At 65.3% G+C, this 46,086-nt stretch carries 51 protein-coding genes; 36 read left to right on the forward strand and 15 right to left on the reverse strand.

The genetic code is table 11. From position 1 onward, the window contains the following. Window positions 1-419: 419 nt before the first annotated feature. A complete protein-coding gene (tyrS, locus tag G474_RS0116620) occupies window positions 420-1,622 on the reverse strand; it encodes a tyrosine--tRNA ligase (RefSeq protein WP_026687949.1) in 1,203 nt (400 codons plus the stop codon). Window positions 1,623-1,809: 187 nt separating this feature from the next. On the opposite strand from tyrS, the gene G474_RS0116625 reads away from it, so the two are divergent. Next, complete coding sequence (locus G474_RS0116625; protein ID WP_156919316.1) at window positions 1,810-3,024, forward strand: M23 family metallopeptidase; 1,215 nt, start codon at window positions 1,810-1,812, stop codon at window positions 3,022-3,024. 64 nt (window positions 3,025-3,088) lie between these two features. On the opposite strand, the gene erpA is transcribed toward G474_RS0116625, so the two are convergent. From erpA to rplM, 5 genes are all read right to left on the reverse strand, one after another. After that, window positions 3,089-3,433 (reverse strand): iron-sulfur cluster insertion protein ErpA, encoded by a 345-nt coding sequence (gene erpA / locus G474_RS0116630; protein WP_026687951.1) that lies wholly within the window; start codon window positions 3,431-3,433, stop codon window positions 3,089-3,091. 59 nt (window positions 3,434-3,492) lie between these two features. Beyond that, window positions 3,493-3,873: a bactofilin family protein gene (locus tag G474_RS0116635; RefSeq protein ID WP_026687952.1), complete on the reverse strand. Its 381-nt coding sequence runs from the start codon at window positions 3,871-3,873 to the stop codon at window positions 3,493-3,495. 8 nt (window positions 3,874-3,881) lie between these two features. Further along, window positions 3,882-4,478 carry a DUF6776 family protein gene (locus G474_RS0116640; protein ID WP_156919317.1) on the reverse strand — a complete coding sequence of 199 codons (597 nt, stop codon included), beginning with the start codon at window positions 4,476-4,478 and terminating at the stop codon, window positions 3,882-3,884. A gap of 293 nt (window positions 4,479-4,771) precedes the next feature. Continuing rightward, a complete protein-coding gene (rpsI, locus tag G474_RS0116645; RefSeq protein ID WP_026687954.1) occupies window positions 4,772-5,164 on the reverse strand; it encodes a 30S ribosomal protein S9 in 393 nt (130 codons plus the stop codon). Window positions 5,165-5,174: 10 nt separating this feature from the next. After that, window positions 5,175-5,603, reverse strand: coding sequence for a 50S ribosomal protein L13 (gene rplM, locus G474_RS0116650; RefSeq protein WP_026687955.1), 429 nt, complete (start codon window positions 5,601-5,603; stop codon window positions 5,175-5,177). 116 nt (window positions 5,604-5,719) lie between these two features. On the opposite strand from rplM, the gene G474_RS21330 reads away from it, so the two are divergent. Together G474_RS21330 and G474_RS0116660 are read left to right on the forward strand one after the other, a co-directional pair. Further along, entirely contained in the window at window positions 5,720-6,331 is a 612-nt protein-coding gene (locus tag G474_RS21330) for a CYTH domain-containing protein (protein WP_043464990.1), read from the forward strand. 76 nt (window positions 6,332-6,407) lie between these two features. Next, complete coding sequence (locus tag G474_RS0116660) at window positions 6,408-6,863, forward strand: SixA phosphatase family protein (RefSeq protein ID WP_026687956.1); 456 nt, start codon at window positions 6,408-6,410, stop codon at window positions 6,861-6,863. Between the two features lie 91 nt (window positions 6,864-6,954). On the opposite strand, the gene lipA is transcribed toward G474_RS0116660, so the two are convergent. From lipA to G474_RS0116700, 8 genes are all read right to left on the reverse strand, one after another. Continuing rightward, window positions 6,955-7,902 carry a lipoyl synthase gene (lipA, locus tag G474_RS0116665; protein ID WP_026687957.1) on the reverse strand — a complete coding sequence of 316 codons (948 nt, stop codon included), beginning with the start codon at window positions 7,900-7,902 and terminating at the stop codon, window positions 6,955-6,957. Beyond that, on the reverse strand, window positions 7,903-8,535 hold the full coding sequence (lipB, locus tag G474_RS0116670) for a lipoyl(octanoyl) transferase LipB (RefSeq protein ID WP_026687958.1): 633 nt from the start codon (window positions 8,533-8,535) through the stop codon (window positions 7,903-7,905). 1 nt (window position 8,536) lies between these two features. Next, window positions 8,537-8,827, reverse strand: a complete 291-nt coding sequence (locus tag G474_RS0116675; RefSeq protein WP_026687959.1) for an HP0495 family protein — start codon at window positions 8,825-8,827, stop codon at window positions 8,537-8,539. Continuing rightward, window positions 8,820-9,692 carry a D-amino acid aminotransferase gene (locus tag G474_RS0116680; RefSeq protein ID WP_026687960.1) on the reverse strand — a complete coding sequence of 291 codons (873 nt, stop codon included), beginning with the start codon at window positions 9,690-9,692 and terminating at the stop codon, window positions 8,820-8,822. Before G474_RS0116680 ends, G474_RS0116675 begins: the two co-directional genes overlap by 8 nt. A gap of 28 nt (window positions 9,693-9,720) precedes the next feature. Continuing rightward, the gene (locus G474_RS0116685; protein ID WP_026687961.1) at window positions 9,721-10,863 is read right to left on the reverse strand and encodes a D-alanyl-D-alanine carboxypeptidase family protein; all 1,143 of its coding nucleotides are present in this window, start codon (window positions 10,861-10,863) and stop codon (window positions 9,721-9,723) included. 82 nt (window positions 10,864-10,945) lie between these two features. Beyond that, window positions 10,946-11,173 carry a YgaP family membrane protein gene (locus G474_RS0116690; protein ID WP_026687962.1) on the reverse strand — a complete coding sequence of 76 codons (228 nt, stop codon included), beginning with the start codon at window positions 11,171-11,173 and terminating at the stop codon, window positions 10,946-10,948. Then, a complete protein-coding gene (locus G474_RS0116695) occupies window positions 11,170-14,424 on the reverse strand; it encodes an efflux RND transporter permease subunit (RefSeq protein WP_026687963.1) in 3,255 nt (1,084 codons plus the stop codon). Before G474_RS0116695 ends, G474_RS0116690 begins: the two co-directional genes overlap by 4 nt. Before the next feature lie 3 nt (window positions 14,425-14,427). Beyond that, the gene (locus G474_RS0116700; RefSeq protein ID WP_245589390.1) at window positions 14,428-15,432 is read right to left on the reverse strand and encodes an efflux RND transporter periplasmic adaptor subunit; all 1,005 of its coding nucleotides are present in this window, start codon (window positions 15,430-15,432) and stop codon (window positions 14,428-14,430) included. Window positions 15,433-15,692: 260 nt separating this feature from the next. Here G474_RS0116700 and G474_RS0116705 point away from each other — a divergent pair, with 260 nt between their 5' ends. The 17 genes from G474_RS0116705 (at window position 15,693) to G474_RS0116785 (ending at window position 32,519) form a co-directional block, all read left to right on the forward strand. Beyond that, window positions 15,693-17,048 carry an NAD(P)/FAD-dependent oxidoreductase gene (locus tag G474_RS0116705; protein ID WP_026687965.1) on the forward strand — a complete coding sequence of 452 codons (1,356 nt, stop codon included), beginning with the start codon at window positions 15,693-15,695 and terminating at the stop codon, window positions 17,046-17,048. A 10-nt stretch (window positions 17,049-17,058) separates the two neighbouring features. Beyond that, on the forward strand, window positions 17,059-17,412 hold the full coding sequence (locus G474_RS0116710; protein ID WP_026687966.1) for a DUF5368 domain-containing protein: 354 nt from the start codon (window positions 17,059-17,061) through the stop codon (window positions 17,410-17,412). A 103-nt stretch (window positions 17,413-17,515) separates the two neighbouring features. Further along, window positions 17,516-18,811, forward strand: a complete 1,296-nt coding sequence (locus G474_RS0116715) for a DUF3422 family protein (RefSeq protein ID WP_026687967.1) — start codon at window positions 17,516-17,518, stop codon at window positions 18,809-18,811. 206 nt (window positions 18,812-19,017) lie between these two features. After that, window positions 19,018-21,153 (forward strand): TonB-dependent receptor, encoded by a 2,136-nt coding sequence (locus G474_RS0116720; RefSeq protein ID WP_084513818.1) that lies wholly within the window; start codon window positions 19,018-19,020, stop codon window positions 21,151-21,153. A 4-nt stretch (window positions 21,154-21,157) separates the two neighbouring features. Then, window positions 21,158-22,081, forward strand: coding sequence for an alpha/beta hydrolase (locus G474_RS0116725; protein ID WP_084513819.1), 924 nt, complete (start codon window positions 21,158-21,160; stop codon window positions 22,079-22,081). Window positions 22,082-22,109: 28 nt separating this feature from the next. After that, entirely contained in the window at window positions 22,110-22,382 is a 273-nt protein-coding gene (locus tag G474_RS0116730) for a hypothetical protein (RefSeq protein WP_026687970.1), read from the forward strand. 1 nt (window position 22,383) lies between these two features. Next, window positions 22,384-22,674 carry a hypothetical protein gene (locus tag G474_RS0116735; RefSeq protein ID WP_026687971.1) on the forward strand — a complete coding sequence of 97 codons (291 nt, stop codon included), beginning with the start codon at window positions 22,384-22,386 and terminating at the stop codon, window positions 22,672-22,674. A gap of 14 nt (window positions 22,675-22,688) precedes the next feature. Beyond that, complete coding sequence (locus tag G474_RS0116740) at window positions 22,689-24,344, forward strand: PepSY-associated TM helix domain-containing protein (protein ID WP_026687972.1); 1,656 nt, start codon at window positions 22,689-22,691, stop codon at window positions 24,342-24,344. A 36-nt stretch (window positions 24,345-24,380) separates the two neighbouring features. After that, window positions 24,381-25,322, forward strand: coding sequence for a phosphoribosylaminoimidazolesuccinocarboxamide synthase (locus G474_RS0116745; RefSeq protein WP_026687973.1), 942 nt, complete (start codon window positions 24,381-24,383; stop codon window positions 25,320-25,322). Between the two features lie 118 nt (window positions 25,323-25,440). Continuing rightward, window positions 25,441-26,211, forward strand: a complete 771-nt coding sequence (locus G474_RS0116750) for a DUF2189 domain-containing protein (RefSeq protein WP_026687974.1) — start codon at window positions 25,441-25,443, stop codon at window positions 26,209-26,211. A gap of 62 nt (window positions 26,212-26,273) precedes the next feature. Beyond that, a complete protein-coding gene (locus tag G474_RS0116755) occupies window positions 26,274-28,325 on the forward strand; it encodes a M3 family metallopeptidase (RefSeq protein ID WP_026687975.1) in 2,052 nt (683 codons plus the stop codon). A 19-nt stretch (window positions 28,326-28,344) separates the two neighbouring features. Further along, a complete protein-coding gene (locus G474_RS21335) occupies window positions 28,345-28,854 on the forward strand; it encodes a glutaredoxin family protein (RefSeq protein WP_051282384.1) in 510 nt (169 codons plus the stop codon). Continuing rightward, entirely contained in the window at window positions 28,851-29,621 is a 771-nt protein-coding gene (gene xth, locus G474_RS0116765; protein WP_026687976.1) for an exodeoxyribonuclease III, read from the forward strand. Before G474_RS21335 ends, xth begins: the two co-directional genes overlap by 4 nt. Continuing rightward, entirely contained in the window at window positions 29,618-30,292 is a 675-nt protein-coding gene (locus G474_RS0116770) for a Crp/Fnr family transcriptional regulator (RefSeq protein ID WP_026687977.1), read from the forward strand. The genes xth and G474_RS0116770 overlap by 4 nt, the downstream gene beginning before the upstream one ends. A gap of 144 nt (window positions 30,293-30,436) precedes the next feature. Further along, a complete protein-coding gene (locus G474_RS0116775) occupies window positions 30,437-30,880 on the forward strand; it encodes a DUF2141 domain-containing protein (RefSeq protein WP_026687978.1) in 444 nt (147 codons plus the stop codon). 3 nt (window positions 30,881-30,883) lie between these two features. After that, a complete protein-coding gene (locus tag G474_RS0116780; RefSeq protein WP_026687979.1) occupies window positions 30,884-32,017 on the forward strand; it encodes an EAL domain-containing protein in 1,134 nt (377 codons plus the stop codon). 19 nt (window positions 32,018-32,036) lie between these two features. After that, window positions 32,037-32,519 (forward strand): acyl-CoA thioesterase, encoded by a 483-nt coding sequence (locus tag G474_RS0116785; protein ID WP_026687980.1) that lies wholly within the window; start codon window positions 32,037-32,039, stop codon window positions 32,517-32,519. A gap of 19 nt (window positions 32,520-32,538) precedes the next feature. Here G474_RS0116785 and G474_RS0116790 read toward each other — a convergent pair whose 3' ends face one another. Further along, window positions 32,539-33,447 (reverse strand): hydrogen peroxide-inducible genes activator, encoded by a 909-nt coding sequence (locus G474_RS0116790; protein ID WP_026687981.1) that lies wholly within the window; start codon window positions 33,445-33,447, stop codon window positions 32,539-32,541. A gap of 192 nt (window positions 33,448-33,639) precedes the next feature. Between G474_RS0116790 and G474_RS0116795 the strand changes: the two genes are divergently transcribed. From G474_RS0116795 to G474_RS23975, 16 genes are all read left to right on the forward strand, one after another. Further along, window positions 33,640-34,632: a cytochrome-c peroxidase gene (locus tag G474_RS0116795; RefSeq protein WP_211228139.1), complete on the forward strand. Its 993-nt coding sequence runs from the start codon at window positions 33,640-33,642 to the stop codon at window positions 34,630-34,632. A gap of 167 nt (window positions 34,633-34,799) precedes the next feature. Continuing rightward, window positions 34,800-35,417 carry a cytochrome c biogenesis heme-transporting ATPase CcmA gene (gene ccmA, locus G474_RS0116800; protein WP_026687983.1) on the forward strand — a complete coding sequence of 206 codons (618 nt, stop codon included), beginning with the start codon at window positions 34,800-34,802 and terminating at the stop codon, window positions 35,415-35,417. Window positions 35,418-35,420: 3 nt separating this feature from the next. Next, the gene (gene ccmB / locus G474_RS0116805) at window positions 35,421-36,089 is read left to right on the forward strand and encodes a heme exporter protein CcmB (protein ID WP_026687984.1); all 669 of its coding nucleotides are present in this window, start codon (window positions 35,421-35,423) and stop codon (window positions 36,087-36,089) included. 7 nt (window positions 36,090-36,096) lie between these two features. Next, a complete protein-coding gene (ccmC, locus tag G474_RS0116810) occupies window positions 36,097-36,837 on the forward strand; it encodes a heme ABC transporter permease CcmC (RefSeq protein WP_026687985.1) in 741 nt (246 codons plus the stop codon). 87 nt (window positions 36,838-36,924) lie between these two features. After that, window positions 36,925-37,113 (forward strand): heme exporter protein CcmD, encoded by a 189-nt coding sequence (ccmD, locus tag G474_RS0116815; protein WP_026687986.1) that lies wholly within the window; start codon window positions 36,925-36,927, stop codon window positions 37,111-37,113. After that, window positions 37,110-37,610: a cytochrome c maturation protein CcmE gene (ccmE, locus tag G474_RS0116820; RefSeq protein ID WP_026687987.1), complete on the forward strand. Its 501-nt coding sequence runs from the start codon at window positions 37,110-37,112 to the stop codon at window positions 37,608-37,610. The genes ccmD and ccmE overlap by 4 nt, the downstream gene beginning before the upstream one ends. A gap of 12 nt (window positions 37,611-37,622) precedes the next feature. Beyond that, entirely contained in the window at window positions 37,623-39,611 is a 1,989-nt protein-coding gene (locus G474_RS0116825; RefSeq protein ID WP_026687988.1) for a heme lyase CcmF/NrfE family subunit, read from the forward strand. Then, entirely contained in the window at window positions 39,611-40,198 is a 588-nt protein-coding gene (locus tag G474_RS0116830; protein WP_026687989.1) for a DsbE family thiol:disulfide interchange protein, read from the forward strand. Before G474_RS0116825 ends, G474_RS0116830 begins: the two co-directional genes overlap by 1 nt. After that, window positions 40,195-40,701, forward strand: a complete 507-nt coding sequence (locus G474_RS21340; protein ID WP_051282385.1) for a cytochrome c-type biogenesis protein — start codon at window positions 40,195-40,197, stop codon at window positions 40,699-40,701. The genes G474_RS0116830 and G474_RS21340 overlap by 4 nt, the downstream gene beginning before the upstream one ends. Further along, window positions 40,698-41,570, forward strand: coding sequence for a c-type cytochrome biogenesis protein CcmI (gene ccmI / locus G474_RS21345; protein WP_043464997.1), 873 nt, complete (start codon window positions 40,698-40,700; stop codon window positions 41,568-41,570). Before G474_RS21340 ends, ccmI begins: the two co-directional genes overlap by 4 nt. Before the next feature lie 321 nt (window positions 41,571-41,891). Beyond that, window positions 41,892-42,401: a hypothetical protein gene (locus G474_RS0116845; protein WP_026687990.1), complete on the forward strand. Its 510-nt coding sequence runs from the start codon at window positions 41,892-41,894 to the stop codon at window positions 42,399-42,401. A gap of 142 nt (window positions 42,402-42,543) precedes the next feature. Then, window positions 42,544-43,389 carry a tyrosine-type recombinase/integrase gene (locus tag G474_RS0116850; protein WP_026687991.1) on the forward strand — a complete coding sequence of 282 codons (846 nt, stop codon included), beginning with the start codon at window positions 42,544-42,546 and terminating at the stop codon, window positions 43,387-43,389. A 5-nt stretch (window positions 43,390-43,394) separates the two neighbouring features. Then, the gene (locus tag G474_RS21350; protein ID WP_043465000.1) at window positions 43,395-44,543 is read left to right on the forward strand and encodes an IS91 family transposase; all 1,149 of its coding nucleotides are present in this window, start codon (window positions 43,395-43,397) and stop codon (window positions 44,541-44,543) included. A 352-nt stretch (window positions 44,544-44,895) separates the two neighbouring features. Further along, window positions 44,896-45,330, forward strand: a complete 435-nt coding sequence (locus G474_RS0116860; protein WP_026687993.1) for a hypothetical protein — start codon at window positions 44,896-44,898, stop codon at window positions 45,328-45,330. A 106-nt stretch (window positions 45,331-45,436) separates the two neighbouring features. Further along, window positions 45,437-45,793, forward strand: a complete 357-nt coding sequence (locus tag G474_RS23585; RefSeq protein WP_156919319.1) for a hypothetical protein — start codon at window positions 45,437-45,439, stop codon at window positions 45,791-45,793. Window positions 45,794-45,881: 88 nt separating this feature from the next. Next, window positions 45,882-46,086: hypothetical protein (locus G474_RS23975; protein ID WP_211228138.1), on the forward strand; the 205-nt coding region annotated here is incomplete at its 3' end.

The raw sequence follows: 46,086 nt of genomic DNA on the forward strand, positions 1-46,086 counted from the left end.
CCAACAAACTCGCATTCACTGACAGTTAATTTCTTAACTGTGTGTTTGCTCTAAAACAGGTCTTTCGACCCACCTCAAAGCACCCACACTTATCGATTGTCCAAGTTTTTAAAGATCATCGAAGCGCTTCGCTTCGATTGTTTCGCTTACCGCACCGCGTTCAGCGAAGGTGCGCATTCTACAGCACCGTTTCTTGTTGTCAAGCATTTTTTGAAATTTCTTCAAAACCACTCAACAACCAGAAAATCACCTCCAAACACCCCAGAAAAAGCGCTAACCCATTGATTAATCACTTTTTTCCAGAACCGCTCAGCGGCAACGAGCTGCGCATTCTACAGCATCTAAATCCGATGTCAACCGCGATTTGTGGTTTTTTTGGCGAGAAAAATCCAAAAGAACCACAAACCCTGAAAAAACACTTACTTAACAGAAATCCGGGCAAACTTGCGCTTGCCGACCTGAAGGACCACGGTAGCACCAACGGGCAATAGCAGCCCCTTGTCACTGACCTTTTCACCATCTGCCTTGACCCCGCCCTGGGCAATCATGCGAATGGCTTCGGAGGTACTGGCAGTCAGCCCGGCCTGTTTCAGCACCTGCAGAACGGACAGCCCTTCGGCCGTTTCGGACTGCAGCACGAACTCAGGCATCTCATCCGGGATGGCCCCCTGACGGAAGCGGGCTTCGAAGTCAGCCAGCGCTGCCTCGGCCGCCTGGGCACCATGGAAGCGGGCGACAATCTCCTGGGCCAGGGCAACCTTCACGTCCCTGGGGTTGGCACCATTTTCCACATCCCGCTTGAATGCAGCGATCTCGCCTTCACTCCGGAAGGAGAGCAGATCGAAATAGCGCCACATCAGCGTGTCGGAGACCGACATGAGCTTGCCGAAGATTTCCTGGGGTGCCTCGTAAATCCCCACATAGTTACCCAGGGACTTGGACATCTTGTTGACGCCGTCCAGGCCTTCGAGCAGGGGAACCGTCAGTACACATTGGGGCGACTGGCCATAGTGTTTCTGCAACTCGCGCCCCACCAGGAGATTGAACTTCTGATCAGTCCCCCCCAGTTCCACATCTGCCTTCAAGGCGACGGAGTCATAGCCCTGGCAGAGCGGGTAAAGGAACTCGTGAATGGCGATGGGCTGCCCATTGCCGTAACGCTTGGAAAAATCATCCCGTTCCAGCATGCGGGCCACCGTGTGCTGAGCCGCCAACCGGATCATACCCGATGCCCCCAGCGTCTCGAACCAGGTGGAATTGAAGGCCACCTCCGTTTTTCCCGGGTCGAGAATCTTGAATACCTGCTCCTTATAGGTCCGGGCGTTTTCCAGCACCTGCTCCCGGGAAAGCGGGGGACGGGTCACGTTCTTACCGCTGGGGTCGCCGATCATCCCGGTGAAGTCCCCGATCAGGAACACCACCTGATGCCCCAGTTCCTGGAAATGGCGCAGCTTGTTGATCAGCACCGTGTGCCCCAGGTGCAGGTCGGGAGCCGTGGGATCGAACCCGGCTTTTACCCTGAGCGGCCGCCCCGTCTTCAGCTTTTCGACGAGCTCAGACTCGACCAGCAGTTCATCACATCCGCGCTTGATCAAACGCAGGCTGTTATCCAGATCCGACATTTACAATTTCTCCGTCATTTTCCCGAACCGGGGGCCGGTACGCTTTGCTAAAATCCCGTGCTTTACCAGCCAGCTCGTTGCAACAATGATTAAGCGCGGCATTCTAAACCACCCACCCAAATTCCTCGACCGCCTCATCCGGCACCGCTGGATATTTGCCGGCGTCGGCGCCCTTTCCGCCCTGGGCATGGTTGCAGCAACCGCCGTCACGCCGGGAGGACAACAGCCCCCCAGCGGCCAGGAACGAATCATCGAGCAACTGGAAATCCAGTCCACTGCTCCGCTGCAAGAAGGGAACGACCTATTCCTGCGGGAAGAGCGCATCGCCCGAGGCGATACTTTCGGCAGCCTGATCGCCCGCCTGGGGATACAGGATGACGAGGCGAAGCGCTACATCCTTTCCAGCAGCGAACTACAGCACCTGCATCGCCAGCTTGTCCCCGGCCGCACGGTCTCGGCCCGCACCACCGAAACGGGAGAACTGGTCGCCCTGTACTTCCCCATGAATGGCGGCGACACCGTAACCATCGTGGAGCGCCAGCAAGGCAGACTTCAGACCAGCGAACAAACGCTGCAATACGAGACCCACCAGGTCCTCAAGTCCGGGGAAATCCAGCACTCCCTGTTCGGCGCCACCGACGCGGCAAGCATCCCCGACAGCATCGCCATCCAGATGGCCGAGATTTTCTCCGCCGACATCGACTTTCACCGGGACCTGCGCAAGGGCGACCGCTTCACCCTGGTCTACGAGATGCAGTATTACCGGGGCCAACCGGCTCGCAGCGGCCGCATCCTGTCAGCGGAATTCACCAACGACGGCAACACCTACCAAGCCTTTTATTATGAACAGGACGGCAAGGGTGCCTACTACAGCGCGGACGGCAAGAGCCGCAAAAAAGCCTTCCTGCGCTCCCCTCTGGAGTTTTCCCGGGTCACCTCGGGCTTCTCCATGCGCTTTCACCCCATTCTGAAAACCTGGCGAGCCCACAAGGGCGTGGATTACGGCGCCCCCATCGGTACCAAGGTCCGCGCCACCGGGGACGGGATCGTGGAATTCATCGGCAAGCAAGGGGGTTATGGCAACCTGGTGATCCTGAACCATGCCGGCAACTACCAGACTGCTTACGCCCACATGAACGACTTCCCCAAAGGTTTGCGCAAGGGAAGCCGCGTCAGCCAGGGGGATCTGATCGGTTACGTGGGGAAAACGGGATGGGCCACCGGCCCCCATCTCCACTACGAGTTCCGGATCAAGGGCAACGCAGTGAACCCCCAGTCCATCGCAGTCCCCACCACTGTACCCCTGAACGCGCAGCAGCAGGCCCGATTCCGCAGCCAGGCGGGGGAGCAACTGGCAAAGCTGCAAATGCTGCAAGGCATGCCCCCGGCACGCTTTGAGTGAAACAGCAATTCCCATGAAAAACGGCGCCCGCGGGCGCCGTTTTTCATGGGAATGACCCGGAAACTCAGACAGAGAAAGAGGAGCCGCAACCGCAGGTGGAGGTTGCGTTGGGGTTCCTGATCACGAACTGGGAGCCCTCCAGGCCTTCCGTATAGTCGATCTCGGCCCCCACCAGATACTGGTAGCTCATGGGATCAATCAGCAGCGTGACCCCGGCCTTCTCCAGCTGGGTATCGTCTTCGTTGGCATTCTCGTCGAAGGTGAAGCCGTACTGAAACCCGGAGCAGCCTCCCCCGGTCACAAAAACCCGCAGCTTCAGCTCGGGATTGCCCTCTTCCTCGATCAATTCACGCACCTTCCCGGCGGCGCTATCGGTGAAATTAAGAGGCATGGTCATTTCTTCGCTCATGGAAAACTCCTAAAAAGTGGGGCGATTATGGAAGCAGCCGACAGGCAGGGTCAATGGGATTAGTCGGATTTTTCCGGGATAGGTTCCTTGGCCAGCAGCAGCCGCCCTTCTATCACCGCCCCCTGGTGCATCTCGATGGAAGCGTACTCCACATCGCCGACGATCCTGGCCTTGGGCTGCATCTCGAGGAACTCGGTAACCCTGACGGGGCCCGTGATGGTGCCGTTGATGACCAGATGCCCGACACAAACATCCCCATCCACCTTGGCATGTTCACTCAGCACCAGCTTGGAGGGCCCGGACTCCGCGATCACCCGGCCACTGATCTCCCCATCCACATGCAAGCCCCCGGTAAAGCGGAGCACCCCCTCGATACGGGTTCCCTTGCCAATCAGGCTGTCGATCTGGCTTACCCCCCCGTTACCCTTCTTCGTGAACATGTTGTCTCCTACAAAGTGAATACAGTACTGGCCCTGAGCGTACGCCCCTGCATCAGGCGCAATTCAGCCTTTTTCAGGCGATCACCGGGCTTCAACTCAAGAACCCCTTCCTTGCGCACCCAATGCCGGGTCTTGACGGCCAGATCACCCGCCTCCTGATTACGCTCCGGGAAAGACTGGAGCACCTCCTTGCCATCCCGCACCAGGGTCAGGACAAACTGCAAGGAAGCGGAAAATTCCTGGGGCTGACGCCCCGACTGGTAACCCACCAGAACACTGAAGCGGTAACGCTGAGGCGAAGAGGGATCCTGCCGCAACACCAGCCTGTCCAGGCGCACCTCGCCCTCCCGGGCACCCACGGGAACCAGGCGCATGAAATAGGCCAGATCGTCCTTGAGGACCGCGTGATCCCCCGCCAGCACGCGCAACTCATCAGCCAGCTGGCGGTTGGCGCTGTGAGTCATCTCCAGGCTGCTCAGGGCACCGCCCCCCTGAACCACCTGCATTTCCAGCTGCGCCAGGCGCTCCTGCAAGGCCTCCACATCCCGCACCTCGGGACCCCGCAAGGCATGGGCGAGCAGATAGATCAAGGATGCGAGGAGCAAAGCCGCTGCGGCTCCCCCTAGGGCGTAGACATAATTCGCGAAGCGCGGGCGCACCTCAAGCTGGGGAGCGCGCAACCCCAGCCGGTGCCGGAAACGCTTGAGCCTCAAAACCACGCGCCAACCACCAGGCACCGCCTGCTTGTGCCAACACCCATCATTCCCGACGAACTGCATGCGGCTTCGCTCATTCCCATGACGCCTGTCTTTCCAAGAAGGGGGCCATGATAACCGCTAAGGCACAAAATAAAAAAGCCGCCAAGGAACTGGCGGCTTTTTGCTGAAGCGCAGGGATATCAGCGCTTGGAGAATTGCTTGCGGCGACGGGCCTTGTGGAAACCAACCTTCTTCCGTTCCACTTCACGGGCATCGCGGGTAACGAAACCAGCCTTGGACAGGGAAGACTTCAGGTTTGCATCGAACTCGATCAGGGCGCGGGTGATACCGTGGCGCACGGCACCGGCCTGACCGGATTCACCACCACCAGTCACATTGACCTTGATGTCAAAGCCTTCGAGCTGATTCACCAGCTCCAGGGGTTGACGCACGATCATGCGGCCGGTTTCCCGGGAGAAGAACACGTCCAGGGGCTTGCCGTTCACAACGATGGCACCGGAACCGCGCTTCATGAACACACGAGCCACGGCGCTCTTGCGACGACCCGTACCGTAGTAATAGCTAACAGCCATGTCTTAATCCTCAGATTTCCAGAGCCTTGGGCTGCTGGGCAGTGTGCGGATGCTGGGCGCCGGCGTAGCACTTCAGCTTCTTCAGCATGGCGTAACCGAGAGGACCCTTGGGCAGCATACCCTTGACGGCCTTTTCCAGGGCGCGACCGGGGAAACGTTGCTGCATCTTCTTGAAGTTGGTTTCGTAGATACCGCCGGGATAACCGGAGTGACGGTAGTACTTCTTGTCTTCTGCCTTGTTACCGGTCACCCGCAGCTTTTCCACATTGGTCACGACGATGAAATCGCCGGTATCAACGTGGGGAGTGTAAATGGCTTTGTGCTTGCCGCGCAGGCGGTGAGCAATTTCGGTGGCGAGGCGGCCGAGCACCTTGTCTGTGGCATCCACCACAAACCACTCGCGCTTCACCTCATGTGGTTTGGCGGAAAAAGTTTTCATCGACGGCGTTCCTTTGCCCACAAAAATTCAAAGAGGCGTGATTCTATGAGATAGTTCAAGCCCGTGTCAAACTTATTTCCAACATTCAAGATACGGAACACCGAGAACAGCACCCCATGGCCCAGGAAATCGAACTCAAACTGGCATTGCCGGTACGCCTCGCACCCCGCTTAAGGCAACTGAAAATCCTGCAATCCCTTGCCACACAGAAGCGCTGCATCCGCAATATCTACCTGGACACCCCGGAGCAGACCCTGCGGCAACAGAAAATCGCCCTGCGGCGCCGGCAGATCGGTTCCCAGTGGCTGCTCACCATCAAGACCGCCAGCAGTTCCCGGCAGGGGCTCTCCCGACGGCTGGAGTGGGAATACCCCCAGCCCCCCGACCGCCTGGACTTCAGCCCGGTGGAAGATGGTGCCATCCGACAGCAACTGGAACAACTGGCGCCCGGACTGAAGCTGGCCTTCCGCACCGACTTCGTGCGCCAGACCTGGGAACTGCGACAGGGCAACAGCAGCGTGGAACTGGCACTGGACCTGGGCTACATCCGCAGCAGCCACGCCAGGACCCCGATCCACGAACTGGAACTGGAGCTGCTGCAAGGGGAAGAAGAGGCCCTGGCGGAGCTCTCGGCCAGCCTGCAGCAGCAACTCCCCCTGACACCGCTTGATCTGAGCAAGGCCGCCCGCGGCTATGCCCTGCTTGATGCCGGGACCACAAAACCCTGAAAGCCTGCCTGTAAGCATCCTGTCATGTTCGGCGACTAGGATGGCGCCCCCATAAGGAAACCAAAAGGAGACACTTATGGACCTCTTGCTCTGGCGCCACGCCGAAGCCGAGGAAGGCAGCAACGATCTGCAGCGCCCCCTGACCGCCCGGGGCGAGAAGCAGGCCAGAGCCATGGCCGCCTGGCTCCACGAACACCGCCCCAAGAACCTGCGCATCATCGCCAGCCCGGCTGTACGCACCCAACAGACGGCGGCGGCCCTGGACCTGCCCTTCGAAACCCATCGCCAGCTGGGCCCGGAAGCCCTGGTTTCGGACCTCATCGCCGTATCCGGCTGGCCCGACGCGGCCGGCGCCACCCTGATCGTGGGCCACCAGCCCGCCCTGGGCCAGATGGCCTCCCTGCTGCTGGCAGGCAGCGAAGCCAACTGGACCATCAAGAAAGGCGCCCTGTGGTGGTTCACCAACCGGGTCCGGGCCGGGGAGACCCAGACCGTGCTGCGCGCCGTGATCCCCGCCGACCTCTCACGCTGAAGGCAAAGGAAAAGCCCCGGGGCCCGGATGGGCCCGCGGGGCTTGCTGAACTGCAGCTTAGCCCGGCGGGCAGCCGGGCCAGCACAACCTCCTAGACTTCCACCCCGGCCGCATGGGCCTGCTGGTCAGCCCAGTAGGAGCTTCTGACCATGGGCGCACAGGCAGCGCCGGTAAAGCCCATCTTCTTGGCCTCCGCCTCGTACATCTTGAAGGTATCCGGCGGCACGTAGCGGGTCACCGGCAGGTGATGCCCCGAGGGCGCCAGATACTGGCCGATGGTCAGCATCTCCACATCGTGGGCGCGCAGGTCGCGCATCACACCGAGGATTTCCTCGTCGGTTTCCCCCAGCCCCACCATCAGGCCGGACTTGGTGGGGATGTGCGGGTAACGGGCCTTGAACTGCTTGAGGAATTGCAGGGAGTGCTCGTAGTCGGCGCCGGGCCGGGCCTGCTTGTAGAGGCGGGGCACCGTTTCCATGTTGTGGTTGAGCACGTCGGGCAGCCCCTGGCCCAGGACGTCGATGGCAATCTCCATGCGCCCCCGGAAATCGGGCACCAGGGTTTCGATGGTGGTGCTGGGGCTGGTGCCGCGCACGGCCTGGATCACGTTCACGAAATGCTGGGCGCCACCGTCGCGCAGATCGTCCCGGTCCACGCTGGTGATGACTACGTAGCGGAGTTTCAGCTGGGCGACGGACTGGGCCAGATGGGCGGGTTCGTTTTCATCCGGCGGCAGGGGCTTGCCGTGGCCCACATCACAGAAGGGACAGCGGCGGGTGCAGATGTCCCCCAGGATCATGAAGGTGGCAGTCCCCCGACCGAAACACTCGCCGATATTGGGGCAGGCGGCTTCTTCACAGACCGTATGCAGCTTCTGCTCCCGCAGCATGCGCTTGATCTCGCCGAAACGGCCGTCGGCATTGCCCGCCTTGACGCGGATCCAGCTGGGTTTACGCAGCGGCTCGTCCACGGGGACGATCTTGATGGGGATGCGGGCGGTCTTCAGTTCGCCTTTTTGCTTGACGCCTTGTTCGGCCATTCAGGTGTGCTCCGGTGGCTGTAGCTGTTGGATCAGATGCTGGCAAAGGGCCTCACCGGCCTCTGCTGGAGTGAGGGCGATATTGTGGTCCCGGGTCTGGGTCACCGCCAAGCCCGGATAGCCGCAGGGATTGATGGCGGCAAACGGGGAGAGGTCCATGTCCACGTTGAGACTGAGGCCATGGTAGGTGCAGCCGTTCTTCACCCGCAGACCCAGGGCGGCGATCTTGGCCCCTTCGCCCCGGGCGCCCAGATAGACCCCGGGAGCCCCCTCGCGGCGGTTCACCGTCAGACCGTGCCCGGCAAGCAGGTCAATGATGGCCTGCTCGATCTTGCTGACCATCTCGCGCACTTTCAGCTTCATCCGGTGCAGGTCCAGGAGCAGGTAGATCACCACCTGGCCGGGGCCGTGGTAGGTGACCTGTCCGCCCCGGTCGATCTTGACGACGGGGATGCCCACATCCTGGAGGATGTGCTCGGGCTTGCCGGCCTGGCCCAGGGTAAACACGGGCGGATGCTCGACGAGCCAGAGCTCGTCGGGAGTTTCCGGGTTGCGGCTGGCGGTGAAGGCCTGCATGGCCTCCCAGGTGGGCACATAGTCCACCCGGCCCAGGCGGCGGATGGCCAGGCTCATCTCAGAGCACGACCTTGACCAGGGGATGGCCGGTGAGCTCCATGTACAGGGCATCGAGCATGGGACGGGAGGTGGCGGTGACGGTACAGGTGAGGCTCACGTATTTGCCGCCGGAGCTGGCGCGCATTTCCATGGTGGCCGCCACGAACGCCGGATCATGGCGGCTGACGATCTCCAGCACTGCGTCGGCCAGGCTGTCCTCGGCCTTGCCCATGATCTTCAGGGGAAAGGCGCAGGGATATTCGATCAGGGAGTCCTGCTCGACGGGGGGCTGCAAGGCGTTTTCACTCATGTCTCATTACCGTGTTCTTGAATTCCTGGTACCACTGCCACATCCGCCGGGCCAGGGGTCCGGGGCGGCCATCCCCCACAGGCCGACCGTCCAGGGTGGTGATAGCCAGCACTTCCTTGGGGGAAGAGGTCATCCAGACCTCGTCGGCGCTTCTTAGTTCCGCTTCCGGGATTTCCCGGATCTGCACGGGCAGGCCGTGGGCCGCCGCCAGCTCCAGCACCACGTCGTAGGTGATGCCGGGCAGCATCAGGGTGCCCTTGGGGGGCGCCAGGAGCACGCCATCCCTGACGATGAAGATGTTGGCGGCCGTGCCTTCTTTCAAGTAGCCGTCGCGCAACAAAATGGTTTCCGTCACCCCGGCATCCACGGCCTCCTGGCGCAGCAGCACGTTGGGCAGCAGATTCAGGGACTTGATGTCGCAGCGATGCCAGCGGATGTCGGGAGCAGTGATGGCCGCCACCCCCCGCTCCCGCAGCTCGGCCCCAGGGGTCACCAGGGGCATGGCCATGGCAAACACCGTGGGCCGGGTGGGTGCGGGGAAGGGATGATCGCGCTTATCCTCCGCCCCCCGGGTCACCTGCAGGTAGATGGCCCGATCCTGCCAGCCGCAGCAGGCGCCGAGACGGCTGACGATGGCGGCCCAGCCGGCCTCATCCAGGGGATTGTCCAGGCGGATGGCGGCCAGGCTCTCCCCCAGACGGCGCAGATGCTCGCTCTGGCGGAAAGGACGGCCGGAATAGACGGGGATGACTTCATAGACCCCGTCACCGAACAGGAAGCCCCGGTCCAGGGGGGAGATGCGCGCCTCTGCCAGGGGCAGGTACTGGCCGTTCAGATAAACGGTATCGGCAACATAGGTTCCCACGGCGCGCTCCCCGGGCAAAAGCGCCAGCTTACGCGAACCAGAGGCGGATGGTATCGATCAAGCGGGCCAGCCAGCTGCCGGCGGGCACCTCTTCCAGGGCCAGCACCGGATATTCGCCGTAGGGCTTGCCTTCCAGGCTCAGCTTCAGGGTGCCGATCACCTGGCCCTGGCGCACGGGCGCCACCAGGGGCTGCATGGATACCAGCTCGGCCTGCAGCTTGTCGCTGTAGTTCTTGGGCACGGACACCACGAAGTCATTGGCAAAGCCGGCCTTGACCTGGTTCTGGCTGCCCTTCCAGACGCGGAACTCGGACACGGCCTGGTTGGCCCCGTAGAGTTTCACCGCATCGAAGAACTGGTAGCCCCAGTTGAGCAGTTTCAGGGACTCGGAAGCCCGGGCCGCATCGGAATCGGTACCCAGCACCACGGAAAGCAGGCGCCGCTCACCCCGCTTGGCGGAGGAGATCAGGCAGTAGCCAGCGGCCTCGGTATAGCCGGTCTTGACGCCATCCACCGTGGGGTCCAGCCAGAGCAGGCGGTTACGGTTGGGCTGGGTGATGTTGTTGTAGCGGAATTCCTTCATGGAGTAGTACTTGGCGTACTCCTCGGGAAAGTCCCGGATCAGGGCGGTGGCCAGGGTGGCCAGGTCCCGGGCCGTGGTCACGTGCTCCGGGTCGGGCAGGCCCGTGGCGTTCTTGAAGTGGGAGGCCTTCATGCCCAGGCGCTCGGCTTCCTTGTTCATCAACAGGGCAAAAGCTTCCTCGCTGCCGGCGATGGCCTCGGCCAGGGCCACACAGGCATCGTTGCCGGACTGGACGATCATGCCCTTGATCAGTTCCTCCACCGGCACCTGATCACCCACCTTGATGAACATCTTGGAGCCGCCGGTGCGCCAGGAGCGTTCGGACACGGGCACGCTCTGCTCCAGGGCCAGGGTCTTCTGACGGATGGCCGAGAAGGTCAGGTAGGCCGTCATCAGCTTGGTGAGGGAAGCGGGCTCCAGGCGCTCATCGGGTTTTTCAGCGGTGAGGAACTGGTTGGAGCCGGATTCCACCAGCACCCATGAACGGGCGGCGAGGGCGGGGGACTGGGGGGTCTGCTGAGCCTGGGCGGCGGAAATCAGGCCCAGGCAGGTGCACAGGACAAACAGGGGTTGCAGCAGGAATTTCATCGGAAGCCAGGGAGGGAGGGTTGTCTGGGCGGTCGATTATACCGCCCCGCCCTCCCCCTCACGGCCGGCTGTTTTGCAACAGTTATTGACCGCCGCCGCTGCCACAGCCGGACTTGCAGCCCAGCTTGCGGAGCAGGATTTCCGGCGGGCAAAAGCCGGTGAAGCCGCTCTGGAACAGGTTCAGCCCCACGAAGGCGGTGAAGGCCAGGAACCAGCGGCTGACGAACAGGGGACTCTCCTCCACCCCCAGGGCCAGGGACAGGAGCACGAAGAATCCGGCCATGCTGCGGATGATGCGTTCTATGGTCATGGGACATGCCTCCGGTGGTAGATGGCGAAATAGAGCACCGGGATAACCACCAGGGTCAGCAGGGTGGAGACCAGGATGCCGAAGATCAGGCTGATGGCCAGGCCGTTGAAGATCGGGTCATCGAGGATGAACAGGGCCCCCAGCATGGCGGCCAGGGCCGTCAGCGCGATGGGCTTGGCGCGTACCGCCGCCGACTGGATGATGGCCTCCTTGAAGTCCATGCCGGTCGCCACCTGCTCCCGGACGAAATCCACGAGCAGGATGGAGTTGCGCACGATGATGCCCGCCAGGGCGATCATGCCGATCATGGAGGTGGCGGTGAACTGGCTGCCCAGCAGGGCGTGACCGGGCATCACGCCGATGATGGTGAGGGGAATCGGCGCCATGATGATGAGCGGCACCACATAGCTCTTGAAATGGGCCACCACCAGCAGGTAGATCAGAATCAGCCCCACCCCGTAGGCCGCGCCCATGTCCCGGAAGGTCTCGTAGGTGATCTGCCACTCCCCGTCCCATTTCAGGGCGTAGCTCGCATAGGGGTCAGCGGGTTGCTGGATGAACCATTCGGACAGGCTGCCGCCCTGGGCCAGGGGCTGGCCCGCCACCTGGCTGCGGATGTCGAACATGCCGTACAGGGGCGAATCCAGCTTGCCCCCCATGTCCCCATAGACATAGACCACGGGCAGCAGGTCCTTGTGATACACGGCCTTCTCCCGCTGCACCCGGCGCACTTCCACCAGCTCCGAGACCGGCACCAGCTGCCCCTCCCGGCTCCTCACCCGGAGTTTCAGCAGGGCCTCCAGCCCGGACTGCTGCTCCGCCGGCAGGGTGACGCGCACGGGAATCTCGAACTTGGAGGAGGTGTTGCGCGCCGGAGTCACATCCTGACCCGCCAGCCCCATGGCCACCACCTCGACAATGTCGCTCTGGGCCACGCCGAGCAGGGCGGCCTTGGCCTGCAGCACGTGCAGCACCACCTTGGGCGCATCCTCATCGATGGAATCGTCGATGGCGACGATGTCCCGGGTTCTTTCGAACACCTGTTTCACGCCCCGGGCCACGGCAATTCGGCCGGCCTCGTCGGGCCCATAGATCTCCGCCACGATGGGCGCCATCACCGGCGGCCCGGGCGGCACTTCCACCACCTTGGCCGAGGCCCCGTAGCGGCGGCCGATGGCCTCGATGGCCTCGCGCACGGAGACGGCCACCTGATGGCTGGAGCGGGAACGGTGGTGCTTGTCGGCCAGGTTCACCTGGATGTCGCCCATGTGGGCCTCGCTGCGCAGGTAATACTGGCGCACCAGGCCATTGAAATTGATGGGGCTGGCCGTGCCCGCGTAGGCCTGGTAGTCGGTCACCTCGGGCACCCGGGCGAGCTCGGCGCCGATTTCCGCCAGCACCCGGGCGGTCTCTTCCACCGGCGTGCCCACGGGCATGTCCAGCACCACCTGGAATTCGCTCTTGTTGTCGAAGGGCAGCATCTTCAGCACCACGAGCTGAAAGTAGGCCAGGGACACGGAACCGAGGATCAGCACCAGCACCGCGAGGCCCAGCTTGGCCCGGGCCCGGCCTCCCGTGGCCTCATCCAGGAAGGGCGGCAGGATGCGGCGGAAATTCCGGTCCAGCCAGGCATCCACCCGGGAGACATGGCCGGAAGCCCCATGGCCGGCGCCCCCGGCGGGGCCGTGGCGCAGCAGTTTGAGGGCCAGCCAGGGCGTGACCACGAAGGCCACCGCCAGGGAAATGGCCATGCCCATGGAGGAATTGATGGGGATGGGGCTCATGTAAGGCCCCATCAGGCCGCTGACGAAGGCCATGGGCAACAGGGCCGCGATCACCGTGAAGGTGGCCAGGATGGTGGGGCCGCCCACCTCGTCCACGGCCGGGGGAATCAGCTCCAGGAGGGACTTGTCCGGATGCAAGCCCATGTGCCGGTGAATGTTCTCCACCACCACGATGGCGTCGTCCACCAGGATGCCGATGGAGAAGATCAGGGCGAACAGGGAAACCCGGTTCAGGGTGAAGCCCCAGGCCCAGGAGGCAAACAGGGTGGCGGCCAGGGTGAGGGACACGGCCACGCCCACGATCAGGGCCTCGCGCCGCCCCAGGGCGAAGAACACCAGCAGCACCACGAAAGCGGTGGCAAAAATCAGCTTGCCGATCAGTTTCTGGGCCTTCTCGGTGGCAGTTTCGCCGTAGTTGCGGGTCACCGTGACCTGGACGCCTTCGGGAATCACCGTGCCACGCAGCTCGTCCACCCGCTGGAGCACCGCATCGGCCACGTCGGCCGCATTGACCCCGGGCTGCTTGGAGACCTGCAGGGTCACGGCCGGGTAGCTGTGTTCGGCGGGCGCATCCAGGCCCTTGCTGGCCGCCGCCGGGCCGGTACCCAGCCAGACGTAGCGGGAAGGCTGGTCCGCCCCGTCTTCCACCCGGGCCACGTCGGCCAGATAAACCGGCTTGCGCTCGCGCACGGCCACCACCAGCTGGCGCACGTCGGCAGCCGTTTCCAGGTAGGTGCCGGTCTGTACCAGCAGTTCCTGGCCGCCGCTCACCAGGCTGCCCGAGGACTGCAGGGCGTTGGCCACCTTGAGGGCGCCGGCCAGGTCCTGGGGCGTCACCCCGTAGGCATTCATCCGGTCCGCATCCATGGCCACCCGGATCACGTGGTCCGGCCCGCCCAGGGTGGACACGTCCCGGGTGCCGGGAATCCGCTTGAATTCGATCTCGGCGGCCCGGGCCACCTGCTGCAGGTCGAAGGCGGAACGGGTTTCGTCGGGGGTCCAGAAGGTCAGGGCGACGATGGGCACGTCGTCGATGCCCTTGGGCTTGATCACGGGCTCCCCTACTCCCAGGTTGGGCGCCAGCCAGTCCCGGTGGGAATGGATGGTGTCGTAGAGGCGCAGCACCGCATCGTTGTACTTGACCCCTACGTCGAACTGGACGGTGATCACCGCCATGTCGGCCCGGGACACGGAATAGACATGCTCCACCCCATGCATGCGCGCCAGCACCTGCTCGGCAGGCGTGGCCACCAGGTTTTCCACATCCCGGGCCGAGGCGCCGGGGAAGGGAATGAAGACATTGGCCATGGTCACGTCGATCTGGGGCTCCTCCTCCCGGGGCGTCACCAGCACGGCGAACAGGCCCAGCAGCAGGGCCACCAGGGCCAGCAGGGGGGTCATGGGAGAAGCCTGGAAGGCGGCGGTGATACGGCCCGAGAGGCCCAGACGGTCAGGATGCAGGCTCATGGTTCAGCGCCCGGCGGCAGCCTTGAGGGCAATACCGGCCTTGACCGGGTCCAGGGCCACGCTTTCCCCGGCCTTGAGCCCCGCCAGCACCTCGATCTCCCCCTGCCCCACGGCCTCCCCCAGACGCAGCTGGCGCAGGGCCAGGCGGCCCTCCGGCGCGCGCACATAGACCGCCGCCACCTCGCCCCGGCGCAACACCGCCGTGGCCGGCACCGTGAGCTTTTCCGCCTCGCCCAGGATGAAATGCACCCGGGCGAAGGAGCCCGGCAACACCCCTTGCAGGTCCGTCGGCAGATTCACCCGCACCTGGGTCACGTGGGTGGCCGAGTCGGCCATGGGCAGCAGGGTGATGCCGGTGGCGTCCACCCAGCGGGACTGCTCGGGAAACTCCACCCGGGCCTTGAGCCCCCCTTTGAGGCGGGGCAGCTGGTACTGGGGAATGCTGGCGATCACCCGCATCCCGGCCGGGTCATAGACGGTGAACAGGGGCTTGCCGGGCATGGCCATGTCCCCGGGCTCCACGTGGCGCCGGGCCACCAGGCCCGTCAGGGGCGAGAGGATGGTGCCGTGGCTCTGTCCTGCGGCGGCCGCCCCCTGCTGAGCCGCGGCGCTGTCCAGGGCCGCCTTGGCCCGGTCCACCGCCGCCTGGCTGACGAACTTCTGCTTGAACAGGCTGAGGCTGCGCTCGTAATCGGCCTTGGCGTTGAGGTACTGGGCCCGGGCGGCCTGCACCTGCTCGGCGGCCTCGCGGCTGTCGATGCGAGCCAGCAGCTCACCTTTCTTGACCTGGTCGCCCCCGTCTGCCAGCACTTCCACCAGGCGCCCCGCAACCTGGGACGACACCACCGCCTGCTGCACCGCCTCCACCACGCTTTCCACGGGAAAAGTCAGGGCCACCGGATGGGGCCGCACCACCAGGGTGGCCAGCGCTTCTTCGGCATGGGTCGGGGGCGTCACCAGGACGGCGAGGAACAACAGAGGAAGGAGGGGGCGCAGGATGGGCTTCATGAATATAAGCATATTCTGATAATTGCCTTGCGGGCAAGTACGGGCTGGAAGCGGAGCCCAAGCCCCCCGGTGGAACCCCCCTGCCGGACCCGCCCGGCAGGTGCCCGGGAATTCTCCGGCCGGCCGCTTCCCCGGGCAAGGGAAAAGATACGTGAAACCCACAAATATAAGCATTTAGTTATAATCTTAAATTCGTGAAAACAGAAAACTTGTTTACCGGCGGCCCACCCGACCGCCAACCCTTTCGGAGACACCCCACCATGAGCAGAGAACAAGAGTTTCGCCATGTACTCAAGACCCTGGAAACGGCCAAGCTGGACCGGCGCGGCTTTCTGACCCTGGGCGCCGCAGGTGCCGGCACCCTGTTGCTGCAGCCTCGTTCCGCCCGGGCCGCCGAAAAAACCAGGACCAGCGCCAGGATCGTCATTGCCGGGGCCGGAGCCGCCGGCCTGGCCGCCGCCTCCCACCTGGCCCGGCAGCTGGAAGGCGCCAAAATCACCCTGATCGACGCCCGCAAGGAGCATTTCTACCAGCCCGGCTTCACCCTGGTGGCCTCCGGCATCAAGCCTCAGAACTATGTGGTGTCCAGCACCGCCGAATACGTGCCCCAGGGGGTTGAGCTGGTGCCCGAGCGGGTGGCTGAGTTCGATCCCGAAGGCAACAAGGTGGTCACCGAGAGCGGCAAGAGCTTTCCCTATGATTACCTGATCGTGGCCACCGGCCTGAAGCTGGACTACGCCGCCATTCCCGGCATGGACGAGGCCCAGATCGGCAAGAACGGCCTAGGCAGCATCTACCACAGCCCGGCGGCGGCAAGCGCCACCTGGCAGGCCATGTCCGCATTCGCCGACCAGGGCGGGGTCGGGGTCTTCCAGCGTCCAGGCACGGAAATGAAATGCGCCGGCGCCCCCCTCAAATACACCTTTGTCACCGACGACTACCTGCGCCGCCGGGGCACCCGGGACAAGTCGGAGATCATCTACAACTCCAACAACAAGGGCCTGTTCAGCGTCCCCATCGTGTCCGAGAAGGTGCGCATGCTGTTCAAGGACCGGGGCGTCAAGGTCAATTACGAACGGACACTGCAGTCCATCGACCTGGGCAAGCGCATCGCCACCTTCAAGACCACGGACGGCACCGCCGAACTCCAGTACGACTTCATCAACGTTATCCCCCCCATGCGCGCCCCGGATTCGGTGCTGAACAGCCCCCTGCCCTGGAAGAGCGGTCCCTGGGTGGCGGAAGGCTGGATGGAAGTGAGCAAGGGCAACCTGCGCCACGTGCGCTTCCCCAATGTGTTCGGGGTCGGCGACATCGCCGGGGTGCCCAAGGGCAAGACCGCCGCCAGCGTCAAATGGCAGGTGCCGGTGGCCGTGGACCACCTGGTGGCCGACATCGCCGGCAAGCAGTCCGATGCCCTCTACACCGGCTACACCTCCTGCCCCCTGATCACCCGCCTGGGCCAGGCCATGCTGGTGGAGTTCGACTACGAGAACAACCTGACTCCTTCCTTCCCCGGCGTCATCGCCCCCCTGGAGGAGCTCTGGATCAGCTGGGTCATGAAGACCATGGCCCTGAAGCCCACCTACATCAGCATGCTGCGCGGTCGCGCCTGAGGAGACAAACATGAAAGAACTCGACCCCCTGGTTTTCCTGGCCGTTTTCCAGGAAATGCTCGGCCCCCTGCTCTGGGTGCTGCTGCTCCTGATCATCGCCGGCACGGCCGCCTTCGTGGTCCTGCTATTGAAGGAAAGGACCATCGTCTCCCGGCGCCTGGTGCGCTCCGAACTGGCCGGCCTGGCCGGCGGCGTCCTCGCCCTGATCCTGATGGCCAAGGTCTCCTCCTCCGGCTTCACCGACGCGGGCGGCCCCGCCGACTGGTTCCTGATCGCCCTGGTGTTCGGCCTGGGCCTGGCCGGCACCACCATCCTGGTCTATTCGGCAGCAGGCTGGCGGGCCCAGCGCCAGGAGGCCAAATAACCCTGTGGCAAACGCGGATTCCGGTCGAGACAGGAATCCGGTAGAGTCCCAGGCCGTTCCGGCAAACGCCGGAGCGGCCTTTTTCATTAACCGATCGCTCCCCATGTCCGCCCCCTTCCTCCTGCACGAACATCCCCAGCGCCAGCGTCTCAACAACGAGCTGCACGCCCGGCCGCCCATGGCCCTGGGGGGCCCGGCCCAGATCAGCTACCTGGCCATGCTGCACGAAGGCCACAGCACCGAGGCCGAGGAAGCCCACCTGCACCAGCTCTGCGACCGGCTCGGCCTGCCCTTCTGTCCCGTGGTGGACGGCGACCACTGGGTCATGGAAGCCGGGGACCTGCGCCTGAAATGGGAACGGCACACGGAGTTCTCCGGCTACACCTTCTTCCGCAACTGCCCCCAGGGCGTCCCGGAAACCGGCTCAGCCCTGGAAGCCTTCCCCGCCACCTGGTGGCAGGCCATCCCCGGCCAGGTGATGGTGGCCACCCACGTGGATTTCGTGGCCGCCCGCCAGAAGGACCCGACCCCCCTGCTGGCGGAGCTGCTGCAGAGCGGCGTCACCGTGGCTGCCAGCCAGGTGGCCGAGGGCGCCGCCTGGGTGATTTCCGACTTCCGCATCGAAGCGGGCTTTTCCCGCTTCACGGTGATCGACTCCCATCTGCGCCCGCGCCAGGCCGGACGCACCATCCAGCGCCTGCTGGAAATCGAGACCTACCGGATGATGGCGCTCCTGGCCTTTCCCGTAGCCAAGGAGGTGGGACGGCTACTGGGCAAGGTGGAAGCGGAAGTGGCCGAGCTGATGACGCGCATGGGCGAGGCCCGCAGCCCCGAGGACGAACGCCTGCTGCTGGCCGACCTGACCCGCCTGGCCGCCCAGGTGGAGCAATCCCAGACCCGCACCTCGTTCCGCTTCGGTGCCGCAGAAGCCTACTACCGGCTGGTGCTGCAACGCATAGAGGAGTTGCGGGAAGTGCGCCTGGACGGCTTCTCGCCGATCCGGGAATTCATGGACCGGCGCCTGGCCCCGGCCATCAACACCTGCCTCTCCGCCGCCGCCCGGCAGAACGACGCCTCCACCCGCATCGCCCGGAAAAGCGCCCTCCTGCGCACCCGGGTGGACATCGAACTGGAACGCCAGAACCAGGAACTGCTGACTCAGATGAACCGCCGCGCCAGCCTGCAGCTGCGGCTCCAGGAAACCGTGGAAGGCCTCTCGGTGGTGGTGCTCACCTATTACGGCTCCCAGCTGGTGAATTACCTGGCCAAGGGCAGCAAGGACTGGCACCACCTGAACAGCGACGTGATCACCGCCCTCTCCATCCCGGTCATCGCCGGGCTGGTGGCCTGGGGCACCCGGCGCATGCGCAAGAAACTGGCCCTGCACGAGGCCGACTGAAACCGGGCACTCCCCTTCCCCTGGAAAATAACCCCAAACAACGGTTGCAACGATAATAACTGTCATTTACAGTTATGACTTTAGGCCAGCCGCTGCCGGTGCCCACGGGGCCCCAAGCCAGACCGCCGTCACCCCAGCGCCCCTGAGCCGACCTCAATCCATGCGAGCCAGCCATCGCCAGCCAGCGTATTTTCCAGGAGAAATACATGGTGTTGCGAATGACGCCGATGGCGCTGGCCATCAGTACCCTGGTCCTGCCCCACGGGGCCTGGGCCCAGACCAACGAAGTCACCCTATCCACCGTACAGGTATCCGCCAGTAACGAGGGACCGACCGACCTGCCGGCCCCCTATGCCGGCGGCCAGGTGGCCAAGGGCGCCCGCCTGGGCCTGCTGGGCAACCAGGATGTGATGGACACCCCGTTCAACATCACGAGCTACACCGCCGAGCTGATCGAGGATCAGGGTGCGCGGACCGTGGCCGATGTGCTCAAGAACGACCCCTCCGTGCGCTTCACCACCTCCGGCGCCCACGCCTACGAGAATTTCCGGCTGCGGGGCTTCGATGTGCACAGTTCCGACCTCGCCATCAACGGCATGTACGGCCTGGCGCCCCAGGGCAATTCTTCCCTGGAGTTCGTCGAGCGGGTCGAAGTGCTCAAGGGCCCCAGCGCCATGTTCACCGGCATGGCCCCCAGCGGCGGCATCGGCGGCGTCATCAACCTGGTTCCCAAGCGGGCCGGGGATGAGCCCCTGACCCGGATCACCCTGGGTTACGAGAGCGACAGCCAGATCGAAACCAAGGTGGACGTGGGCCGGCGCTTTGGCGCCGACAAGGCCATCGGCCTGCGGGTCAACGGATCCTACAGCGACGGGGAAACCGACCTGGAGGGCCAGGACAAGCAACGCAAATTCCTTTCCGCCGCCCTGGATTACCGGGGCGAGCAGCTCACCGCTTCCCTGGACGTCTACAGCAGCAAGCAGAAATTCGACGGCGGCTCCCCGGCCATGTTCGGCTTTGCCAATCCCGACATCCCCGCAGCGCCGGACCCAAGCCGGAACTACCTGCGCTCCGCCTCCGGAGAGCTGGAAAGCCAGGCGGTGATCGCCCGGGCCGAATACGCCTTCAACCGCCAGGTATCCGCCTTCGCCAGCGTCGGGGTCCGCGATTACGACTACTCGGGCTGGGTCAACGGCACCCACATCCACAGCGTGCAACCCGACGGCCGGGCCCAGGTGCGCGGTGTGGCCCAGCGGGGTTACGACGACAGCGTGGCTTCCGAAGCCGGGGTGCGCATGAACTTCAACACCGGCGACATCCGGCACGAGATGGTGCTGCAGCTCACCCGGCTGGAAATGGAATCCGGCAGCCTCTCCAGCGTCACCGGCATGTCCAACACCAGCCTCGACAATCCGATCACGCCGACGCTCCCCGCCATGCCCTCGGGCGCCATTCCCAAGACTTCCGACACCACGCTCTCCAGCCTGGCCCTGGTGGACACCCTCTCCTTCATGCAGGACAAGGTGCGCCTGACCCTGGGCCTGCGCCAGCAGCGGGTGCAGCAGAAGAGCTACAGCACGGCCGGTGCCCTCACCGGCGACTATGACGAAAAGGCAACCACCCCGGCCCTGGGGCTGGTACTCAAGCCCTGGGGCGAGGGCATTTCCCTGTACGCCAACTATGTCCAGGGCCTGAGCCAGGGGACGAGCGTCAAGGCGGTCAATGGCTACGCCCAGGATCAGACCTTCAAACCCTACGAAACCGAACAGAAGGAAGTAGGGGTCAAATGGAATGCAGGAAGCTTCACCAACACCATCAGCCTGTTCGAGATCACCAAGCCGGAACTGATCACCACCGGCAAGAGCCCGGCCCTGGTGGCCTCCGATGACGGCGAATCCCGGGTGCGGGGCCTGGAGTGGAACGTCTTCGGCCAGCTCACCTCCACCCTCAAGGTACTGGGCGGCCTCTCCTACACCAAGAGCAAGCTCACCCAAACTGCCGGGGGCGTGAACGAAGGCAACGAACTCTTTGGCGTGCCCCGCTGGCAAGGCAATCTCGGCGCGGAGTGGGATACCCCCCTCGCCGGCCTGAGCCTGAACGCCAACCTGATCGCCACTTCCAAGCAGTACCTGAACAACGCCAACACCTACGAAATCCCGGGCTGGAGCCAGGTGGACGTGGGGGCCCGCTACGAAACCCGGGTGGCCGCGCGCAAGACCACCTTCCGTCTGGGCGTAAACAACCTGTTCGACCGCCATTACTACTCGGGCAGCTTTGCCGAGCCCCGGGCCACCCTGGCCCAGGGGCGCACCGTGCAGGCCTCGGTGGCAGTGGATTTCTGAGCCCATGGCGCCGCCCTCCCTCGCCCGCTGTCTGAAACTGCTGCTGTGCGGCCTGGCGCTGGAAGCCCTGGCGCTGGAAGCCCTGGCGCTGCCGGCCCTGGCCGCCCAGGAGGCTCCCGCCTGGGCGCCGGTGACGGTGCCGGCGGCCCAACAGCGGGACCTGCAATCCGCCCGGACCGGGCACGGCTACCGCATTTTCATGGCCGTGCCCGCGGTGGCGCCGCCCCCGGAAGGCTATCCGGTGCTCTACGTGCTGGACGGCAATGCCGCCTTTCCCGTGGCTGCCTTCCTGGCCCGCAGCGCCGCCAGCCGCCAGGAAGTCACCGGCCACATTCCCCCGCTGGTGGTGGGCATAGGCTACCCAGGGCAGCAGGACTTCGATGTACCCGCCCGGCGCCGGGACTACACCGTCGGCCCCGGCGCGCCGGATTCCGGTGGCGCCGGGGATTTTCTCGACTTCCTCGAACAGGAGGTGAAACCCCTGGTCGCAGCCACCCACCCGGTGGACCGCCGCCGCCAGGCCCTGTTCGGCCATTCCTTCGGAGGGCTGCTGGTCACCCACGCCCTGTTCACCCGCCCCGCCAGCTTCTCCACCTTCCTGATTTCCAGCCCTTCCATCTGGTGGCAGGACAAGGTGGTGCTGCGCAACCTGCCCGAGCTGCTCCAGAGCCCCACCCGGCCCCGGGTGCAGATCAGCGTCGGCGCCCTGGAAGACGATCCCCCCAAGGGCAATTACCCGCCGGAAGTGCGGGCCCTGCTTGCCCAGCGCCCGATGATTACCGAAGCCCGCCAGCTGGCGGCCACGCTCGGGAGCACGCCGGGCTGGGAAGGCCGGGTGGCTTACCACGAACTGGCCGGGGAAGATCACGGCCCCGCCTGGCTGCCGGCCATGAGCCGGGGCATGCAGTTCTTCCTGGAACAGCCCTGATACCTGCACTTGAACACCCGAGCCGCCCATGAACGCCTACACCTTTACCGGCCTCCTCCTGTCCCTGGCCGGTGGCACGGCCATCTACCTGGCCTCCCCCAACCAGCGCTGGTGCCGCCGCCCTCTGCCCCGCACCCCGGCCCGCCTGGGCGGAACCCTGCTGCTGGCCCTGGGCTGCTTCAGTCTGACCCGGGTCCTGCAGCCCCTGACCACCAGCTTCGTGTTCATCACCTGGCTGATGCTGGTGTTCACCCTGCTGCCCTACATCGGCGCCCTGGGCCGCCCGGGCGGGGAGTCCTGAGATGACGGCCCGGCCCCTACCCCCCATCCGGCGCGACTGGATTTCCAAAACCCTGGCCGGCTTGCTGCTGGGGGCCGTCCTCGGCTTTGGCAGCAGCGCCCTGTTTTCCCTGCTGTTTGCCGACATTCCCCTGTCCGTCCGGGGCCAGCTGGCCATGTGGCTGGCGCCGACCGTCTGGCTGGGCGTCATGAGTGGCGTCTATTTCTTCACCAGCGGCCGCCGGGCCTGGCTGTGGCTGGGCGGCGCCAGCGGCCTCCTGGTGGGACTGACCTTCCTCCTGCGGCAGGCCTGACCCAGGGAGACACCATGAGAACCGACTTCGTCCGCATCTACAAAGCCGTCCATACCTGGACCGGCATCCTCACCGGGATGGCCCTGTTCATCGCCTTCTACGCCGGCGCCCTGACCGTCTTCAAGGAGCCCCTGGCGCGCTGGATCGCGCCCCCCAGCGCACTGCAGCAAATCCCCCTGGAACAGGCGCCCCAGCTCATTGCCCGCACCCTGGCCGCACACCCGGACAGCCGCCGGGACTTCACCCTGCACCTGCGCCAGGCCGAGCACCTGCCGGCCCCCATGGACTGGCAGACCCGGCCGGCGGAGGCCGACGACCACGACGAAACCGCAGTGCGCCATTTCGTGGCCACCCTGGACGGCAACGGCGAGCCCCTGGTGCAGGCACACCAACCCTCGGCCCTGCCCCACTTCATCGACGTCCTGCACCGGGTGGTGGGCCTGCCCGTGGATACCGATCCGAACCGCTGGATCATGGGCGTCGCCGCCGCCCTGTACACCCTGGCCCTGGTGTCCGGGGTGGTGGTGCTGCTGCCTTCCCTGGTCAAGGATTTTTTCGCCCTGCGGCTGGGCCGGAACCTGAAGCGCATGTGGCTGGACGCCCACAACGTGGTGGGCATCGTCAGCCTGCCCTTTCACCTGGTGATGGCCCTCACGGCCGTAGTCTTTGCCTACCACGACGGCATCTACGCCCTGCAGGACAAGCTGATCCACGACGGGCAATGGAGCACCGCCTTCCAGCGCCAGCGCCCGGCCGAAGGCCCGCAGGCCACCCGTGATCCGGCCGAAATGCTGCCCCCCCTGGAGTTGGTCGCCAAAGCCCGGGCCTTTGCCCCGGGCTTCACCCCGAGCATGCTCCAGTACCAGCAGGTGACCGGCCCCCGGGCCGTGGTCCGGGTCTGGGGCAAGGATGAAGCGGCGGTTTCCCCCCGGGCCCGGGGCGGCTTCCTGGCCCTGGACCCCTACACCGGCCGGGTGCTCAGCAGCGACTTCCTCCCCGGCCAGCAGAGCACCCCCAACCTCTTCATCAGCAGCTTCTTCGCCCTGCACATGGCGGCTTTCGGCGGCACCCCGGTGCAGTGGATGTATTTCCTCCTGGGACTGGCCGGGGCCTGGCTGTTCTACAGCGGCAACCTGCTCTGGGTGGAAAGCCGGCGCCGCAAGCAGGCCAGGGATGCCGCCACCCCGCCGCCCCAGCGCCGGGATGCCCGCCTGATGGCAGCAGCCACCGTGGGCGTCTGCCTGGGCTGCATCTGCGGCATCTCGCTGGCCCTGGTGGGCGGCAAGTGGCTTTACGCCCTGGGCGGCAGCGAAGCCTCAGCCCTGCTTTATTACAGCGCCTTCTTCGCCGCCATCGCCTGGGCCTTCCTGGCCGGCGCCGGGCGGGCCGCCGTGCATCTGCTCTGGCTGGCCTGCGCCCTGACCCTGGCCATTCCCCTGACTTCCCTGACCGGCGCCCTGCTGCCGGGCAGCGGCCTGTGGGCCCACGGCTCACCGGCCAGCCTGGGGGTGGACCTCACGGCCCTGGCCGGCGCCGCCTGCTTCGCCCTGATGGCCCGAGCCACCCGGCGCCGGCTCTGCCAGGGGCGGCAGGACAGCGTCTGGGCAGCCCCCACCCGGCAGCCAGGCGATGCACCCGGCCAAGGCGCAGAGAACGGCTCCCCTGTATAATCTGCGCCTTTCAAATTTCCCTTTGCGGAGCCCGCCGTGAGCCAGCCCCTTTTCGAATCCTCCATCAAGAGCCTGCCCCTGCTGTCCAAGGGCAAAGTGCGGGACATCTACGCCGTGGATGCCGACAAGCTGCTGATCGTCACCACCGACCGGCTCTCCGCCTTCGACGTGATCCTGCCGGACCCGATTCCCAGGAAGGGCCAGGTGCTCACCGCCGTGGCCGACTTCTGGTTCCAGAAGCTGGGCCACATCATCCCCAACCAGCTCACCGGCGTCGCCCCCGAGTCTGTGGTGGCCCCCGACGAGGTGGAGCAGGTCAAGGGCCGCGCCGTGGTGGTCAAGCGTTTGAAGCCCCTGCCCATCGAGGCCGTGGTGCGCGGCTACCTGATCGGTTCCGGCTGGAAGGATTACCAGGCCACCGGCACCGTCTGCGGCATTCCCCTGCCTGCCGGCCTCAAGATGGCCTCGCGCCTGCCCAGCCCCATCTTCACCCCGGCCACCAAGGCCGAAGTGGGCGACCACGACGAGAACATTTCCTTCGCCCAGGCGCAGACCAACTGCGCCGCCGCCCTGGCCGAGGATCTGGCCGGCACCGGCAAAAACGGGGCGGAAATCTGCGCCCAGGCCCGGACTGCCGCCATCGCCCTGTACGAAGCCGCCGCCGCCTACGCCCTGGGCAGGGGCATCATCATCGCCGACACCAAGTTCGAGTTCGGCATCGACAAGGCCGGCACCCTGCACCTGATCGACGAAGCCCTGACCCCGGACTCCTCCCGCTTCTGGCCCGCCGACAGCTACGCCGAGGGCATCAGCCCCCCCAGCTACGACAAGCAGTTCGTGCGCGACTACCTGGAAACCCTGGACTGGAACAAGAAGGCCCCCGGCCCCCGCCTGCCGGCCGAAATCGCCGAGAAGACCGGCGCCAAGTACGTGGAAGCCTACGAGCGCCTCACCGGCCAGCCCCTGCCCCGGCTGTAAACCGGCTGCGGCCCTGCCCCGCCACAACCCGGCTTCGGCCGGGTTTTGCTTTTTCTGGGAAACCTGGGCGGACTGCGCCTGTCTCACGGACAGTAAATCCCCTTTGAGGAGGCCCGGCATGGATACCCGTCACCTGAACCCGGAACTGGCGCTGCCCCAGATTCGCGCCATCCCCCTGGAGCGTCCCCTGGTCTGGCTCTGGCGGGGCTGGCAGGACCTGCGCGCCAATCCCCTGCCCAGCCTGGCCTACGGCCTCCTGTTCGGCCTGGGAGGGGACCTGATCCTGCTCGCCAGCCTCAGCCATCCGCATCTGTTCACCCTGGCCCTGTCCGGCTTCTTCCTGCTGGCCCCCTTCCTGGCCGTGGGCCTCTACGAACTGAGCCGGGCCCGGGCCGTGGATCTGCGGCTGGGCTTTGTGGACTCCCTCCGGGGCCCGGGCCGCAACCCGGCCTCCCTGAGCCTGTTCGGCCTGGCCCTGGCGCTATTGACCCTGGCCTGGGAACGCCTCTCGGCCATTCTCTTCGCCCTCCTGGGCCCTACCGACGGCCAGGATGCGGTGGGCGTCCTGCTACCCCTGCTCACCGACCTGGAGCACTGGCCCCTGCTCCTTACCTGGCTGGCCACCGGCGGCAGCCTGGCCCTGCTGGTATTCGCCCTCAGCGTCGTGGCCATTCCCATGCTGCTCGACCGGGAGCGCAGCGATCCCGTGGCCGCCGCCGTCACCAGCCTGGCCTGCGTGGCCCGGAACCCCCTGGCCATGTTGATCTGGGGCGCCCTCATCGTGGCCCTGGTCCTGCTCGGTTTCGCCACCCTGCTGTTCGGCCTGGTGCTGTTCATGCCCCTCCTCGGCCACGCCTCGTGGCACGCCTACAAGGACCTTGTAGAATAGGCCATCATTCCCGACCCACCCCGAGGGGGCAGCAGCCCCCTCGATTTTTTCCGGCTGACCCGATGACCCAGACCAATCCCCTCCTCATCCCCGGCGGCCTGCCGCCCTTCGACCGCATCGCCCCGGAACACGTGGCGCCTGCCATCAGCCAGCTGCTCGGCGAGGCCCGGCAACTGCTGGAAGGCCTGACCCGGCCCGAAACCCCGGCCACCTGGGCCGATTTCGCCGCCCCCATGACCGACGGCATGGAGCGCCTGGGCTGGGCCTGGGGCATCGTCGGCCACCTGCACTCGGTCAATGACATCCCCGCCTGGCGCGACGCCTACAACGCCATGCTGCCGGAGGTGACCCGTTTCTACAGCGAACTGGGACAGAACCTGGCCCTGTTCGAGAAGTACAAGGCCATCCGCGCCAGCAGCGAATACGCCGGCCTGGGCCAGGCCCGCCAGCGCATCATCGACAACGAGGTGCGCGACTTCCGCCTTTCCGGCGCCGAACTGCCCGAGGCGGACAAGCCCCGCTTCCAGGCCATCCAGGAAGAACTGGCCGGCCTCGCCGCCAAGTTCTCGGAAAACCTGCTGGATGCCACCAACGCCTTCGCCGAGATCATCCAGGACGAAGCCGAGCTGGCAGGCCTGCCCGAGGACGTGAAGCATGCCGCCCGGGCCGCCGCCGAGGCCGCCGGGGTGGAGGGCTGGAAGTTCAACCTGCAGGCCCCCTCCTACCTGCCGGTGATGCAGTACGCCAGCAACCGGGCCCTGCGCGCCCGCATGTACCGGGCCTACGCCACCCGGGCTTCGGAATTCCACGACTCCGGCAGCAAGCCCGAGTGGGACAACAGCGGCCTGATGACCCGCATCCTGGCCCTGCGCCAGGAGGAAGCCCGGCTTCTGGGCTATGCCAGCTACGCCGAAGTCTCCCTGGTGCCCAAGATGGCCGAATCCCCGGCCCAGGTGCTCGCCTTCCTGCACGACATGGCCGCCAAGGCCAAACCCTTCGCCCAGCGGGACATGGACGAACTGAAGACCTTCGCCGCCAGCGAACTGGGCCTCACGGACCTGCAGCCCTGGGACGTGGCCTATGTCTCGGAAAAGCTGCTGCAGGCGCGCTACGCCTTCTCGGAGCAGGAGGTGAAGCAGTATTTCACCGAACCCAAGGTGATCGCCGGCCTGTTCCGGGTCATCGAAAGCCTGTTCGGGGTGCGCATCCAGCCGGATAACGCCCCGGTCTGGCACGACAGCGTGCGCTTCTTCCGCCTGGAAAACCCGGCCGGGGAACTGGTGGGCCAGTTCTACCTGGACCTCTACGCCCGGGAAACCAAGCGGGGCGGCGCCTGGATGGATTCCGCCATCTCCCGCCGGCGTACGCCTGCCGGCATCCAGACCCCGGTGGCCTATCTGAACTGCAACTTCTCCAAGCCCCTGGGGGACAAGCCCGCCACCTTCACCCACGATGAAGTGATCACCCTGTTCCACGAGGCCGGCCACGGCTTCCACCACCTGCTCACCCAGGTGGAGGAGCTGGGCGTGTCCGGCATCAGCGGCGTGGAGTGGGACGCGGTGGAACTGCCCTCCCAATTCCTGGAGAACTTCTGCTGGGAGTGGGAGGTGGTGAAGGACATGACGGCCCACGTGGAGACCGGCGCCCCCCTGCCCCGGGCCCTGTTCGACAAGATGCTCGCCGCCCGGAACTTCCAGAGCGGCATGATGACCGTGCGCCAGATCGAGTTCGCCCTGTTCGACATGCTGCTGCACAGCGACTTCGACCCAGCCGGAGGCTCCATCATGGAACTCCTGGACCAGGTGCGCCAGGAAGTGGCGGTGCTGGTGCCCCCCGCCTGGCACCGCTTCCCCAACAGCTTCTCGCACATCTTCGCCGGGGGTTATGCGGCCGGCTACTACAGCTACAAGTGGGCCGAGGTGCTCTCCGCCGACTCCTACGCCGCCTTCGAGGAAACCGGCAATCCCCTGGACCAGCCCACGGGCAAGCGCTTCCTGGAAGAAATCCTGGCCATGGGCGGGGTGCGCCCGGCGCTGGAATCCTTCAAGGCCTTCCGGGGCCGGGAGCCCAGCCCGGATGCCCTGCTGCGCCACAGTGGTATGATCCCCGCGTAAATCCAAGGGGAGATCAAACATGGCAAAGCAGCGTTTTTCCATTCCCTGCCGGCTCCTGGGAGCCGGCTTCCTGGCCCTGGTGTGCGGCCTCGCCAGTGCCCAAACCTACCGCTGGGTGGACCCGGCCACGGGCCGGGTGATGTACACCGACACCCCGCCGCCGGGCAATGCCAAGCAGGTCAGCCGCACCGGCAGGAGCGCCGCGCCGGAGGGCGAGAAGGAACTGCCCTACGCCACCCGCCTGGCCGCCCAGAATTTCCCGGTCACCCTGTACACGACCTCCGACTGCGATCCCTGCAACAAGGCCAGGGAACTGCTGAAGAAGCGCAACGTGCCGTTCACGGAGAAGTCGGTCCAGGACGAAGCCCATCTCAAGGAGCTCAAGACCCTGGCCGGGGATGATCCCTCGCTGCCCTACCTGAAGGTGGGGCGCCAGCTGATCAAGGGTTTCGAGCCCTCCGCCTACGACAGCAACCTGGACCTGGCCGGCTATCCCAAGGCCTCCGGCAGCAGCGGAGCCACCCCTTGAAGCTTGCCGCCTGGAACGTCAACAGCCTCAAGGTCCGCCTGCCCCACCTGCTCGACTGGCTCGCCGCCCAGCAGCCGGATGCCCTGTGCCTGCAGGAAACCAAGCTGGAAGACCACAACTTCCCCCGGGCCGAGATCGAGGCGGCCGGCTACCAGGTGGCCTTCAGCGGCCAGAAGACCTACAACGGGGTCGCCCTGCTCTCCAAAACCCCCATCGAGGATGTGGTGTGCGGCAACCCCCATTACCCGGACGAGCAGAAGCGCCTGATCGCCGGCACCGTAAACGGGGTGCGGGTGATCTGCGCCTACTTTCCCAACGGCCAGGCCGTGGGCAGCGACAAGTACGCCTACAAACTGGCCTGGCTGGCCGGTCTCCACACCTGGCTGCAGGAAGAGCTGGGCCGCTACCCGGAACTGGTCCTGGGCGGCGACTACAACATCGCCCCGGATGACCGGGACGTGCACGACCCGAAGAAATGGGCCGGGGAAATCCTCTGCTCGGAACCGGAGCGGAGCGCCTTCCAGGGCCTGCTGGCCCTGGGCCTCAAGGACAGCTTCCGCCTCTTCGAGCAGCCGGAAAAAAGCTTCTCCTGGTGGGATTACCGCATGCTCGGCTTCCAGAAGAACCAGGGCCTGCGCATCGACCACCTGCTCCTGTCCGCCCCCCTGGCCGCCCGCTGCCGCGCCGCCGGCATAGACCGGGCCCCCCGGAAGCTGGAGCGCCCCTCCGACCACGCCCCGGTCTGGGCCGAGCTCGCAACCCCATGAACTCGGGCCAGGCCAGCCAGCTGCTGCAGCTCTACCCGGCCCTGGCCGCCGCCCTGGCGCCCGGAGAGCGGGAAGGGCTGCTGCAACCCCAGGCCCTGCTCCGGCTGCCGGCGGGCACCACCGTGTTCACCGAGCAGCAGCCCTGCCGGGGCTTTCCCCTGCTCCTGGGCGGCAGCATCAAGGTCATCAAGGCCACCCCTTCCGGACGGGAGCTGCTCCTGTACCGGGTGGAGCCCGGCGGCTCCTGCATCATCACCTCCAGCTGCCTGCTGGGACACACCGACTACTCGGCCCGGGGCATCGCCGAATCCGAACTCACCCTGCTGATGCTGCCCGCCCCCCTGTTCAGCCGCCTGGTGGGGGAATCCGCCCCGTTCCGGGACTTCGTCTTCCACCTGTTCGCCGAACGGATTGCCGAGCTGATGCAGCTGGTAGAGGAAGTGGCCTTCAGCCGCCTGGATCAGCGTCTGGCGAAGCTGCTGCTGGCCAAGGACCAGGAGGTGCTGCATACCACCCATCAGCAGCTGGCCGAGGAACTGGGCAGCGTGCGGGAAATCATCAGCCGCCTGCTGAAGGGACTGGCGGCCCAGGGGCTGGTGAGCCTGGGCCGGGAACAGATCGTCCTGCTCGACCGGGCCGGCCTGGCCCGGCTGGCCGACGGCCAGCGCTGAGCGCCCGCCGCCCCTGTAGCAGATGACTTGCACAAAGGCAGAAAATCATAGGCGATCCCTATGAAGCCCATCGGCAATCCCCATTGGCCAGTCCATGAGCGGCGCCTTATAGTCCGACGCCATCCATTTCCAGAAAGGCCGACCATGATTTCCCGACTGCTTGCCGCCGCCCTGGGCCTGCTCCTGAGTGGCCTGGCCCAGGCCCAGGCTCAACCCCAGCCCCAGACCGGCAGCCTCAGCGTCACCCTGACCCAGATCAGGGATGCCCGGGGCCAGCTGCGGGTAGGGCTGTACCAGGACCCCAAGACCTTCCGCAAGGAAGCCCAGGCCTTTGCCGTGCAGCAGGTGCCGGCCACCCCGGGCACGGTCCAGGTCCGTTTCACCAACCTGCCGCCGGGCCGCTACGCCATCATGGCCTACCATGACGAAAACGGAGACGGGGAGCTGAACCGGCGCCTGGGCATGTTCCCCACCGAGGGTTACGGCCTCTCCAACAACCCCAAGGTCATGGGCCCGCCCCAGTTCGAGGACAGCGCCTTCCAGGTCCCCGCTGCCGGCCAGGCCGTGAGCATCGAAATCCGTTACTGACCCATGTCCCCCATGCCGCAATCCACCCTCGTCTTTCACCTCCAGGGCCTGGAGGCCCTGCAGGCCGCCATGGGGGATGCCGCCACCCGGGGCGCCCTGGCGGAGCTGGAACAGGGCGTGTCGGACATCGGCCGGCAGGTGCTGGCCGGCATGGAAACCCTGGCGCCTCCGCCCAGCAGGTCCCCGGGCCTGTGGCTGCTGCCCTACCGTACCCCGCCCGCCACGACCCTGGGCGGCAGTTCCGCTGACCGCCAGGAGGCCGTGCTGGGCGCCGCCACCCAGCTGGCCGGCACCCTGGCCCGGGAAATTTTCGGCACCGCCACCGCCAGCCTGGCCCGCCTGCGGGTCCATCAGTTGCCCGGACAAGCGGACCCGGCCGGGCTGGATGCCCTGCTGACCCAGGCCCCGCCCGCCGCCTGCGGCGAGGACGAGGCGGCCCTCCAGCCCCTGATCCGCCAGGGAGGCCTGCGCACCCTGCTGCAGCCCATCGTCAGTTTTCCCGACGGCCGCCTGCTGGGTTACGAAGCCCTCTCCCGGGGCCCCCAGGGCAGCCCCCTGGAACGGGCCGATCAGCTCTTCGGCGCGGCGGCCCGCTGCGGCCTGAGCCGGGAGCTGGAGATCGCCTGCGCCTGGCAGGCCCTGAACTGGCATGGACAGCTGCCTCAAGGGCAGTGGCTGACCGTGAATCTCTCCGCCCCCAGCCTGCGGGACCCGGAGCTGCGCCATGCCCTGGCCCGCCCCGGCATCGTGGTGGAGCTCACCGAGCACCTGCCCCTGCACGATGCCCAGGCCCTGCTGCCGCTCCTGGCGGAACTGCGGGCCGGCGGCGCCCAGGTGGCTCTGGACGACACGGGCTGCGGCTTTGCCGACCAGCAGGCGGCGGAAGTGCTGCGCCCGGATTTCATCAAGCTCTGCATCACCATCATCCGTAACGTCAGCCGCAACCCGGCGGTGCTGGAAGACCTGGGGCGCAGCATCGGCCACCTGCGCCGGCTGGGCATCCGGGTCCTGGCCGAGGGGGTGGAAACGGCCCGGGAGGCGGAGATCCTCGGCGGCTTCGCCATCGACTACGCCCAGGGCTGGCTGTACGGCAAACCCCGGGCGGCGGACGAATTGCTGCCGCCGCCGGCGCCCTGAACCTTTCCCTGGAGTTCCCATGCACCTGCCCAAACACCAGCTCGCCATGACCGTCCTGATGACCCCGGACATGGCCAATTTCTCCGGCAATGTCCACGGCGGCACCATCCTCAAGCTGCTGGACCAGGTGGCCTACGCCTGCGCCAGCCGTTATGCCAGCCAGTACGTGGTCACCCTTTCCGTGGACCAGGTGATGTTCCGCCAGCCCATCCACGTGGGGGAGCTGGTGACCTTCCTGGCCTCGGTGAATTACACCGGCACCACCTCCATGGAGATCGGCGTCAAGGTCCTCACCGAGGACATCCGCGCCCAGGTGATCCGCCACGCCAACAGCTGCTTCTTCACCATGGTGGCGGTGGACGAACTGGGCCAGCCGACCCAGGTGCCGCCCCTCGCCCCCTCGACCCCGGAAGAAAAACGCCGGCACCAGGCCGCCCTGATCCGGCGGGAGCTGCGCAAGGAGTTCGAACGGCGTCAGCAGGAGCTGCAGAACAGCCGTTGAGCCCGCGGCACCGCGGCCTTCAGTTGCAGAGCAGGCGGTAAGCGGGATTGGTGAGGCTGGCGACGGCCCGAAGCAGGGCCTCGATGGCCTTGGGCCGCACGAAACCGGCACGCCAGGCCAGGGCGATGCGGCGCGAAGGGGCCGGCTCCCGGAACGGGATCACGGTGATCATGTCGTTGCTGTAGGGTTGCTGCAGGGCGCCTTCGGGCAGCACCGAGACCCCCAGGCCGGAAGCCACCATGCAGCGGATGGTGCCGATGGAGTGGCCCAGGCGCACATCCGTGTCCGGGCTGCTGATCTGGGGACAGGCCCCCAGCACCTGGTCCCGGAAACAGTTGCCCGCCTTGAGGAGCAGCACCTCGTCCCCGGTCACATCTTCGGGATTGATGTGCTCCCGCCCCTCCCAGGCATGTCCCTTGGGCACGATCACCTGGAAGGCTTCATCGTAGAGATTGCGGGTCAGGACCCCGGGCAGGTCGAAGGGCAGGGCGATGATGACCACGTCCAGCTCATTGGCAAGCAGCATTTCCGCCAGGTGGGCGGTCATGTTCTCCTCGATCTGCAGGGGCATCTCGGCGGCGATGGCCTTGAGGGAATGGATCAGCTGGGGCAGCAGATAGGGACCTATGGTGTGGATCACCCCCAGGCGCAGCTCACCCTGCAGCTGGTTGCGGCCGCTCTTGGCGACCTGACGGATCTTCTCCGCCTCGTCCAGGGTGCGGCGGGCCTGCTCCACCACCCGCAGCCCCACCTGGGTGGGACTCACCATGCCCTTGCCCCGCTCGAAGAGCTGCACCCCCAGGTCATCCTCGAGGCGGGCGATGGCCACGCTCAAGGTAGGCTGACTGACGGAACAACGCTCAGCCGCCCGGCTGAAATTGCCTTCCTGGGCCAGGGCAACGATGTAGCGAAGTTCGGTCAGGGTCATCGGGGCTCCTCGAGTGGCAACGACTTGAATCCAAGGCCGGCACCATACCATATCGTTTTATAGCCATACACTATAGTGGCTATAGACAAACCCCATAAAAAACATTGACTTAAGTCAACTAAACCATAAACCCCATGGGGACAATGGGTACTCCATAAATTCATAACAGAACGGGAGTGACTCATGCTGAAAATGACCAAGGCCGCCCTGGCCATCGCCGCCCTGCTCGGTACCGCCGCCCTGGCGCATGCCGCCGACAGCGAACCCATCCAGCCCATCAAACCAGCCGCCAACATCAATCTGGGCATGGTGGAACTGGGCAAGAAGCTCTACTTCGACCCCCGCCTCTCCAAGTCTGGCTTCATCTCCTGCAACTCCTGCCACAACCTGTCCATGGGCGGCACCGACAACATCCCCACCTCCATCGGTGACAAGTGGCAGCAGGGCCCCATCAATGCCCCCACCGTGCTCAACTCCAGCCTCAACCTGGCCCAGTTCTGGGACGGCCGCGCCGCCGACCTGAAGGAGCAGGCCGGCGGCCCCATCGCCAACCCCGGCGAAATGGCCTTCACCCACACCCTGGCCATCGACGTGCTGAAGTCCATCCCCGGCTATGTGCGCGAATTCAAGCAGGTGTTCGGCAAGGACAAGATCGACATCGACCAGGTGACCCTGGCCATCGCCGAGTTCGAGAAGACCCTGGTGACCCCCAATTCCCGCTTCGATCAGTGGCTGCTGGGCAAGAAGGACGCCCTGACCAAGGATGAACTGGAAGGCTACAAGCTGTTCAAGGACAGCGGCTGCGTCGCCTGCCATAACGGCGAAGCCGTGGGCGGCAACTCCTTCCAGAAGATGGGCCTGGTGGAACCCTACAAGGCCAAGAGCCCTGCCGAAGGCCGGGTGGCCGTGACCGGCAAGGATGCCGACCGCTTCAACTTCAAGGTGCCCACCCTGCGCAACGTGGAAATGACCTATCCCTACTTCCACGACGGGGCCGCCAACACCCTGACCGAAGCCGTAGACACCATGGGCCGCCTGCAACTGGGCAAGAAGTTCAGCAAGGAGGAAAACGCCAGGATCGTGGCCTTCCTGAAGACCCTGACCGGTGACCAGCCCGCCTTCCAGCTGCCCATCCTGCCCCCCTCTTCCGACAGCACCCCCCGCCCGACGCCCTTCAGCAAGTAAGGGGGACCCTGCACGACAGGGGCTTGCCAGCCCCTGTCGTTTTTTTTGCCCCGGGCCGGAACAGGCGCGAGCCCGATCCCGGACATGCCCGGTTTTGATTCCCGTCAAAGTGCCGCTACACTTCCGCCTCCATCATCGCCCCCTGATCTCCGGACCCCTCTGAACCCATGCTGGAAGCCGACAACCTGGAATGCATACGCGGCGAACGGCGCCTGTTTCACGGGGTCGGATTCCGTCTCGAAGGGGGGGAACTGCTGTTTCTCCAGGGCAAGAACGGGGCCGGCAAGACCAGCCTGCTGCGCATGCTGTGCGGCCTCTCCCTGCCCGAATCAGGGGAAATCCGCTGGAAAGGCGAGCCCATCCACCGCCTGTCCGATGAATTCCGCGCCGACCTCTGCTACCTGGGGCACCTGAACGCCATCAAGGAAGAACTCACCCCTCTGGAAAACCTGCTCGCCTCCGCCCGACTGGCAGGCACCGGGCTGTCCGAGGATGATGCCCTGGACGCCCTGGAGCAGGTGGGCCTGCTGGGCCGGGAAGACCTGGCCTGCCGCTACCTGTCCCAGGGCCAGAAGCGCCGGGTGGCCCTGGCCCGCCTGGTGCACGAACGGCGCCCCCTGTGGATTCTCGACGAACCCTTCGTGGCCCTGGACGTGAATGCCGTGGCCTGGCTGGCCGGCCTGATCGGCGCCCATCTGCAGCGGGGCGGCCTGGCGGTCATGACCACCCACCAGCCCGTGGACATTCCCGCCGGCACCGTGCGCGAACTGCGCCTGGGGGCCTGAACCATGCTCGCCATCGTCACCCACACCATCGCCCGGGACCTGCGCCTGGCCCTGCGCCGCCCGGCCGACCTGGCCTCGGTGCTGTTCTTCTTCATCATCGTCGCCAGCCTCTTTCCCCTGGGCGTGGGACCGGAGCCCGACCTGCTGCGGCAGCTGGCCCCCGGCGTCCTCTGGGTGGGCGCCCTGCTGGCCACCATGCTCTCCCTGCCCCGCCTGTTCGCCGACGACTACCGGGACGGCACCCTGGAACAGCTGGCCCTCTCCCCCAATCCCCTGGGCCTGATGGTGCTGGGCAAGGTGATTGCCCACTGGCTGGTCTCCGGCCTGCCTTTAGCCCTGCTGGCGCCGGTCCTGGGCCTGCAGTTCGACCTGCCCGCCGAGGCCCTGTGGGTGCTGACCGGCTCCATCCTGCTGGGTACCCCGGCCCTGTCCGGCATCGGCGCCATCGGCGCCGGCCTGACCCTGGGACTGCGGGGCGGCGGGGTGCTGCTTTCCCTGCTGGTACTGCCCCTGTATATTCCGGTGCTCATTTTTGGCGCCGGAGCCGTGGATGCCACGGTCAGCGGCCTGGGCCCCGGCGCCCACCTGTCGCTCCTGGCCGCCCTCACCGTGGGCGGCGTCGCCTTCGCCCCCTGGGCCGCTGCCGCGGCCCTCAAGATCGCTCTGGAATGAAATCCCCATGTCCTCGATCCACTGGTTCAAGTATTCCGCCCCTTCCACTTTCTACCCCCTGGCCGGCAAGCTGATTCCCTGGTTCTGGGCCCTGTTCGCCGGCTTCGCCTTGGCGGGCCTGTGGCTGGGTCTCCTGGTGGCCCCCACGGATTTCCAGCAGGGTGAGGGTTACCGGATCATCTTTGTCCACGTGGGCGCCTCCTGGATGTCCATGTTCATCTACCTGGTCATGGCCTTCTGGGCCGGCCTGGGCCTGGCCTTCAACACCCGCCTCTCGGGCATGATGGCCCAGGCGCTCGCCCCCACCGGCGCCCTGTTCGCCTTCATCTCCCTGTGGACCGGGGCCCTCTGGGGCAAGCCCATGTGGGGCGCCTGGTGGGTCTGGGATGCCCGGCTCACTTCGGAGCTGATCCTGCTGTTCCTCTACATGGGCTTCATCGCCCTGACCCACGCCATCGACGACACCCGCCGGGCCGACAAGGCCGGGGCCATCCTGGCCCTGGTGGGCGTGGTGAACGTGCCCATCATCTATTTCTCGGTGAAGTGGTGGAACACCCTGCATCAGGGCGCCTCGGTCTCCCTCACCAAGGCGCCGGCCATGGCCTCCATCATGCTCTGGGGCATGCTGCTGTGCGCCCTGGCCATGTGGATGTACAGCATCGCCGTGGCCCTGATGCGGGTCCGGGTGATCATCCTGGAGCGGGAACGGCACACAGACTGGGTCAAGGAACTGCTGAGTTCCCGCTGAAGCGTCATATCAAGGTTTGTTACAAAGCGTCTGGTGGCAAGCGGGGATAATCCCCCCGCCCCGACCGGACCAGGACGGTAAAACGACATGTACTGGAACAGCTTCTCCGACTTCATCGCCATGGGCGGTTACGGCCTTTATGTCTGGGGCTCCTTCGGCGTCACAGCCCTGGTCATGATCCTGGAACCCTGGATCGTTGCCCGGCAGCGGCGCACCACGGAACAACGACTGGCCCGGCAACTGCGGGCTGAAGCCAAGATGGAGCAACAGCCATGAAAGCCCGGCACAAGCGCATTGCCCTGATCCTGGGGGCCCTGGCCGCCCTCGGCCTGATCGCCGCCTTTGTCCTCAACGCCCTGAACGACAACTTGGCCTTCTTCTACTCCCCCACCGACGTGAAGGACGGCAAGGCGCCCCAGAACAAGGTGTTCCGCATTGGCGGCCTGGTGCAGAACGGCACCCTGACCCGCCAGCCGGACGGGGTGACCATGGCCTTCGTGGTCACGGACACCATCCACGACATCCCGGTCCGCTACAAGGGCATCCTCCCGGACCTGTTCCAGGAAGGCAAAGGCGTGGTGGCCCAGGGCAAGCTGGGCGAGGACGGCATCTTCACTGCCAACGAAGTGCTGGCCAAGCACGACGAGAACTACATGCCTCCCGAAGCCGCCCAGGCCCTGGAAAAGGCCCACCAGGCGGGCTCCGGCGATGCCGGAGCCAAGACGGTGATCCCCGCCGGCGGCACCGAACCCGCCGCCGCCCCGCGCAAGTAACCGGACCCGCCCATGATTCCCGAACTCGGCCATTTCGCCCTCATCCTGTCCCTGCCCGTGGCCGCCCTGGTGGGCGTCCTGGCCCTGCTGGGCGCCCACCGCAACCGCGCCCCCTGGATCGCCCTGGCCAAACCCGGGGCCCAGGCCCTGGCCCTGCTGGTGACGGTCGCCTACCTGTGCCTGACCCAGGCTTTCATCGCCAACGATTTCTCGGTCATCTACGTGGCCCAGCATTCCAATTCCCTGCTGCCCCTGCAGTACCGGATCGCCGGGGTCTGGGGCGGCCACGAGGGCTCGCTCCTGCTGTGGATGCTGATGCTCAGCTGGTGGGCCCTGCTGGTCACCTGGTTCTCGCGCAACCTGCCCGCCCCCATGCTGGCCCGTGTGCTCGGCACCCTGTGCCTGGTGGCCTTCGGCTTCCTGCTCTTCATCCTGCTCACCTCCAACCCCTTCGAGCGCATTCTGCCTGGGGTCGCCGAGGGGAAGGACCTCAATCCCCTGCTCCAGGACCCGGGCCTGATCATCCACCCGCCCCTGCTCTACATGGGCTACGTGGGCTTCTCCGTGGCTTATGCCTTCGCCGTCGCCGCCCTGCTCTCGGGCCAGCTGGACGCGGCCTGGGCCCGCTGGTCCCGGCCCTGGACCGTGGTGGCCTGGATCTTCCTCACCCTGGGCATCGCCATGGGCTCCTGGTGGGCCTATTACGAGCTGGGCTGGGGCGGCTGGTGGTTCTGGGACCCGGTGGAAAACGCCTCCTTCATGCCCTGGCTGATCGGCACCGCCCTGCTGCACTCCCTGGCCGTGACGGAAAAGCGCGGCAGCTTCAAGAACTGGACGGTGCTGCTCGCCATCTCCGCCTTCTCCCTGTCGCTGCTGGGCACCTTCCTGGTCCGCTCCGGCGTGCTCACCTCGGTGCATGCCTTCGCCACCGACCCCACCCGGGGGGTGTTCATCCTGGCCTTCCTGGTGACGGTGATCGGCGCCTCCCTGGCCCTGTTCGTCTGGCGCGCCCCCAGTGTCGGTCTGGGCGGCCGCTTCGGCCTCTTTTCCCGGGAATCCCTGCTGCTCACCAATAACGTGCTCCTGGCCGTGGCCACCGGCACCGTGCTGCTGGGCACCCTGTACCCGCTCCTGGTGGACGCCCTGGCCCTGGGCAAGATTTCCGTCGGCCCCCCCTACTTCAACGCAGTGTTCGCGCCCATCATGGCGCCGCTGCTGTTCCTCATGGGGGTCGGCCCCTTCGCCCGCTGGAAGCATGCTTCCATCGCCGAAATCGCCCGCCTGCTGAAATGGGCCCTGGCCGTGGCCGGCGTCGTGGCCGTCACCCTGCCCTTCCTGTACGGCAGCTGGACCCCCCTGGTGGGTCTGGGCCTGCTGCTGGCCACCTGGATCACCCTGACCGCCGTGCTGCATTTCGTACAGCGGGTCCAGGCCACCCGGGGCGATGCCGGCTTCCTGGCGGCAGCCCTGCGCCAGCCCCGGCATTTCTGGGGCATGCACCTGGCCCACCTGGGGGTGGCCGTGTTCGTGGTGGGCGTCACCATGGTGGGCGGCTACGAGGAGGAAAAGGACGTGAAGATGGGCCCCGGCGACACGGTCACCGTGTCCGGCTACAGCTTCCGCTTCCTGGGCGTGCAGCGGGTCGAAGGTCCCAACTACGTGGCCATGCGCGGCGAGGTGGAGCTGCTCAAGAACGGCAAGGTGGACCGGCTGCTGCACCCGGAAAAGCGCAATTACCACTCCTCCATGATGCCCATGACCGAGGCGGCCATCGACGCCGGCCTGCTCCGCGACGTGTATGTTTCCCTGGGCGAGCCCATAGACCGGGATCAGCCCGAAGGGGAATGGGCCGTGCGCGTCTATTACAAGCCGTTCGTGGACTGGATCTGGGGCGGCTGCGTGCTCATGTCCCTGGGCGGCCTGATCGCCATCCTTGACCGCCGCTATCGCAATGTGGGCCGCCGCGGCACGGCCACCCCGGCCCAGGAGGCTGCTGCATGATGAAAAACAAGTACGTCTGGCTCCTGGCTGCCTTTGCCGCCCTGGTGGTCCTCCTGGCCGTGGGCCTCAACCTGAATCCCCGGGAAATCCCCTCGCCCCTGGTGGGCAAGCCCGCCCCGGCCTTCGAACTGCCCCGGCTGGGCAGCACCGACCAGCGCTTTGGCCCCAAGGACATGCAGGGCCAGGTGTGGATGCTCAACGTCTGGTCGTCCTGGTGCGTTTCCTGCCGTCAGGAGCACCCGCTACTGGTGGAACTGGGCAAGCGCCGCGTCGTTCCCATCGTCGGCCTCAATTACAAGGAAGTGCGCGGCGACGGCGGCATCGACACCAGCAAGATGCCCCTGGAACAGGAAAATGCCCTGGCCCGGGAACGGGCAGCCGCCTGGCTCAAGAGCCACGGGGACCCCTACACCCTGTCCGTCCTGGACCTGGACGGCCGGGTGGGCATCGACTACGGCGTGTATGGGGTGCCGGAAACCTATGTGATCGACAAGGCCGGGGTGATCCGCTACAAGCAGATCGGCCCCATCACCCCGGAAGTAGTGGAGCAGAAGCTGCTGCCCCTGATCGCGGAGCTGAACAAATGAAGGCCCTGAGCTGCACCCGCCTGCTGGCCGCCCTGGTGCTGGCCCTGGCCTGCCAGCTGGGCCTTGCCGAAGAGGCCCGCCCCCTGGCCGACGACCCGGTGGCCGAAAAGCGCCTGCAGGCCATCTCCGCCGAACTCCGCTGCCTGGTCTGCCAGAACGAGACCATCGCCGGCTCCAACGCCGACCTGGCCAAGGACCTGCGCCGGGAAATCCGGGGCATGATCCAGGCCGGCCAGTCGGACCAGCAGATCATCGACTTCATGGTCACCCGTTATGGCGATTTCGTGCTCTATCGCCCCCCCTTCAAATCCGTCACCCTCCTGCTCTGGGTCGGCCCCCTGCTGTTCCTGGTGGTCGGCATTGCCGCCCTGCAGCTCTACATGCGCCGCCGCGCCCGGCTGCTCCAGGATTCCCGCCCCCTGAGCGAGGCGGAAGCCCGCCAGGCCGAGGCCCTGCTGGCTGAAGGCAGCAACGACACCCAAGGCAAAGGCACTGCCCCATGACCACATTCCTGCTTGCCGCCCTGGCACTCCTGGCCGTCACCGCCATCTTCCTGCTGCCACCCCTGCTGCGCGGCCGCGCCCCGCTCCGGACCGGGGAAGCCCAGCGCGACACCAATCTGGCCATCCTGCGCGACCAGCTGGCCGAACTGGAACGGGAACAACAAGAAGGCAGCCTCAGCGGCAGCGACTTCGAACAGGCCCGGGACGAACTGAAACGCCGCATCCTGGAAGAAACCGCCCTGGCGGAAAAAGCCAGCCAGAACGCCGACACCGCCCCCAGCAAGGGCGCCGCCCTGGCCGTGGTGCTGGCCCTGGTACTGGGCGCCTCCGCCGGCTACGCCCTGCTGGGCAACCCCATGGCCCTGGACCCGGCCCAGCGCCAGGCGCCCCAGGCCGGCCAGGCCATGAGCCCGGAACAGATCCAGGCCATGGTGGACAAGCTGGCGGCCCGCATGGCGGAAAACCCGGACGACGAACAGGGCTGGGTGATGCTGGCCCGCTCCTACAAGGTGCTCGGCCGTCTGGAAGAAGCCGCCCAGGCCTATGCCAAGGCAGAAAAACTGGTGGCCACCGACCCGGGGCTGCTCACCGACTACGCGGAAACCCTGGCCATGGCCTCGGGCAAGGGCCTCAAGGGCAAGCCCCTGCAACTGGTGCAGCAGGCCCTGAAGCTGGACCCGGAACACGGCCACGCCCTGTTCCTGGCCGGCGCCGCCGCCATGGAATCCGGCAACCGCCAAGCCGCCGCCGACTACTGGGAAAAGCTGCTGCCCCAGGTGGAACCCGGCAGCGAGCTGCACACCCTGCTCAAGGACAACATCGACAAGATCCGCGCCGAGAAGAAACCCGGCAAAACGGCCAAGCCCTGACCCCAAGCCCCCCAAGAACCCGCCTGACCGGCGGGTTTTTTATTGCCTTGAATCCGGGTTCCAGTCCTGAGCGGAATGACACGCTCAGAAGCCGCAACGGGAGCCATCAATTCGAACAAGCCCCTCAAGACCGAAAGCCATGACATTAAAGACGCCTCTGGCGCAACCCCATATGTTGTTGGTATGGTCCTGCCCATGATCGCCGTCTGCCATTGGCAGGGCTTCCAATCAAGGCCTTAGCCAAAAACATGGGGCACCAGGCCAACCTCGTGGATCAGCCACGCCGGCTGTTTCAGCTTAAGCGTTTCAAAGGAGTCCATCTTGCTTAGTCTCGATGATTCACGCTGGTCCGAGTTGCAGCATGCCTACGGCGATGCTGCAGACATTCCGGAGTTGTTGTCGCAACTCGCCGGGCTACCCTCGTCCGAGAACAACAATGAGCCATGGTTTTCCATCTGGAGCGCCCTGGCTCACCAAGGCGATGTCTACTCCGCCTCCTTCGCAGCAGTACCGCATGTGATTGAGGCACTCGCTTCTGCCCCCTTGAAAGCCGACTTTTCCCACTTTCAATTCCCGGCCTGGGTTGAGATTTGTAGAGTCAAGAAGGGCGTCTCCGTCCCCGAAAATATTGCACCCGCCTACTTCAAATCCCTGGCGCGCCTACCTGCGCTCGTGGCTGCGGCAGCTTCGCGCCAGTGGGATGAAGGGTTCCTCTGCTGCGCGCTTTCTGCAGTTGCTGCCGCAAAGGGCCAGCCTGCCATAGCCGAAGCCGTACTGGACTTAACACCTGACGTAGCGGGAGAATTCTTGGAGTGGTTCTTTGAGCGCTAAGACACTCAACGATCCGCAGCAGCAGACGGTCAGGCTGCTGCGCTGACCGCCCTTAACCTTGAACGGCAAGCGCATATGTCAGCAGCAATAGCCATCATCCTCGCGGCTATCATCGCTGGCATCGCCAGAAGAGGAGAAGGACATGAGCACACTCAGACAGCGGATGACCGAGGCGATGGTTCTACGGGGCTTTGCCCAGCGGACCCAAGAGACTTACCTGAACTGTGTCAGCAAGCTCGCGAAACACTATGGGCGATCACCGGATACGCTCGACACAGCGGCCATCCAGGCTTACTTGCTACACCTGATCACCGAACGCAAGCTGGCCTACGCCAGCGTCAACCAGGCCGTCTGTGCCATCCGCTTTCTCTTTGCCGTCGTTCTCGGCCAACGCGATGCCGCCTTCGAGATTCCGATGGCCAAGGTGCCCCAACGCCTGCCGCAGATTCTTACGCGCGACGAAGTGGGCCGGTTGCTGAACAACGCCCACGACATTCGTGCCCGAACCTTGCTGACCACGACCTACGCCGCCGGCCTACGTTTGTCCGAAGTTTGCACCCTGCAGCTGACCGACATCGAATCCTCGCCTGAACGCATGTGTCTCAAAGTGCGCCAGGGCAAGGGCGGCAAGGATCGCTACACCTTGCTTTCACCCCGCCTGCTGGAAATCCTGCGCCTGTACTGGCAGGCTTGCCGTCCGAGAGGGTGGCTCTTTCCCAACCGGGCCGGCAACGGCCCGATTGACCACTCAACAGTACAGCGCAGTTACCATGCTGCCCGCGAAGCGGCCGGCATTGAACACGGTGGCGGCATTCACTCATTGCGCCACGCTTTTGCCACGCATCTGCTGGAAGCGGGTGTCGACCTTCACACCATTCAGCGCCTGCTCGGCCATGGCCATGTCGGCACGACCATGCGCTACTTTCATCTGGCCCGAAGCCATCTGACCGGCACCACCTCCCCGCTTGAGTTGCTGATGCCCGGCTAAGGTCTGTGACCCCGGCCGGCCTGGCCGAGGTGCTGTCCGCCTTCGGTCCGGCCTATCTCGCCAGCCATGAACTGCCGCGTGGCGCGGCCAAGGTCTGGCGGGCCATTCTTGCTTGCCGTACCGCGACGCTCGGCGGGCACGTCGAATCCTGCGCCGATTGCGGGACGAGCCGGCACGTCTATCATTCCTGCCGCAACCGGCATTGCCCACGCTGTCAGACGCGGGCCAAGGAGACGTGGCTCGCCGCAAGGCGGCGCGAGGTGCTGCCGGTGCCGTATTTCCATCTGGTGTTCACCCTGCCGCACGCGCTCAACGGCCTGATCGGCGCCGCACCGCGCCGCCTCTACGAGAACCTGTTCGCCGCCGCCTCGGCAACACTCATCGAGTTAGCCGCCAGCCCGCGCCATCTGGGCGAAATGCCGGCGTTCTCGCTGGTCCTGCATACCTGGAAACAGGATCTCGGGCGGCATGTTCATGTGCATGCCCTGGTCGCCGGTGGCGCACTGTCCGACACCGGGGAATGGATCAGCCCGAAGAAGGGGTTCCTGTTTCCGGTGCGGGCCCTGTCGAAAGTCTTTCGCGGCAAGTTCATTGCCGGTCTCGATGACTTGTGCCGGCAGGGGTATCTGCCCGATTTCCTCAATCCGCTCGCTTGGCAGAACCTCAAGCAAGACCTCTACGCCCATGACTGGGTGGTCTATGCCAAGCAACCGCTCGGTGGGCCGCAAGCCGTGCTCGACTATCTCGGGCGTTACACGCATCGGGTGGCGATTTCCAATGAGCGCATCGTTGGCATCACCCATGACCAGGTAGCTTTCCGGGTACGGGCGGATAGCGGGGGCAAGAAGCGCGTGCTGCGTCTGGCGGGAAGCGAGTTCATCGCCCGCTTCCTGTTGCATGTGCTACCCAGTGGTTTCAAGCGCATCCGGCACTATGGCCTGCTCTCGCCGGCGAGAAAGAAAGTCGGGCTGGCGGCGGCGCGCTCGGCCCTGGCCGTGCCGCCGCCGGAACCGGCGATCATCGAATCGGTGACGGCATTCCTGCACCGGGTGGCTCGCCTTGCGTCGATGTGCTGTCCGCACTGCGGCGGGCAGTTTCGGGTTGCCACCACGCTGCTGCCGCAGCGCGGGGCAACGGCCCGAGGACCGCCATGAGACGCTGCATCAAGCCACTGCTGACGGTTTCTCCAACGGATGGCCAGACCATTCTCGGAAGGCTTCGCCCTGCGGCCTACTCAGTGATTCCCGAGCAGCTACGCAAGCATGATCGAGCCGGTTTGCTTCTCCCAAATCCTCTCTCCGCAATGCCTGGCGCGCACCAATCCACCGCCTTGTTTCATGCCATGCGATTGACTTCGGAACAGCCCGCCTTACAATCCCCATAACCATCGCCCGTCCGGCGGTCCAGTCCAACGAGGTTTATCCGCCGATATGGCTTCACACCTTCTTCAAACTCGTCCGCGTCGGCGGATAAACGCTATTCGTTGGGCGTCATGGCGCGCATCCGATGTCTAGCCTCAAGTTTTCCATTCCTGAGCATTCAATGTATCTGGCCGGGTACTTGGATGCAGTCGGTCGCGAACTTACCAACGATCTGGAACTCGTCTGCCTTTCATCAAACTACATCGCTAGTTCCGACTTCACCGAGGAGATTCTGGGCTCCCCAATACTTCACCGAGATCCGATTACCAAATGGAGTTCCGAGTTTGGCTCTCTGATTGAAGGCCAATTTGGCATTAGCGAGCGGTCTCGATTGGGTTTCTATCTTATTGACTATATCGACTGGTTCCGTCAATTCACAGACAATGCCCAGTGCTTCAAAATCACATGTGAAAGCCAGTCGCCGGGAGCTTTGTTTGAGGCGATATATCTTTTGCAGTGGAGCAGTGGTCAGAAAGTGGCACTGTCATTTTCGCGCTTTCAAAAGGCGCAACCTGAATGACGCCCAACCCGCGCTTCGAGGGGACGGCCTGCAAGCTACGCTTGCAGGTTCCCTCCGCCCTTCGGGCTCCGGCCGCCCCTCAAGCTGAACGTTAGAAGGTTCCTTTATGGCGCTCAGGCATCTCTCGCTTGTTTTTGGCAGCGTGCTGGTTTTAGCAGTCCGGCTCGGCGTGGGGTGCTTCCGGCTGGCGTCTTCCGGGTTTTACGGAAACCTGTCGCTTGCTCTTCGCTGCGTGCTTGTTTTGGCGCGTCGGCTCGGCGGTTTCGGCGTTGCTACGGTCAACTGGAAATTTCAGCGAAATTCAAAAGCCCTGGGGTTTGGGCGGCTTTCGGCTGTCGGGCATTTTCCGGGGGCTGCGGCTGGGCTCGGCTGCTGGCAGTTCGTTGGTGCGGGCGCTTTCTCGGCTGTTTCTTCTAACATTCCTATATGGACTCCCCCGGAAATCAAGGAAACTGAACGATAGGTTTGGCAGCTGGAAAGCGCATGCAGTCGTATATCCGGCATCTGGTGTGGGTTCTCTATGACCCGTGCCGACATGGAATCTGCTCACGGTGCGCCAATCGGTACAAGCGGCAGGCAAGCTGCCGGAAGAGTTATCGGCGTCAATCCGTGTCGGTGCGATCCGTTTAGCCATGATGGGCGATCAGTCTCAAAGCAAACGCGGGAGGGGAAACAACAGGAACATGGGGTTTCCTTTCAGCCGGCAATGGCAAAGGCGGTACGACTCAGTTTCTTTTCCTGACGTGGCTGCGGATG

The sequence above is a fragment of the Azovibrio restrictus DSM 23866 genome (genome assembly GCF_000429665.1).
Taxonomy (GTDB): Bacteria; Pseudomonadota; Gammaproteobacteria; order Burkholderiales; family Rhodocyclaceae; genus Azovibrio; species Azovibrio restrictus.

Excerpts from the sequence above, each read along its gene's own strand:
- G474_RS0116755 (WP_026687975.1), top strand. The coding sequence starts at position 26,274 with ATGACCCAGACCAATCCCCTCCTCATCCCCGGCGGCCTGCCGCCCTTC.
- lipB (WP_026687958.1), bottom strand. The coding sequence starts at position 8,535 with ATGAGCCTGGCCATCCGCCGCCTGGGCCGGGTGGACTATGTGCCCACC.
- G474_RS0116685 (WP_026687961.1), bottom strand. The coding sequence starts at position 10,863 with ATGAAATTCCTGCTGCAACCCCTGTTTGTCCTGTGCACCTGCCTGGGC.
- G474_RS0116740 (WP_026687972.1), top strand. The coding sequence starts at position 22,689 with ATGAGAACCGACTTCGTCCGCATCTACAAAGCCGTCCATACCTGGACC.
- G474_RS0116850 (WP_026687991.1), top strand. The coding sequence starts at position 42,544 with ATGAGCACACTCAGACAGCGGATGACCGAGGCGATGGTTCTACGGGGC.
- ccmB (WP_026687984.1), top strand. The coding sequence starts at position 35,421 with ATGCTCGCCATCGTCACCCACACCATCGCCCGGGACCTGCGCCTGGCC.
- ccmD (WP_026687986.1), top strand. The coding sequence starts at position 36,925 with ATGTACTGGAACAGCTTCTCCGACTTCATCGCCATGGGCGGTTACGGC.
- G474_RS0116635 (WP_026687952.1), bottom strand. The coding sequence starts at position 3,873 with ATGTTCACGAAGAAGGGTAACGGGGGGGTAAGCCAGATCGACAGCCTG.
- G474_RS0116860 (WP_026687993.1), top strand. The coding sequence starts at position 44,896 with ATGTCTAGCCTCAAGTTTTCCATTCCTGAGCATTCAATGTATCTGGCC.
- G474_RS21335 (WP_051282384.1), top strand. The coding sequence starts at position 28,345 with ATGGCAAAGCAGCGTTTTTCCATTCCCTGCCGGCTCCTGGGAGCCGGC.
- G474_RS0116795 (WP_211228139.1), top strand. The coding sequence starts at position 33,640 with ATGACCAAGGCCGCCCTGGCCATCGCCGCCCTGCTCGGTACCGCCGCC.
- G474_RS23585 (WP_156919319.1), top strand. The coding sequence starts at position 45,437 with ATGGCGCTCAGGCATCTCTCGCTTGTTTTTGGCAGCGTGCTGGTTTTA.
- G474_RS0116690 (WP_026687962.1), bottom strand. The coding sequence starts at position 11,173 with ATGACCATAGAACGCATCATCCGCAGCATGGCCGGATTCTTCGTGCTC.
- G474_RS0116695 (WP_026687963.1), bottom strand. The coding sequence starts at position 14,424 with ATGAGCCTGCATCCTGACCGTCTGGGCCTCTCGGGCCGTATCACCGCC.
- G474_RS0116730 (WP_026687970.1), top strand. The coding sequence starts at position 22,110 with ATGAACGCCTACACCTTTACCGGCCTCCTCCTGTCCCTGGCCGGTGGC.
- tyrS (WP_026687949.1), bottom strand. The coding sequence starts at position 1,622 with ATGTCGGATCTGGATAACAGCCTGCGTTTGATCAAGCGCGGATGTGAT.
- G474_RS0116705 (WP_026687965.1), top strand. The coding sequence starts at position 15,693 with ATGAGCAGAGAACAAGAGTTTCGCCATGTACTCAAGACCCTGGAAACG.
- G474_RS0116660 (WP_026687956.1), top strand. The coding sequence starts at position 6,408 with ATGGACCTCTTGCTCTGGCGCCACGCCGAAGCCGAGGAAGGCAGCAAC.
- ccmI (WP_043464997.1), top strand. The coding sequence starts at position 40,698 with ATGACCACATTCCTGCTTGCCGCCCTGGCACTCCTGGCCGTCACCGCC.
- G474_RS0116700 (WP_245589390.1), bottom strand. The coding sequence starts at position 15,432 with ATGAAGCCCATCCTGCGCCCCCTCCTTCCTCTGTTGTTCCTCGCCGTC.
- G474_RS0116785 (WP_026687980.1), top strand. The coding sequence starts at position 32,037 with ATGCACCTGCCCAAACACCAGCTCGCCATGACCGTCCTGATGACCCCG.
- G474_RS0116825 (WP_026687988.1), top strand. The coding sequence starts at position 37,623 with ATGATTCCCGAACTCGGCCATTTCGCCCTCATCCTGTCCCTGCCCGTG.
- G474_RS0116710 (WP_026687966.1), top strand. The coding sequence starts at position 17,059 with ATGAAAGAACTCGACCCCCTGGTTTTCCTGGCCGTTTTCCAGGAAATG.
- G474_RS0116830 (WP_026687989.1), top strand. The coding sequence starts at position 39,611 with ATGAAAAACAAGTACGTCTGGCTCCTGGCTGCCTTTGCCGCCCTGGTG.
- G474_RS0116675 (WP_026687959.1), bottom strand. The coding sequence starts at position 8,827 with ATGAGTGAAAACGCCTTGCAGCCCCCCGTCGAGCAGGACTCCCTGATC.
- erpA (WP_026687951.1), bottom strand. The coding sequence starts at position 3,433 with ATGAGCGAAGAAATGACCATGCCTCTTAATTTCACCGATAGCGCCGCC.
- G474_RS0116625 (WP_156919316.1), top strand. The coding sequence starts at position 1,810 with ATGGTTGCAGCAACCGCCGTCACGCCGGGAGGACAACAGCCCCCCAGC.
- lipA (WP_026687957.1), bottom strand. The coding sequence starts at position 7,902 with ATGGCCGAACAAGGCGTCAAGCAAAAAGGCGAACTGAAGACCGCCCGC.
- G474_RS0116725 (WP_084513819.1), top strand. The coding sequence starts at position 21,158 with ATGGCGCCGCCCTCCCTCGCCCGCTGTCTGAAACTGCTGCTGTGCGGC.
- G474_RS0116715 (WP_026687967.1), top strand. The coding sequence starts at position 17,516 with ATGTCCGCCCCCTTCCTCCTGCACGAACATCCCCAGCGCCAGCGTCTC.
- G474_RS0116735 (WP_026687971.1), top strand. The coding sequence starts at position 22,384 with ATGACGGCCCGGCCCCTACCCCCCATCCGGCGCGACTGGATTTCCAAA.
- G474_RS0116780 (WP_026687979.1), top strand. The coding sequence starts at position 30,884 with ATGTCCCCCATGCCGCAATCCACCCTCGTCTTTCACCTCCAGGGCCTG.
- rplM (WP_026687955.1), bottom strand. The coding sequence starts at position 5,603 with ATGAAAACTTTTTCCGCCAAACCACATGAGGTGAAGCGCGAGTGGTTT.
- G474_RS0116720 (WP_084513818.1), top strand. The coding sequence starts at position 19,018 with ATGGTGTTGCGAATGACGCCGATGGCGCTGGCCATCAGTACCCTGGTC.
- ccmE (WP_026687987.1), top strand. The coding sequence starts at position 37,110 with ATGAAAGCCCGGCACAAGCGCATTGCCCTGATCCTGGGGGCCCTGGCC.
- G474_RS21340 (WP_051282385.1), top strand. The coding sequence starts at position 40,195 with ATGAAGGCCCTGAGCTGCACCCGCCTGCTGGCCGCCCTGGTGCTGGCC.
- G474_RS0116750 (WP_026687974.1), top strand. The coding sequence starts at position 25,441 with ATGGATACCCGTCACCTGAACCCGGAACTGGCGCTGCCCCAGATTCGC.
- ccmA (WP_026687983.1), top strand. The coding sequence starts at position 34,800 with ATGCTGGAAGCCGACAACCTGGAATGCATACGCGGCGAACGGCGCCTG.
- G474_RS0116775 (WP_026687978.1), top strand. The coding sequence starts at position 30,437 with ATGATTTCCCGACTGCTTGCCGCCGCCCTGGGCCTGCTCCTGAGTGGC.
- G474_RS21330 (WP_043464990.1), top strand. The coding sequence starts at position 5,720 with ATGGCCCAGGAAATCGAACTCAAACTGGCATTGCCGGTACGCCTCGCA.
- G474_RS0116790 (WP_026687981.1), bottom strand. The coding sequence starts at position 33,447 with ATGACCCTGACCGAACTTCGCTACATCGTTGCCCTGGCCCAGGAAGGC.
- ccmC (WP_026687985.1), top strand. The coding sequence starts at position 36,097 with ATGTCCTCGATCCACTGGTTCAAGTATTCCGCCCCTTCCACTTTCTAC.
- rpsI (WP_026687954.1), bottom strand. The coding sequence starts at position 5,164 with ATGGCTGTTAGCTATTACTACGGTACGGGTCGTCGCAAGAGCGCCGTG.
- G474_RS0116770 (WP_026687977.1), top strand. The coding sequence starts at position 29,618 with ATGAACTCGGGCCAGGCCAGCCAGCTGCTGCAGCTCTACCCGGCCCTG.